We start from the raw sequence: 56,951 nt of genomic DNA, 5'->3' as shown, positions 1-56,951 counted from the left end.
GGCGACGTTCGCCGCACGGAATCTCTCGGGCGCCCATGCCCTGGACGAGGGGACGCCGCTCGCCACTCTCGTGCTGTCCGGCATCCGTTGCCTCACCGGCTTCCCCGACGGCTCCGGTGCGCAGTGGCGGCGGGAGGCGTGGGCCTCGGCGGGTCTGCTCAAGGACGACCTGTCATCGACCGTCCTCACCCTCAACCTGCGCGGTACTCCGGCCCTCGCCTGGATGGCAGACGCAGGGGAACCCGCTGTGCTGACGCTCCGCTCCCTCACCCGTCTCGCACCGGTGGCCTCCGCACCTGTAGAGGGAACCGTTCACATCTGCGAGAACCCGGCAGTGCTGTCCGCCGCCGCCGACACTCTCGGCCCGGCGTGTCCGCCGATGGTGTGCCTCCAGGGGCAGCCGTCGGCCGCCGCGCTCACCTTGCTGCGCGAGCTGTCCATGCGGGGAGCCCTCCTCCTCTACCACGGAGATTTCGACTGGGGCGGCGTGCGTATCGCCGGGGCTCTGGCGCGAAGCGTCCCTTGGCGGCCGTGGCGCTACACCGCGGCCGACTACCGGGCAGCAGTAACCACAGTGACCGAGGCCCCGGACCTGACGGGCCCGTCCGCCGCGACTCCCTGGGACCCCGCCCTGGCGGTCGCCCTCGCCGAGCGCGGCGTCCGGGTCGAGGAGGAAGCGGTGCTGGACGACTTGCTCACGGATCTTGGATCGGGGCTCCGTTGAGCCGCATCCCGGGAGCGCGGTGGGTCCGGAGCCGTTCGGCGCGTCTCCATGGCGTGTGCTGAAGGGCATACCCACTTCCGGGCGGACAGCAGCGAGTACGCGGTCCCCAGCCGGGGCGTGGGAGCCAGCGACTTGACGTGGAACGTGGCGTCCTGGCGGTGGTAGAACCTGGGTGCGCGGCGAGCGGGCCGATGTCAGCAGCGGCGGCGACCCGCAGTGGCAACGGGCCGTGGGGAACGGGGCCAGTGTGGTCCAGGCGGCGGCGAAGCCGGTCACCTTTTTCCCGGCGAAGGCCGGCGGGGCCTGCCCCGAGGTGTCGCGGCCTCGCCCGTTCGGTGAGGAGGGGGCGCATCGTCTGCCCGGCAGTAGGGTGAAACGGTGACCCTTTTACCGGAGGACTCGCCGCAGCCGATCGGTGAGGGTGACCGTGAAACGGCCGTGCGGCGCCTGCAGACGGCGTACGCCGAAGCGCTCATCTCCCACGAGGAGTTGGACGAACGCCTGCATCGCGTGCTCACCGCCGAGGTGCGCGGTGAACTCGTGACAGCCCTGGCCTCGCTCCCGGAGGAGGAGCCGGGTGCCGCGTCGACGATCGGCGCCGCGGGCGGACGGATCAAGCGGCGCGGTGCGTGGCGGGTGCCTCGGGTCCTCAAGGTCGGGTCCGCCTACGGAAGGGTGCGGCTGGATCTGTCGCGGGCGATCATCGAGCATCCGGTCGTCGACATCGAGCTTCAACTCGGAACCGGCGGAGCCAGGATCACGGTGCCTCGTGACGCGGTCGTCGACGTCGAGGGTGTGACTACGGGGTGGAAGGACCTGCGCTACCGGGCCCCGAGGCGTTCCCGCTCCGGCGGGCCGGTGATCCGGATCTCCGGGGCCATGGGGTTCGGGCGGCTGAAGGTCCGTCACGCCTGGCGTCGAGTTCAGTGGTAGGCGTGCACGACGGCGTGGCCCTTGCCCCGGCCGATCATCCACTTGTTGACCGGCGTGGTGATGAGGAAGGCGACCCCGAAGCCGCCGAGGAGGGCTGACCAGAACAGGGCGTCGTCCAGGTGGGCGTCCAGCGCGCCCGGGGTGAGGGCGATGATGGCGTTGTCGACCAGCTCCATCACGGCGATCGAGACGGTGTCGGCGGCCAGGGCCACCTTGATCGCGCTCTTGAGGTCCAGGCCGGCCCGCCGCACCGCGAACAGGGTGAAGGAGTAGCCGAAGAGGAACGCGAGCGTGATGGCCAGGACCATGGTCTGTACGTTGCCCCACCTCAGGGCCGTGCCGATGGCCATGCCCAGGATCTCGCCGATGGCGCACCCGGTGAGGCAGTGCAGGGTGGCCTTCGCCGCCGTCGCCCAGGAGGCCCCTCCGTGCCCTCCATGGCCTGCATGAACTTCGTGGCCTCCATGACCTTCGTGGCTTCCTTGCGGGTCGGTGTGCCCGGTGTGGTCGTGGGTGGTGCCGTCGTGGCCGGTCCTGTGGTCCGTGTGGTCCATGACCTCTTCCTCCTTCTCCGCCCTTGGTGGCCCGTGGTCGGGCTCGCTGCCAGGTTATACCCCTGGGGGGTATATGGCCAGGGGTGCGCCTGGGCGCCTCGGGTACCCCTGGAGGCGGTTCGGTTCACCCGTCTGAGACGGATGGGCGGTCGCTGCGTACTAAGCGGGTACGTAGAAGTCGACGATCGGTGAGCCGGATCTCCGGCCCCGTGAAGGGGTGGCGACGTGGCTGGACACCTTCTTGGCTGGGCGCTGGTGGCGCTGGGCGCCGGGGCGGCCGTCGGGAACCTCGTACGGCTGGCACTGGTCAGAGGCTGGGTCCGGTACGAGGCAGGGGCCGAGGTGGTCATGGGTGTGGGGATGGCCGTCATGGCGGCGCCCCCGACCGCGAGTCTCTACGGCACGTACGGCGTGTGGTGGGCGGCCCTGTTCGGGCTGCTCTGTCTCGGCGGCGTGGCCCTGTCCGTCCGGCATGCCGTACTCGGCGGTGTGCGGCAGCTGCGGCACGGCGCCCATCTCGTGATCGGCAGTGCCGCCATGGTGGTGATGACCCTGGCCATGCCCGGCGCCGCCTCGGGACCGACGCTCGCCCTGGCCGGCTCCTCCGGGCACGGCCATGGGGGCGCTGCCGGGATGGAAGGCATGAGCGGGATGGAGGGCATGGGAGCCCATGGCGTCACCGAGGCCGCCGCCGCGTCGGGCTCCGCGATGGTGTGGCGCGTCGCCTTCTGGGTCCTGGCCGCCTACTTCCTGGCGTCCGTGGCGCTGGCCGTCCGCGCGCGGCTGCGGGAGCCGGGCGGATCGTCCGCCGGGTCGGCCGCCCGGGCCCGCCACCGCAGGGCGTCGCGCACCCCTGACGTGCTGTCCGTCCCGAACGCCCGCCTGGCCGGTCACATCGGTATGGGCGGCTCGATGGCGACGATGCTCCTGGTGATGACCGTCTGACCCGAACGAGCTTCACACCTTGCGGAGTTGGGTCCCAAGAGGCCGTGCGACGACGGGGGCGGCCACATCCGCGTCACGCGGCGCCCAGCGGGCAGGTGACGAGCAGTGGCAACAGCGGGACGGTCGCGGTCGCTGCGGCGACGGAACCCCAGAACGCGCGATGCGTGGGACGGCGCGGCCCGAGCACCCGCCGGATCCGGATCAGGACCGCCGGGCCGCCCGCCGCGAAGGCGGCCTTCGGGGTCCGGGCGGCTGCCATCTCGTACATCGCGCTCGCCAGGGCCCCGTCGGAGTGGGCGCGCAGGGCGTGGTCGTCGGCGACCATCTCCAGCAGGAGTGCCGTCTGCGCGCGGGCGTGACGGGCCAGGGAGAGCCGGGGGAAGAGCGAGTGGAACGCCTCCGCGGCGGCGATCACCAGATGGTGGCGGCCCGCGATGTGGGCCCGTTCGTGCGCCAGGACCGCCGCCAGTTGTTCGGGGCTCAGCTCCCTTACGGCCGCGTCGCTGATCACGATCCGGGGCCGGTGGCCCGGCAGGCAGTAGGCGGCGGGCACGTCGTACGGCAGGACGGTGGCCCCCAGCCGCTCGGAGCGGCGGCCGACCAGATCCACCGCCTCCCGGTGCCGGTTCCGCGCGCGCCGGGCTCGTACGACATGGAAGGCGAAGGCGCTTGCGAGTGCCGTCCCGAGCGCCGTGGGAACGGCGACCGCGAGGCGGCCCGCGGCGTCGTATGCGGGTCCGCTCGCGCCCAGGTCGAGTCCGCAGGAGTGCAGCAGGCCCAGGAGTCCCTGGTGTGTGTGCTCGGTGGGCATCAGCAGGTGGTACGCGGTCAGCGCGATCCCGAGGACGAAGGACAGCGTCAGCGTGTGCCAGACCAGCAGGGCCAGGGCGGGCGCCCGGTGCGGCCATGCGGCGCGCAGGACCAGGGGAGGGGCGACGAAGCCCACCGCCGCCGTGTAGGCGAGCAGGAGTGGAGCCGCGTTCACGGTTTCGCCTGCCGTCCGACCGCGCGCAGCGCTTTGCGCAGGGCGGCCTGCTCCTCCTCCGTCATGTTCTCCACGAAGTGGACCAGCGCGGCCGGCCGGTCCTTGCTCGCGTCGAGACCGTCCTCCATCAGCGCGGCGGCGTACGCCTCGCGGCTGCGCACGGGGGTGTACAGCCAGGCGCGGCCCTGCTTGCCCCGCAGCAACCAGCCCTTGTTGTAGAGGATGTTGGTGACCGTCATGACCGTGGTGTAGGCGAGCGGACGAGTCTTGTTGAGATCGTCGACGACCTCGCGCACCGTCGCCGGACGGTTCCACGTCCAGAGGCGGTCCATGATCTCCGCTTCCAGTTCCCCCAGCCGTCTCATGGCCCCTGCTCCTTCTGGCTGTTGACGTGTACGCACGTAGGCGCGTACGCAGGGGCATAGTAGATGGCCTGTAGACGGCCTGCCCGCGTGAGGACCGGCGCGGGCCCGTCGTCGGCCCGCGCCGGGGGCGCTCAGAGTCGGTCGAGGATGTCGTTGAGCTGCTCGACCTCGGCGGTCTGGCCCTTCACGATGTCACCCGCCATCTTCACGGCGGCACCGTTCTTGCCGTCCTTCTGCTCGTCCTCGGCCATGGTGATGGCACCGTTGTGGTGCTGGATCATCATCTCGGCGAACATCTTGTCGAACTTGGTGCCCTTCATGCCCTTGAGCTGCTGCATGTCCGCGTCGGACATCATCCCGTCGCCGCCGCCGCCGTGGTCCATGCCGGGCATGGACTCGACGGTCGTCGGCTTGCCCCAGGACCGCAGCCACCCCTTCATCGCCTTGATCTCGGGGGCCTGGGCCTTCTCGATCTGCTCGGCGAGCTCCTTGAGTTCCGCGTCGGAGGCCCGGCCGTCGGCGAGTTCGGCCATGTCCAGGGCCTGCTCGTGGTGCGGGATCATCATCTGCGCAAAGGTGACGTCCGCGTCGTTGAAGTCGCCGGATCCGGTGTCGGACGACCCGGCGTCGGACGATCCGGCGTCGCCGGACGCGGACGGCGAACTCTTGCCGCTGCCGTGGTCCATGCCGTCCATGTCGTCGCCGCATGCGGTGAGGAGCAGGGCGCCGACGGCGACGATGCCGACGGTGGCGCAGGCGCGGCGAAGGCGCGTCCGGCGAGCGGTACGCGTGAAGGCAGTCATGGTCGATTCACCTCGTGGTGTGCGTTCTTGGCTGTTCGTGGGCAGGCGGAGCCGCGGGGCCGCGCAATGCGCGGCCCCGCGTGGGCGGTTCGGCCTACAGCCGCAGAACTGACAGACGGGTGAGATCGGGCCCGCGCGGCGGCGGGCAGGGTCGCGCGATCGCGGCGACCTGGGCGAGAAGTGCCGCCCACTCCTCATGACGGCGGGTGAACGCCGACTTGAGGAGGACGGTGAGAGCCCATGCGCCGAGCAGGATCGTCACGCAGAGGGACTGCATGTCCATGGTCGTGGCCGGTTCGTGCGAGGACGACAGCCCCGGACCCGGCGCCGTCGACGACGGCCCCGGACCCCGCGCTGTCGTATGTGTCGCAGTGGCGTGCGAGGCGGCGTCCACGGAGTGTGCGGGCTCGCCGGGATGCCCCGTGCTGTGCATCGCGAAGACGCTGAAGGCGAGGACGGCGACGAGCAGCAGATGGCCGAGGGGGCCACCCGCGCGTACGCGCCGACTCAGCTTCATGCGGGGCTCCGTCACCGGCCGTTCTGGATCTGCTGTCACGACCGTACCCAAGGAACGGTCGTCGCGCCGGGTGATGGGGCGTTTTCTACTGTTCTACTAAGAGGTTTCGTGGCGTAGATCACGCGGCGGCGACACCTGACCACGGCGCCGCCGCGTGGGCGGGGATCAGGGCGTGCCGGAGGTGCTGTCCAGAGCCGAGGGACGGGTGGCCTCGGCCGGGGGCGCCGACGGGGCGGTGGTGTCGGTAGCGGTCTTGCTGGGTGGGGCCGAGGGGGCCGGGGTCGCGGGGCTGTCGCTGCCCGATCGGGGGTCGGGGTTGCGCGACGGTGTCGGTGCCGATGTGGGTGTGGGTGTCGGCGTCGGTGACGGGGAGGTGCTGGTCGCGGGGGGTGGGGCCAGGGGGACCGAAGGGCTCGCGGGGGCCTCGTCGCCGCCGAGCCGCAGCGGGAGGGCGATCAGGGTGACGACCGCGCAGGCCGCGGCGGCACCGGCCGCGGCCCGGGCCAGCCGGCGGCGGGCGGCGGTGCGGCGGATCGCCTCGTAACGGCCCGGCGGTGGGCCGAGGCGGTCGGCCGGGGGACGCAGGAGGACGGTGAGCGGGTCGTCGGGCTCGAAGTCCGGGCCCTCGTCAGGGCGTGTGATCAAGGCTTCTCCTCAGGTGGGCGCGGAGCAGTTCGCGGGCCGCGTGGAGGTCGGCCTTGACGGTTCCTTCCTTGCGTCCGGTCAGCTCGGACACCTCCCGGATCGGCATGTCAGCGTAGTAGTGCAGCAGGATCGGTACGCGCAGCCGTTCCGGCAGCGACCGCACGAGCAGCCGCACCGAGGGGTCGGACTGTTCGGCGTCGTCGTACCGCGGGCGCACCGCGGCCTCGGCGGTGGCCCGGTGTATCGCCTTGCGTTCGCGTTCGAGCTTGCGCCAGTGGTCCCGTACGAGGTTGGCCGCGGTGACGTAGAGGAAGCCGTGAGGCTCCGCCACGGACGTCCAGCGGGCCCAGAGCCGGGTGAACGCCTCCGAGGCGATCTCGTGGGCCGTCTCGTCGTCGTCGACCAGCCGACGGCACCAGCCGGCGAGGCGTGGGTAGAGGGCGGCGAACAACTCGGACGCGGCCTTCTCGCGGGACCGTTTCAACGCTCTCCATGGTCGTGATGGTGCGACAAGAGGAAGGGAGGAAGGGAGGGGAGGGGGCGGGCGGGACGCTGGTCACCGGGCCGTGGGGCTCAGCGTCGCGAAGACGATCACGTTGTCCCGGTACTCCTCGCCCGTGCGCGGGCCGCCGCAGGTGATGAGGCGCAGCGCGGGGCGGTTCACGTTGCCGTAGACGTCGTTCACGGGGAAGTCGGCCTTGGCGACCGTGCGTACGGAGTCGACGGCGAACTCCGCTGTCGTGCCGTTCTCCAGGCGCGCCTCGATCCGCTCGCCCCGCCGCAGCCGGGCGAGCCGGCGGAAGACGCCGTCGCCGTAGGGGCCGACCGTGACATGGCCCAGGATCACCGACGGGCCGGTCTGGCCCGGCGTCGGCGAGTGCCGGTACCAGCCCGCCCTGTCGTGCTCCGTGACCGGCGGCACCTCCACCGTGCCGTCCGGGGCCAGCCCCAGGCGGATGACCGGGGTGTCGACCTCGATGGCCGGGATCAGCAGCCGCACCGGGACCGAACGGGCCAGGGGGCGTGCCGCGCCGCGTGTCGGCGACGGGGGCGGGGACGGCGAGGACCGATGTGGGGTCGCGCCGCCCTCGGAAGGCTTGGTCGTGGCGTGGTCGGCGCGGCCACCCCCGCAGCTCACCGACAGCGCGGCGGCCGCCGCCATGGCGAAGGCGCGCCTGGAGAGCGGTGTCACGCCTCGTTCGCCCGCTTGCGGCGTACGAGGACTACGGCCGCGCCGCCGCCGAGGAGCAGCGCGGTGGCACCGGTGCCCGCCAGCACGGCCGTGCCGCTGGCCCCCTGCGACTCCGGCGCCGTACCGGTGTCGGGGGCTCCGCTCGGGACGACGGAGACCTGGCTCGGTGCCGGGCTCGCGACACTGTCGTCCGTGGCCTTGGTGGGCGCGGTGTCCGACGGATGGTCCGTGGCGGGGGCGGTCGGGACGGGGGTCGGTGCCTTGGATGCCTCCTGCGGTACGGCGGACGGGCTCGTGTCGTCGGCGAAGGCGGGGAGCGCGGTCGCCAGCACGGCGGTGACGGCAAGTGCCGTGGCACTGAGGACGGTTCGGCGCATGGGTCGCTCTCTCTCGTCTGGATCGGGTCTGTCGAACGGCTTCGCGGGCTACCGCGCGGCCCGTTGCCCGGGGTGCGGCGGCGTCACGTACCGAGCGGAGAGACGAGACAGCGGCGGGGTGCGTTGTAAAGAGATGGCAAAGTCGTCTCTGGGGGTGGTGGGAGGGCTGGGGGTGCTGGGAGCGGTGGGAGAGCTGGGGGGCGCCGGGGCGTTGGCGGTTGGGTGGCGCTGCGTGCTTTGCGGACTCCGGGTGGCTGCGGGCCTCTGGGCTCACGGGGGCGTACGCGTCACGCGAGGAACACCAGCTCCACGGCGACCACCACATCCACGACCGCGCACCAGTCGGCGAAGGTGGGGGCCACGACGCCCCGGAGCCGACGCATCCTCAGATGGGCGAGGTCCCATACGCCGTGGCAGAACCAGTCGGCCGCGATCAGATACCGGCCCAGGTCCGCGTCCAGCACCAGCCCGGTCGCGGCCAGCGCCCCGAACGCGACCGCTCCGGCGGCCTGGCGTCCGCATCCGCACGACCGTACGAAGGGAGCGGCCCGATGATCCGGCTGCTCATCGCCGTCGACGAGGACCTCCTCCGTGGCGCCCTGGTCGCCCTGTTGGCGCTGGAGGACGATCTGGCGGTCGTCGCCGAGGCGTCCACGTCCACCGGAGCGGTGCGGATGGCCCGCGAACTCCGCCAGGACATCGCGGTGCCCGACCTGGAGATGCCGCCGACGGACGGGCTGCGCGCAGCCGAGGAGATCGGGGCCGAACTGCCCACCCGTGTCGTGCTGATGACCCGGCACGCCCGTCCGGCGGTGCTGCACCGGGCGCTCCTGGCCGGGGTGCGCGGCTTCGTGCCCAAGACCACCCCGGCCGCCCGGCTGGCGGAGATCATCCGTGACGTCGCCGCCGGGCGCCGCTACGTCGACCCGACATCGCCGCGTCCGCCCTCACCGAGGACGACTGCCCCCTCAGCGAGCGCGAACTGCAGGTGCTGCGCGCGGCCCGCACCGGCGCCTCGGTCGCCGAGATCGCCGACGAGGTCCACCTGGCCCAGGGCACGGTCCGCAACTACCTCTCGGCCGCGATGTCCAAGCTGGGTGCCCCCACCCGGCATGCGGCGGCGCACCGCGCGTGGCAGCAGGGCTGGATCTGAGCGGAGCGCAGGCGCGTGTCACCCGGGCGGCGCGACCGGTCGGGCCCCGCTCGGCGAACAGGCCCGGCCGGCACCCGCTCAGTACACGTCCCGCACGTACCGCTTCTCCGTGGCCAGCTGCTTCACGTACGCGGCCGCCTCGTCCTCGGTCATCCCGCCGTGGGTGATCGCGATGTTCCGCAGGGCCCGGTCGACGTCCTTCGCCATCCGGGAGGCGTCGCCGCACACGTAGAAGCGCGCGCCGTCCTGGAGCCAGTGCCACAGCTCGGGGCCGTGCTCGCGCATCCGGTCCTGGACGTAGACCTTGGCGCGCTGGTCGCGCGAGAAGGCGGTGTCCAACCTGCTGAGCACGCCCGACTCCTGAAGCTCCGTCAGTTCCCCCTGGTAGTAGAAGTCCGTCGCCCGGTGCTGCTCCCCGAAGAACAGCCAGTTGGGCGCCCGGTGGCCGAGGGCCCGCCGTTCCTGGAGGAAGCCGATGAAGGGCGCGACACCGGTGCCGGGGCCGACCATGATCATCGGGGTCACCGGATCGGCGGGTGGCCGGAAGTGCGGCGAGCGCTGGACGTGGACCGGCACCTCCAGGCCCGTCTCGCCGTCCGCGAGGAAGGGGGAGCAGACCCCGCCGCGCGGGCGCCCGTGCAGGTTCTCGTACCGCACGACCGACACCGTCAGCGAGATGTGGTGCGGGTCGACGAGCGGGCTCGACGAGATCGAGTACAGACGGGGCTGCAGCTTCTTGAAGACACCGGCCCACTCCTGGGCGGAGGCGCGTACCGCGAACTCGGCGACCACGTCGACGGCCTGTCGTCCCCAGGACCACTGGGCCAGCCCGTCCTTGTTGTCCGGACGCATGAGCTTCTTCAGCTCCCGGTTGTCCCGGGTCCGTTCGGAGACGAAGCGGAGCAGGTCCGAGGTGATCCGGGTGATGTCGAGATGCCGGTGCAGCGCCTCGGCGAACGGCACCTCGCCGACCCCGTCGACGGTCACGGGAGCCGAGCCGTCCAGACCGGTCACTGCCAGCCATTCGGCGACCAGGCCGAGGGAGTTGACCGGCCGCACCCCGAGCGCGTCGCCCGCCTCGTACGACAGTCCCGTCCCGCTGGTGTCGAAGGTGAACCGGCGCACCTCCTTGCCCGCTCCGGGCAGGCTCAGCAGCCGGTTGCCGACCAGCCGGGCGGTGGCCGGCGCGGGCCTCGCGGAGCGGTGGGCGGGCGTGGACGTGGGTGTGGTGACCCGGGGAGGGGCAATGGTGACGGAGCCCTGGGGCGCCGTTCCCGCGGCCGTGGGTCCGCCCTCCGCGGGGCCCTCGCCCCCGTCCGTCCCCTTGCCGAGCGCGGTGATGACCTGGCCCAGCCAGGCGTCCGCCGACGGCTCGTAGTCCGGCTCGCAGTCCGTGCGCGGGGCCAGCCGCACCCCGCCCAACTCGTCGAGCCGGGCGTCCAGTCGACGACCGTGCCCGCAGAAGTCGTCGTACGAGGAGTCCCCGAAGGCCAGCACGGCGTAGCGCACGCCGTCCAGGCGGGGGGCCTCCTGCCGGGACAGCGCGTCCCAGAACCCGGAACCGTTGTCGGGTGCGTCGCCGTCCCCGAAGGTGCTGGTGATCAGCAACAGGTCGGCGCCGAGCGGCAGTCGGTCCGGCGCGGCCTCGTCCATCCCGACGAGCGTCGCCCGGTGCCCCGCCGCCCCCAGATGCTCGGCGGCCGCCGTCGCGAACTCCTCGGCCGTCCCGGTCTGCGAGGCCCACAGCACGACGACCTCGCGTCCGGCCGGTTCGACGGCGGCGGGCTCCGCGCTCGGCGCCGTCGACCGCGAGTACATCCCGGCGAGCACCCCGTTAACCCACACCGCGTGCTCGGGCGCGAACGGCGCGTCCGCCGGGAGCACGGGCACCCCCTGCACCCCGGACCCGAGCCCGGCGAGGAACCCGGTGAGGTACTGCCGCTCCTGGGCGGAGAGGACGGGAGGCGGCGAGGGTTCGAGACCGAACGGGTTGGCACCGAGGGCGACCTGAGTCGGCACGGCGACCGACGCCGATACGGGGAGCGGGGACGCCGGTACGGGGGCTGTCGTCGGGGCTGTCGTCTGGGCCGTCGTCGGCGTGCCGGTGGGTTCGCTCCCGGCCGGCGCCGCGAACCTCGTCGGCGCGGCCACCTTCGCCAGGGACACCGCGCACACCTTCAACTCCGGCTGGAACGACAGCGGGTCCACCGCGTCGCTCGTCACCGCGTTGATGCTCAGGTACTCCCCGAAGAGGTCGTTCCAGTGGAACGGCGCGAACACGCACCCGGGCATCACACGGTCGGAGACCACGGCCGGCAGGACGGCCCGTCCCCGCCGCGAGGCGACCTCCACCGAGTCCCCGTCCGCGACGCCCAGTTCACGCGCGTCCCGCGGATGCACCTCCACGAACGGCCCCGGGTTCAGCCTGTTGAGCTTGGCGACCCTGCCGGTCTTCGTCAGCGTGTGCCACTGGTGCTGCAGCCGCCCGGTGTTGAGCACGAACGGATAGTCGTCGTCCGGCATCTCGGCGGGCGGCAGGTGCGGACGTGCGTGGAACACGGCCCGGCCACTGGCCGTGGGGAAGAGCAACCCCCGACCGGTCCCGCCCTCGCCGCCCGCCGCGCCGTCACCGTTTGCGGCCCCGTCACCGTTCGCGTCGCCGGTTCCCACCACGTAGCGGATCGGGTTGCGCGTCGGCCCGTCCTCCGAAGCCGCGGGCCACTGCACGGACCCCGACCGCAGCCGGTCGTACGTCACGCCGCGCAGGTCCCAGCCGGTCTTCGGGTTCCACGCCCGCTTGATCTCCTCGAAGACCTGCTCGGCGCTGTCGTACGAGAACCCCTTCTCGAAGCCCATCTCCCGGGCGACGGCCGCGATGATCCGCCAGTCGGCCATCGCCTCGCCCGGCGGGTCGGCGGCGGGGGCGGCGAGGGTGAGGTTGCGCTCGCTGTTGATGAGGACGCCCTCGGACTCGGTCCACAGAGCGCCCGGCAGGACGACATCGGCGTAGGCGTTGGTCTCGGTGTCAGCGAAGACGTCCTGGGTGATGACGAACTCCGCGGCCTCCAGCCCCTCGATCACGGTCTTGCGGTTGGCCACGGAGGCGACCGGGTTGGTGCAGATGATCCAGCAGGCCTTGATCTCCCCGTCGGCCATCTTCTGGAACATCTCGACGGTGCCCTTGCCGACCCCGTCCTTGCGCAGGCTGTCCGGCGCCAGCTCCCACAGCTCCTCGACGAACGCCCGCTCCTCGTCCACGAGGACGGACCGCTGACCCGGCAGCCCCGGCCCCATGTAGCCCATCTCGCGCCCGCCCATCGCGTTGGGCTGGCCGGTGAGCGAGAACGGGCCGCTGCCCGGCCGGCAGATCGCACCGGTCGCCAGGTGCAGATTGACCAGCGCGTTGGTGTTCCAGGTGCCGTGCGTGGACTGGTTGAGCCCCATGGTCCAGCAGCTCGTCCACTCGGCGGCCTCGCCGATCAGCCGGGCGGCCTCGCGGATGTCGTCCGCCGGGATGCCGGTGATGTCGGCGACGGCGTCCGGCGCGTAGTCGGCGAGGAAGTCGGGCATCGCCTCCCAGCCCTCGGTGTGGGCGGCGATGAAGTCGGCGTCGGTGTGCCCGTTCGCGTGCAGCTGGTGCAGCAGGCCGTTGAGGAGGGCGAGGTCCGTGCCCGGACGTATCTGCAGGAACAGATCGGCCTTCTCGACGGTCGCCGTGCGGCGCGGATCGACGACGATCAGTTTCGCGCCCGCCTTGACCCGGTCCATCATCCGCAGGAACAGGATCGGGTGGCAGTCCGCCATGTTCGAGCCGATGACGAGGAAGACGTCCGCCCGGTCCAGGTCCTCGTAGGAGCCGGGCGGGCCGTCGGCGCCCAGCGACAGCTTGTAGCCGGTGCCGGCGCTCGCCATGCACAGCCGGGAGTTGGACTCGATCTGGTTGGTCCGGATGAAGCCCTTGGCCAGCTTGTTCGCCAGGTACTGGGCCTCCAGGCTCATCTGGCCGGAGACGTAGAAGGCGAACGCGTCGGGGCCGTGCTCGTCGATGATCGCGCGCAGCCGCCGGGCCGTCTCGGCGATCGCGTCGGAGACGGGCGCGGGGGCCGGTTCGTCGCCCCGGTCGTCCCGCACGAGGGCGGTGGTGAGGCGGCCCGGTGCGGCGAGCATGTCGGCGGTGGTCGCGCCCTTGGTGCAGAGGCGGCCGAAGTTCGCCGGGTGGGACTTGTCGCCGGACGCCTTCAGCACCGTGCGCCGGCCGTCGGGGCCCATCCCGACGTCCAGGAGCATGCCGCAGCCGACACCGCAGTACGAGCACACGGTCCGCACCTGTGTCGTGGTGCTCTGCGGGCCCTGCGCGGCCACGGGCGGCCCCTCTCTGTCGGCGTCCGGGGTGTCCGGTCGTTCGTCCGTTCGTCCGTTTGGTCGTCCGGTCGGTCCACCGGGCGCTGTCGGTGCGGCGGCCTGCGTTGTCCGGCGTGACAGCCGTTCGTCGTCCGGCGTGAAAGCTCTCGCCGTCCGGGGCGATGGCCGTTCGCTGTCCGGCACGATGGCCGGTTGCCTTCTGGTACGGCTGCCGGTCGGCTGCCGCTCAGTCGCCGGATCGCCGCCCGGCAGGCTCGATCGTACGAATTGCCCGTTACGCCTGTGTCACATGATCCGATCATGAGGCGTTACGCCCGCCACACATGGCCGCGTGAGGGGCTGTGAGGGTGGGTTCCGGCTGCCGGCCGGGACGGAGGAGTCGCGGTCCGTGTCGCTGTTGGGCCGAACGGGTGACCATGCGTAAGAATTGGCCGATGCAGTCATTCAGTGCGAGCCAGGGGGAAGGCCGGTGAACAGGGTGAACAGCCACGATGTCACCGACGAACAGTGGGAGGGGCTCGCCCAGGTCGTGCCGCTGCGGGGCCGGGACGCCTGGCCGTCCGCGGTCGGCCATCGGACCATACCGGAAGCCGAGACGGAGGCCCGGCGCCGCTTCGTGGTGCTGCGCGTCAACGTCTTCGCGGACGCCCGTGAGGTGGCGGAGACGCTGATGGCGGGCGTTCCGGTGCTGTTGGACCTGTCGGGCGCCGAAAGTGACACCGCCAAGCGTGTGCTGGATTTCAGCACGGGCGTCGTCTTCGGCCTGGCATCCGGGATGCACCGGGTCGACCGGAACGTGTTCCTTCTCACGCCACCGGGGACCGAGGTGCGGGGGCTGATGGAGGGGGCCGGGATCCCGGGGGTCTGACGCGCGCGGCGTTCGCGCGGCGGGGCGAGCCTGAACGTGGCGCGTCGGGGCTCGGGGTGGGCGGCGTGTGGTTCGCGGCGCCTGGTTCATCGCGTGTGGTTCACGGCGCGTGGTTCCTGGCGCCTGGTTCGTGGTGCGTGGCAAACAGGGCGCTTGCGGGGGTTCGGGGCGCTGTCCGTGCGGGCGGGGCGCCCTCGTTCCCGGCGGGCGCTCCCTCGATCGTAGGAAGATCCACTCGGCGGAACGGTTTGTCTGCGGCGCGGGCTCCTAGTGTCCGCATATGACCGTGTCATCCCTTTCGCCGGTGGTGCCCGGCGTGGACGCCGGGGCGCGTCCGGAACGGCCGTGCGTCACCGAACTGCGGCTCTCCGCCTTCGCCGGACACCGCAACGCCTTCCTTCCGCTGGGGCCGCTGACCCTCCTCGCGGGGCGCAGCGGCAGCGGCAAGACCACCGCGCTCAGGGCGTACGAGGCGCTGGCCGGGCTCGGTGGTGGCGCCGGCCTCGACGAGGTCTTCCCCGACCCGCTGGGCTGCGTCCCCGAACGGGCCCGTCCCGACGCCCAGCGGCGCCGCGGCTTCCGGATCGGCTGCACGGCCGACGGTCCCGAGGGGCCCGTGCACCTCGACATCGCCGTCCAGGCAGAGCCCGAACTCCGCGTCGTGGGCGAGCGGTTGACGTGCGGTGGGCTCACCCTGCTGGAGACGGCGCTCGTCGACCCGAGCCGCCCCGTGGTCCAGGCCGCCTGGCACACGGCCGGCTCCTCACCGGTCACCCGCGGCCCCCTGCCCGACGACCGCCTCGGTACGGCACTACTTCCGCTCCGCGTCGCCGGCAAGACGGACGGCCAGCGCCGGGTCCTCGCCGCCGCCGAGCAGATGGTGGTCGCCCTCCGCTCGGTCTACGCCTGTGATCCCCGCCCCGGCCGGATGCGCGCCGCCGTGCCGCTCGGCTCCGGTCGGCTGCTGCGGGGCTGCGACAACCTCGCCGATGTGCTGTGGCGTACCCGGACGGAGTGCGGCCGACGGCACGCGCTGCTCGTAGGCGCGGTGCGCGAGGGCTGTGCGGGGCCGGTCCTCGATCTGCTCGCCGAGCCGCTGCGGGACGGCGCGGTACGGGCGGTGCTGGACCGGGGGGACGGTGTGCGGACGGCCCTGGGCCTGCTCGGCGACGGCGAGTTGAGGTATCTCGCGCTGTCGCTGGTGCTGTTCACCGGGCCCGGTGTGCTGGAGGTGGACCAGGCCGCGGAGGTGCCGGCGGCTCTGCAGACGCTCACGGTCCTCGCCGACGGCTTCGACCGGGCCCTGGACCCCCGGCAGGCGGGGGAGTTGGTGCGGCTGGCGGCCCGGATGTGCGAACGCGGGCACATCCGGCTCGTCGGCGCGGTGAGCGACGCCTCCTGGGCCGCGGGAGTGGCGGGGGTGACGGTGGTAGACCTGAACCGTGAAAGATCCTGAATCCCGGACGGGGCAAGGCCCCGAGTCCGAAACGGGGCAAGGTCCTGGGGCCGGGCGGAAGCGGCCCGAGCGGAAGCCGGACCTGGCGGCGCTGCAGCGGCGGCTCGCCGAGTTCGCCGCCGCCCGCGACTGGCAGCAGTACCACACGCCCAAGAACCTGGTCTCCGCGCTGAGCGTCGAGGCGTCCGAACTCGTCGAGATCTTCCAGTGGTTGACGCCGGAGGAGTCGGCTCGTGTGATGTCGGACCCGGAGACCGCCCACCGCGTCAGGGACGAGGTGGCCGACGTGCTCGCCTATCTGCTCCAGCTCTGCGAGGTGCTGGGGATCGACCTGTTGTCAGCGCTGGATGCGAAGATCGACCGCAACGAACGGAGATTTCCGGCACCGGGGCGACCCTGAGGACGCTCGACGCTGAGCGCCCTCATCCGGTTGTCACTCTCCGGAGTTGAAAAGTTGTCCACAGTCGACTTGTTATCCACAGATTTCAGGCTTCCTCTGGCTTTCTGTCTCAGCGACCCTCACTGTGGGTAATGAACAGGCAGGAGTTCGGGCGGACGTGTGAGAGCGCGTCGGGGAAAGTCGGGGGCAGCGCATGGATGCGGTGCGGCTCATCTTCGCGAGTGGGCGTGCTCTGGCGGGCAGCGTCGAGGGACCTCAGATCATGGCGGAGGCGTGGCAGTCCTATGCCCTCGCCCAGGCGATCGGGAGCCGTCTCGCGGTCTCGGGACCTCCCGAACTGCGGGGTGAGGCCCTGGGGTTGACCGAGCTGGCCGGCAGTGGCTGCGGCATACTCGGCGCCCCGCCGCTCGGTGTGGGCGATTTACGCGCCGCCCAGCTCACCGAGTTGGGCGACGCCCACGAGTCGCTGCTGCGGCTCGGGGGCCTGCTGGGCGAGGTCGGCATCGCGCTCGTGGGTCTGGCGAGCGGGGCGGACGACGAGGCGACGTACTGGCAGTGCATGGAGGCGATCGACGCGGCGGACGAGGCACGGGACCGGGTGCTGGAAATGCTCCGGCGCCTGGCCGTCAGAGACCAGGTCCTGTCGGAGAGAGACGCGGCGGCGGGGTGAGCCGCTGGGGACGGGCAGTCGCCTGCTTCTAGGGGCGCGGGGAACTGCGCGATGAACCCTCACTCACCCGCAGTCGAAGAACGCGCCTCGGCGGGCGGGCGAGGGGCGAGGCCCCCGAACACGGCGAGCGCCCGGCCGGAAACGCACGGCCGGGCGTCGGGATCGTGGCTCGGAGAGCCTCAGGCGGATCCGCTCTCCTCCGTGGAGGCGGCCCGCGGTGCGGAGAACTCCGCGTCGAGCTGGGACAGGTCCGCGTTCAGGGCAGCCATCAGCTCCTCCATCTGCTGGAGCAGACCCTTCGGCTGCGCAGGCACGGCAGCCTGCTCCGGCACGGCTTCCTGGGACATGTGACGGCCTCCTCGGCCCTCGCCCCCCGAGGGGGCACGTGGTGCGGGCGTCCCGGCAGCGGCCGCCGGCGACGGGTGCCGGGCGGTCCGGCTCCTCCCGAGCAACGATCACCGTTCCGGCCGGTCACTGACGCCGTCGGTCCCGGGCGCCGGATTGACGGATTTTCACCCGACCGTGGCCCCAAGGCACCAGTGCTACCGGTGCCGTTGACCGGGGGGTGAGCGTGCAGGATGGAGGCATGGATCTTCGCATCTTCACCGAGCCCCAGCAGGGGGCGACCTACGACACCCTCCTCACCGTCGCCAAGGCGACCGAGGACCTCGGATTCGACGCGTTCTTCCGTTCCGACCACTATCTCCGCATGGGCTCGTCGGACGGCCTGCCCGGCCCCACCGACGCCTGGATCACCCTGGCCGGCCTCGCCCGCGAGACCAAACGCATCCGCCTCGGCACCCTGATGACCGCAGGAACCTTCCGCCTGCCGGGTGTGCTCGCCATCCAGGTCGCGCAGATCGACCAGATGTCCGGCGGCCGGGTCGAGCTCGGCCTGGGCGCGGGCTGGTTCGAGGAGGAGCACAAGGCGTACGGCATCCCGTTCCCCAAGGAGAAGTTCGGGCGTCTGGAGGAGCAGCTGGCCATCGTCACCGGTCTGTGGGCCACCGAGGTCGGCAAGACGTTCTCGTACGAGGGCACCCACTACCAGCTGACCGACTCGCCCGCGCTGCCCAAGCCCGCGCAGGCCAAGCTGCCGGTCCTCATCGGCGGCCACGGCGCGGTCCGTACCCCGCGGCTCGCCGCGCGGTACGCCGACGAGTTCAACATGCCGTTCGCCTCGATCGAGGACAGCGAGCGCCAGTTCGGCCGGGTCCGCAAGGCCGCGGAGGAGGCGGGCCGCAAGGGTGACGACCTCGTGTACTCGAACGCCCTGGTCGTGTGCGTGGGCAAGGACGACGCCGAGGTCGCCCGGCGCGCCGCCGCGATCGGCCGCGAGGTCGACGAGCTCAAGGCCAACGGGCTGGCCGGCTCCCCGGCCGAGGTCGTCGACAAGCTGGGCCGCTACCAGGCCATCGGCTGCCAGCGCGTCTACCTCCAGATCCTCGACCTCGACGACCTGGACCACCTGGAGCTGATCTCCGGCCAGGTGCAGTCCCAGCTGTCGTAGCGAAACACGTCCCGCGCCCGGCCCGGGGCGCGGGACGGCGCCGCCCGCCGCCACCACGGCCCTGAGCCGACACGCCACGACCCTCCGGGCCGCGGGCCTCAGGTCCTCAAGTCCTCCGGGACCTGCGCCGCCGGCCCTCCGTGCCCCGGCCTCCGGCCTCCCCCCCGAGCCATCGCGCCTCCTGGGATGCGGCGGTCTCAGCCCGGTTCTCCGGGCCTCCGGCCACAAGCCCTCGGTCCGCCGGCCCGGGCTCTCGGCTCCGGTCTCCGGCCACAAGCCTCCGTCCTGCCGTCCCGAGACCCTTCCGATGTCCGAAGCGTCTCCTTGTTGTGCAAAACGTTTTGGATATCTAGCTTGTGTCGCATGAGCGACAGAACGTCCCCTTCCGTCACCCGCCCCCGCCTCCTCGTGCGCGGCTGTGACGTGCTGCGTGTCCCCGTGGAGGGCGAGTGCGACGTCCTGCCCGCGCGGGACATCGTGGTGGCGGACGGCGTCATCGTGGAGGTCCGGCCGACGGAGGCGGAGCGCCCGGACGAGCCGGGCACGGAGGTGGTCGACGGGCGAGGGCTGCTGGCCCTGCCCGGTCTGGTGAACGCGCACACGCACAGCCCGATGGTGCTGATGCGGGGCGCGGCCGAGGACGTGACGGTCGAGGGGTGGTTCAACGACCGGGTGTGGCCGATGGAGTCCAACCTGACCGCCGAGGACGTGCGGGCCGGCGCGCTGCTGGCCTGTGCGGAGATGATCCGGTCGGGCGTCACCACCTTCGCGGACCACTACTTCTTCCCCGAGGGCATCGCCGAGGCGGTGGCCGAGGCGGGGCTGCGCGCCGACATCGCGCCCACCTACTTCAGCAGTGGCGGCGCCCAGGCGCTGGAGGCCACCGTCGCCTTCGCCGAGACCTGGCACGGCGGGGCCGACGGCCGCGTGACCGTCTCGCTCGGGCCGCACGCCCCCTACACCGTCGACGACCGGGACCTGCGGACCCTCGCCGACCACGCCCGGCGGCTCGGGGTGCGCGTGCACATCCATGCCGCCGAGCACCTGGAGCAGACGGAGTCCAGCCTGGAGCGGCGAGGGATCACCCCGATCCGGGTGCTGCACGACACCGGTGTCCTGGACGCGGGTGCCCTCATCGCGCACGGCTGCGGGATCGTCGAGCGGGACCTGCCGCTGCTGGCCGAGTACGCGGACCGGACGGCTGTTGCCTGCTGCCCCAAGGTCTACCTCAAGCACGCGCTGTCCCCGCTGACCCCGGTCCGCGACCTGCTGGGCGCCGGGATCACGGTGGCCGTAGGCACCGACGGGGCCGCCGGGCACAACACCCTGGACGTGTGGGAGGCGCTGCGGCTGGTCGCGCTCACGCAGAAGCAGGCGGTGCGGGACGCCACCTGGATGACGGTGTCCGACACCCTGCGGACGGCCGTGCGGGGCGGGGCCCGGGCCCTGGGGCTCCAGGACCGGATCGGCGCGCTGGAGCCGGGCATGCGCGCCGACATCGTCCTCACCGATCTGTCCGGCCCGCACTGCCGTCCGCTGCACGACCCGCGTGCCGCGCTCGTCTACAGTGCCCGTGCCGCCGACGTCCGCACGGTGATCGTCGACGGGCGGGTGCTGATGCGCGACGGACGGCTCCTCACCGTCGACGAACCCGCAATGCTCGCCGACGCGGACGCGCGCGTCGCACGGATCCTCGACACCTCGCACGGCAGGGCGGTGCAGCACTATGACCCGTGATCTGACCCGCGACACCGCCCACGACCGTCCCGCCGTGCGCCGGGCCGCCTCCATCAAGGACGTCGCCGCGGCGGCCGGGGTGAGCCCCACCACCGTCTCGCACGTGCTGAGCGGGAACCGGCCCGTCAACGAACAGACCGCCGCCCGGGTGCGCAGCGTCGTCAACCGGCTCGGGTACGTGCCCGCGTCGCTGGCCCGCAGCCTCCAGGCCGGTGCCACCTCCGTGATCGGCCTGCTGATCCCGGACATCAGCAACACCTTCTTCGCCGAGCTGGCCAAAGGCGCCGAGGACGCCGCCCACGACCTCGGGTACGGGCTGATCCTGTGCAACACCGAGTTCGACGCCGACCGCGAGGACCGCTACCTCGGCATGATCCGCAGCCGGTTCATCGACGGCATGGTGTACGCCTCTGGGTCGCCCCCGTCCCGGAGGCGGCTGGAGGCGCTGATGGGCAAGTTCCCGATCGCGCTCGCCGACGAGGAGGTGGAGGGCCTGAGCGGGGCGCTCATCGCCAGCGCCGACCACGAGGTGGGCGGCCGGCTGGTCGGCGAGCATCTGCGGGCGCTCGGCCACCGCCGGGCCCTGATGCTGACCGGCCCCCGCGACCTGAGGAGCGGGGCGGCCCGCGCGCACGGCTTCCGCCAGGCCTTCCACGGCGATGTCGTCGAGCGGACGGGCGACTTCAAGGAGGAGTCCGGGTACCGGTTGGTCGCCGAACTGCTCGACGACGGCGGACTCGCGGACCGCACCGCCGTGTTCGCGGCCAACGACCTGATGGCGTTCGGCGCGCTCGCCGCGCTGCGCGAGGCAGGGCTGTCCGTGCCGGAAGACCTGTCCGTCGTCGGCTTCGACGACATCCGGGCCGCCTCGCTGATCAACCCGTCGCTGACCACCGTCCACCAGCCCGCCTACGACGTCGGGCGCACCGCCACCGCGCAACTCCTCCAGTACGTCTCCCGGGGCGAGGTCCCGCCCGCGTCCCGGCACACCCTCCCCGTCGAACTGAAGGTACGGGGGAGCACGGCACCCCCCGCCGCCCGCTGAACCACCGTCACCTTCACCGCTTCCGTCACCGTCAGCGTCACCGTCCCGTCGTCACCGTCGCCGCGCCACGCGGCCATGTCCCTGTGCCCCGAGGCGCCCGGACACGGCGAGGAACACACCCCCGAGCACCTCCGAACGCCCTCTCCGAGCACCTCTGAATCCCCCCTGAGAGAAAGTCGGTTCGTCCATGCCCAGAGTCCTCGTCGTCGGCGAGTCCTGGTTCACGTACACGGTCCATCAGAAGGGCTTCGACGCCTTTCACACCGCCGAGTACACCGAGGGCGGCGGCGTCTTCCTCGACGCGCTGCGTTCACGCGGCCACGACGTCACGTACGTGCCCGCGCACGAGATACCCACGCGGGTCCCGGACACCGCCGACGGCTTCGACGCGTTCGACGTCGTGGTCATCAGCGATGTCGGCGCGAACAGCTTCCAGCTGCCGCCGGAGACTTTCAACCGGTCCGAGCCCGCCCCCGACCGCTCGGAGCTGGTGCGGGACTTCGTCGAGCGCGGCGGAGGCGTGCTGATGATCGGCGGCTATCTGACCTTCAGCGGCATCGACGCCCGCGCGCGCTGGGGGCGTACGCCGCTGGCCGCCGCCCTGCCGGTGACGATGCTCGACCGCGACGACCGGGTGGAGCTGCCGGCTGGGGCCGTCCCCGAGGTGGTGGGAGGGCACCCCGTCGTCGCCGGACTCGACCGTGCCTGGCCCGCGCTCCTCGGCCTCAACGAGGTCGCCGTACGACCGGAGGCGGCGCTGCTCGCCGAGTGCGCCGGGCATCCGCTGCTGGCCGTCGGCGACCACGGCACGGGCCGCTCGGCCGCCTTCACCTCCGACGTCGCCCCGCACTGGGCCCCGCCCCCGTTCCTGGAATGGGACGGCTACGCGGAACTGTGGGACCGCCTCGTCCGCTGGCTCGCGGGGGAGGAGCTGTGACGGCCGCCGAGGCCGTACCCGTACCCGTACCCGGGCCCGTGCCCGTGCCCGTGCCTGTCGGCACTCCGGCGTCCGTCGGCACCCCCCACATCTCCGCCGCCTCCGGCGACTTCGCCCCCCTTGTGCTGATGCCCGGCGACCCCCGGCGGGCCCGGCGGATCGCCGAGACGGTGCTCGACGGCGCGCGGCTCGTCACCGAGGTGCGCGGCATCCTCGGGTACACCGGCACGTACGGGGGCGTACCGATGTCGGTGCTCGCCTCCGGCATGGGCATCCCGTCGATGTCGATCTACGCGACGGAGCTGTTCCGGCACTACGGGGTCCGCCGGATCGTCCGGGTCGGCACGGCGGGCGCGCTGACCACCTCGGTCGCCCTCCGGGACGTCGTCATCGCCTCCGCCGCGCACACCGACTCCAGCGTCAGCCGCCTCCTGGTGGACGGTGTGACCCTCTCCCTGGCCGCCTCCTACCGGCCGCTGCGCGCGGCCGTCGACGCGGCGAACGCCGTCGAGGCGGAGGAACCGGGCGGACCGGGCCGCTCGGACCGTCCAGCCGTGCACATCGGCCCCGTGTTCTCCAGCGACCACTTCTACCTCGACCGGCCCGCGGTCCTCGACGCCCTCGAACGCCGGGGCACCCTCGCCGTCGAGATGGAGGCGGCCGGGCTGTACGCCGTGGCCGCGGCGGAGGGCGGCGAGGCGCTCGCTGTCCTGACCGTGTCGGACCACGTGCGCACCGGCGCGGCCCTGTCCGCCGCGGACCGGGAGACCGGGTTCGACCGTGCCGTCCGCATCGCCGCGGCCGCGCTGCGGGCCGACGGCTGAAATTCCCCGGGAAGAAATCAAACAGAAACCGTTCGGCGTAGCCAAAACGTTTTGTACTTCCTACTGTCGCTGTCAGCGAGAACAGCGGACGGAAGTCAGAAGTCAGAAGCCAGATGTCAGAAGACAGAAGACGCAAGACTGCGGACAGAGAAAGAAGGAAAAAATGATCAGGAGGTCGGCAGTGATGAGAATTCGCCGTAGTTACGGACCGGGCGCCGCCGCCGCAGTGGCGGGAATGCTGGTGCTGAGCGCGTGCGGGGGATCGGGGTCCGACGATTCCGGGGCGGCCTCCTCCGGAAAGCCCCGGATCAAATTGGTGGTCAACGGCGGGCTCGGCGACAAGTCGTTCTTCGACTCCGCGTACGAGGGGCTCAAGCGGGCCGAGAGCGAGCTGGGGTACGAATTGAAGGTGGTGGAGCTGGGCTCGGACCGCACCAAGTGGGAGCCGGGATTCGAGGACGCGGCGGCGGCCGACGACTACGACATCCTCGCGGCCGGCACCTTCGACGTCACCGACTACATCGGTGAACTCGCCCCGCAGTACCCGGACAAGAAGTTCTGGGTGTTCGACTCGGCCGTCGACTACTCCGGCAAGAACGGCTGTTCCAACAAGTGTGAGAACGTCTACTCGGTGACCTTCAAACAGAACGAGGGCGGTTATCTGGCCGGATTCCTCGCCGAGAAGCTGGTCGCCGAGAAAGCCCTCAAGGGAGCCGAATCCCTGAACAAGGTCGGCGTCGTGGGAGGCGTGAAGATCCCCGTCATCGAGGACTTCATCGTCGGATTCAAGGCCGGGTTCAAGGCGGCCGGCGGCAAGAACTCCGACGTCCTCACCCAGTACGTCGGCGGCGACAAGCCCTTCGGCGACCCCGCCAAGGGCAAGGAGATCTCCACCGCGATGTACGGGCAGGGCGCCGCCCTCGTCTGGCCGGTCGCGGGGCTCTCCGGGCTCGGCACCTTCGAGTCGGCCGCGAGCGCCGGCCGCTACACCTTCGGCGTCGACTCCGACCAGTACCAGACCCTCACCGACAACGCGCAGAAGAACACCGTCGTCACCTCGATCCTCAAGAACGTCGGCAACGCCCTCTACCAGGCCGCCGAGGACGACAAGAAGGACGCCGTGAAGTACGGCGCCGTGCAGAGCGTCGGTCTCGCCGAGGACGCGGTCGGTTACGTCGACGACGCCCACTTCCAGGAGATCGTGCCGGAGAAGATCCGTACCGAGCTCCAGAAGGCGGCCGACCGCGTGAAGTCCGGTTCCCTCACGGTCCCCAGCGCCTTCTGACCCCCGCACCCACCCCGAACGGCCTTGAGATGAACGAGTCATGGGACCCGGCCGGGCCCGCCGTCGCCACCCGCGCGGTCACCAAGACGTACGCGAACGGCGTCCGCGCGGTCCGGGGCGTCGACCTCGACGTACCGGTCGGTGAGATCCGCGCGGTCGTCGGCGAGAACGGAGCGGGCAAGTCCACGCTGATGAAGCTGCTCTACGGCCTGGAGCAGCCCACCTCCGGCGAGATCTTGATCGGCGGCCGGCCCCGCGTACTGCGCGGCCCGGCGTCCGCGATCGCGCTCGGTGTCGGCATGGTCCACCAGAACCTGATGCTGGTGCCGTCCTTCACCGTCGCCCAGAACGTCGTCCTCGGCGTCGAGCCCGGCCGACGGGGTCTGGTCGACGCCCAGGCGGCCGTCGAGGCCACCGCCCGGCTCGCCGAGGAGGCCGGACTCGCCGTCGACCCGCTGGCCCGTATCGACGAGGTGTCGGTCGGCATGCGCCAGCGCGCCGAGATCCTCAAGGCCCTCCACCGCCGGGCCCGGACACTGATCCTGGACGAGCCGACCGCGGTCCTCACCCCACAGGAGACGGAGGACCTCTTCGCCGCCGTACGACGCCTGCGCGACGGCGGGATGACCGTGCTGTTCATCTCCCACAAGCTGCGCGAGGTGCGGGAGATCAGCGACCGGGTGAGCGTGATGCGGGCCGGCGCCCTCGTCGGAACCGTCGCCACCGCCGACACCTCCGAGCGTGAACTCGCCGCGATGATGGTCGGCCGCGAGATGACCCTCGACGTCGACCGCGCCCCGGCCCGGCGCGCCGCCACCGCGCTGCGGGTGCGGGACCTGGGCTACGCCGCCCCGACCGGGCAGTCCCTGCACGGCATCGACTTCGACGTCGCCGCCGGCGAGATCGTCGGCGTGGCCGGTATCGAGGGCAACGGGCAGACCGAACTCGCCGAGATCCTCGCCGGGTTGCGGCGACCGGGCTCGGGCACGGTACGCGTCGGTGACACCGACACCGCCGGGCTCGACGTCGCCGGACACCGCCGGGCCGGCATCGGATACGTCCCCGAGGACCGCCTCCACGACGGGGCCGCGCTGGACGAGTCCATCGCCGACAACCTCGTCGTCGACCGGCACGACCGCCCGCCCCTCGCCCGCCGAGGCGTCCTGCGCCCCGCCGCCGTACGCGCCCACGCCGAACGGCTCGTCGCGGACTACGCCATCCGCACACCCGACCCGTCCGTGCCGGTGCGCGCGCTGTCCGGCGGCAACCTGCAGAAGGTCGTCGTCGCCCGCGAACTCTCCGCCGGACCACGGCTGTTGATCGCCTCCCAGATCACCCGCGGCGTGGACATCGGCGCCATGCGCTTCATGTACGAGCGTCTCGTCGCCGCCCGCGACGCGGGCGCGGCGGTCCTCCTCATCTCCGCCGACCTCACCGAACTCCTCGCCCTCTCCGACCGGTTGCTCGTCCTCAAGGACGGCCGGCTCGTCGGCCGCTTCGACGACACGACCGACCTCACCGAGAAGCGGGTCGGCCTGTACATGCTCGGCGTCGAACACCACGCACCGCAGCGGCTGAGAGCCGGGCTGGACGACCACGGTTCCGGCGACTCCGGGAAGGCGACCCCCTGATGACCAGCACCCTCATCGAGAGCGAGGACCGCCGGGAGTACCGGGCCACCCGGCGCCGGGGCCTCGCCGTCGACCTCAGCATGACCCTGGCGACCGTCCTGGTGGCCCTCGTCATCGGCTTCCTCGTGATCCTCGCCACCGGCAAGGACCCGGTCGCCGCCTACGAGGCCCTGCTCACCGGCCCGTTGGAGCGCTCCTTCCGCGTCGGCCGCTGGCTGGAGGACGCCACCACACTCACCCTGCTCGGCCTGTCGGTGGCCATCCCCTTCCGGGCCCGCCAGATCAGCCTGGGCGCCGAGAGCCAGCTGTACGCGGGCGCGCTCGCGGCGGCCACCGTCGCGATCTTCCTGCCGCTGCCGCCCGTCGCCGTCGTGCTCGTCCCGCTGGTCGCCGCGGCGGCCGCCGGGGCCGGCATGGGCTTCGTGCCCGGCTCGATGAAGGCACGGCTCGGCGCCAACGAGATCGTGGCGACGCTGATGCTCAACGCCATCGTCGTACGCGTCTACGACTACCTGGTGAACGGCCCGTTGAAGGAGCCCGGCAGCAGCGCGGTCCACTCGGAGCGCATCCAGCCGGACTCCGCGCTGACCCCCCTCACCGAATGGCTCGGCATCCCCTTCGGCCGTGCCAACGTCGGTTTCCTGCTGATGCTGCTCACCGCTGTCGCCCTGTGGCTGCTCGTCACCCGTACCCCGCTCGGCTACCGCATCCGGATGACCGGGTCCAATCCGCACTTCGCCGAGTACGGCGGCATCCGGGTGCCCCGCGCGATCGAGTGGAGCTTCGTGATCGGCGGGGCCGTCGCGGGCCTGGCCGGAGCGCATCTCGTGCAGGGCGTGTACGGGCGCCTCGAACCCGGGCTCGCCGGGAGCCTCGCCTTCGAGGGGATCGTGGTGGCGCTGCTCGCCCGGAACAACCCGCTGGTCGTCGTGGTCGCCGGCCTCTTCTACTCCTACCTGCGCGCCGGGGGAGACATCATGGAACAGCAGACGGACGTGGGCACGGAGATCGTGGTCGTGATCCAGGCGGTCATCGTCCTCCTGGTCACCGCCCAAGCCCTCCCGGACCTCCTCAAACGCCGCCTCGCCCGCGGCCCGGCGCCCGCCGCGCAGGGCCGACCGGTCACCGGCGCTGCCTCGAACGGCCGGACGAGTGCCGGCGGGCACACCGACGGCCGGTCGGGTGTCGGCGGAGCCTCACACGGCCTTCCCGCGACCGGCGGACGCGTCGGCGACCGACGCCGTGGCGGCACGGACCCGCAGGGCCGACCGGGCGCCGCCCACGACGCGGACGGCGACGGACACCCCGGTGGTGCGCGCGGTGAGGGGGAGGCCCGATGAGTTCCGTTCTCGATGTCGTCCTCAGCAGCGCCTTCCTCGCGGCCGTGCTGCGCGTGGCCACCCCCTATCTGCTCGCCGCCATGGGCGGACTCGTCGCCGAACGCGCCGGCATCAGCAACATCGCCCTGGAGGGCCAGATGCTGAGCGCCGCCTGCACGGGCGCGCTGGTCGCCGGCTACAGCGGGTCGGTCGCGGCCGGCGCCCTCGCCGGCGTGACGGTGGCCGTCCTGCTCGGCGTCCTCCTCGCCGCGCTCCGCCTCGAACTGGGCGCCGACGCGATCATCGCGGGCATCGGCCTCAACCTGCTCGCGTCCGGCGGCACCGCCTACGCCGTCTTCACCCTCCTCGGCGACAAGGGCGGCACGTCCGGCCTGAAGAGCGGAACCCTGCCCACGGTCCCCCTGCCCGGCATTGAGGACATCCCCGTGCTGGGGGACGTACTCAGCGGCCAGAACATGCTGACCTGGCTGGCCTTCCTCGCGGCCCCCTTCGTCGCCTGGCTCTTCTACCGCACCCGCTTCGGCTTCCACCTCCGCGCGGTCGGCGAGATGCCGGACGCCGCCGCCTCGGTCGGCATCGCGGTACGGCGCGTCCAGTACGCGGGCCTCGCGCTCAGCGGCGCGCTCGCCGGTCTCGCGGGGGTCTTCCTCAGCATGGGGTACGTGTCCTTCTTCGTCCGGGACATGACCGCCGGCCGCGGCTTCATCGCCCTCGCCGCGGTCTTCCTCGGTGGCCTGCGCCCCTGGGGCGTCTTCCTCGCCGCCCTCGGCTTCGGCGCGGCCGAGGCCCTGGCGGTCCAGCTCGGCACCCTCGACGTTCCACCGCAACTGGTGTCGACCATCCCGTACGCGATGACCCTGGTCGCCCTGGCGCTCTACGCGTGGCGGAGGAAGCGGCGGGGAGCGGGGGAGGTGGCCCCGGCGTCCCTCTGACGCCGGCTGCCGCCCCGTGCTTTTCGGCCCGCAGGGCCGGTCTTTCAAGGGCGCGGGGAACTGCGCGACCAGCCCCCACTCACCCGCACCCCGCGACGCACCAGCTCCACCCCTCACCGTCCGCACCCCTCCCCTCACCGTCCGCACCTCTCCCCTCACCGTCCGCACCTCTCCCCTCCTCTCCCCTCCCCTCCCCGGAAGGAACACCCATGCCCGGACACAGACGGCTCACCGGCAGGCACAGGCGCAGACGCGTCGGCCTCGCCGCCCTCACCGCCTCCGCCCTTCTCGGCGGCCTGACCCTCACCAACAACCTCGCCGCCGACGCCGCCCCCGAGGCGGACAGGACCCCCAAGAAGACCCAGAACGGCATCACCCTCCTCGACACCCTCACCGTCCCCGCCGGGACCACCGAGTTCGGCATGCCCTTCGGCGGACTCTCCGGCATCGACTACGACCCGAGAACCCACACGTACGCCGCCCTCAGCGACGACCGCTCCGAGAACGGCAAGGCCCGCTTCTACACACTGCAACTCCCCCTCGACGGACGGAAGTTCGCCGAGGACAAGCCCACCCTCGACGCCCTGACCGTCCTCGACGACACCACCGGCGAACCCTTCGCCGCCAAGGCCGTCGACCCGGAGGCGATCCGCTGGAACCCCGGCGGCAAGGGCCTGCTGTGGACCAGCGAGGGCGCCTCCGCCTCCGGACAGCCGGCCTTCGTCCGCGAGACCTCCCCGTCCGGCGCGTACCTGCGCGAACTGCCCCTGCCGAAGGCGTACGCCCCGGTCCGTTCGGAGGCGGGCACCCTCGTCGCCGGTGTCCGCAACAACCAGGCCCTGGAAGGGCTGACCCTCTCCCCGGACGGCCGAGAGGCCGTCACGATCACCGAGAACGCGCTCGTCCAGGACGGCCCGGCGGCCGGGCTGACCGCGAAGAGCCCCTCGCGACTGCTGGTCATGGACCGCCGCACCGGCAGGCCCGAGGCCGAACACATCTACGAGGTCGACCCGATCTCCGCCGCGCCCACCGCCCCGCTGCCCGCCCCCGTCGGCACCTACGCGGCCGACCGGGGCGTCTCCGAGATCCTCGCGATCAACAAGACCGACTACCTCACCGTCGAACGCTCCTTCGCCTCCGGCGTGGGCTTCGCGATCCGCCTGTACTGGACGACCACCCGCGGCGCCACGGACGTACGCGGCGAGGAGAAGCTGTCCGGCACGGATCGGCCGATGCCGAAGAAGCTGCTCTACGACTTCACCCTCTCCGGCACGGACGCCGACAACGTCGAGGGCATCACCTGGGGCCCCACCCTCCCCGACGGCTCCCGCACCCTCGTCCTCGTCGCCGACGACAACTTCGGCTTCAACGGCAGCGTCACCAAGTTCCATCTGCTGTCCGTCCGCCCCGGCGCCCTGACCGGCGGCATCCCCGCCGTCCCGAAGCAGCCGGACACCGTCGACGTCCAGCTCCTCTCCTTCAACGACTTCCACGGCAACCTGGAGCCGCCCACGGGCCGTGACGCCACCCTCGGCTCCAAGCTGGACCCGAAGTCCACCCCGGTCGGCGGCGCCGAACACCTCGCGGCCCGCCTCAAGCAGCTCCGCGAGGGCACCGACGCCTCCCTGACCGTCGCCGCCGGAGACATCATCGGCGCCAGCCCCTTCCTCTCCGGCCTCTTCCACGACGAGCCGACCGTCGAATCCATGGAGAAGCTGCGCCTGGACGTCACGAGCGTCGGCAACCACGAGTTCGACGAGGGCACCGAGGAACTGCTGCGCATCCAGCACGGAGGCTGCCACCCCGACGACGGCTGCTACATCGAGGGCGAACCGTACGACGGCTCCGCCTTCCCGTGGCTCGCCGCCAACGTCCTCGACCGCACCACCGGCAAGCCGCTCCTCGCCCCCACCTGGGTCAAGAAGGTCGACGGCGTCAAGGTCGGCTTCATCGGCATGACCCTGGAGGGCACGCCCGCGGTCACCGGCCAGTCCGGCATCACGTCCGTACGCTTCGCCGACGAGGTCGAGACCGCCGACGCCGCCGCCCGCGCACTGCGCCGCCAGGGCGTCGAGGCGATCGTGGTCCTGCTCCACGAGGGCGGCGTCCAGGCCGGTTCGTACGGGCAGTGCGACGGCATCTCCGGCCCCGTCGTCGACATCGCGAAGCACCTCGCCCCGGCCATCGACGCCGTCGTCACCGGCCACACCCACCAGCCGTACGTCTGCACCCTGCCCGACCCCGCCGGCCACCCCCGTACGGTCACCTCGGCCTCCTCCTTCGGCCGGGTCGTCACCGAGACGCGCCTGCCCGTGGACCGCCGCACAGGCGACGTCGTACGGGACCGGGTGGCCGCCATGAACCACCTCGTCACCCGCACCGGCGCCAAGGACGCCGACCAGACCGCCGTCATCGACAAGTGGAAGGCCCTCTCGGCGCCCCTGGCCAACAAGGTCGTCGGCAGCGTCACCACCGACATCACCCGCTCCGAGACCCGCGACGCCGAGTCGGACCTCGCGAACATGGTGGCCGACGCGCAGCTCGCGGCGACCTCGGCACCCGAACGGGGCGGCGCGCGGATCGCGTTGATGAACCCCGGCGGCGTCCGGGCCGACCTCGTGCACGCCTCCTCCACGGGCGGCGAGGCACCCGGCGAGATCACCTACGCCGAGGCCTTCGCCGTACAGCCCTTCGCCGGGTCCCTGGTGTCGGTGGACCTCACCGGAGCACAGATCGAGAAGATCCTGGAGGAGCAGTTCAACGACTCCGGGACCCGTGCGCCCACCCTGATACTGGGCGTCTCCAAGGGCCTGACCTACTCCTTCTCCCGCAGTGCCCCCGTCGGCGACCGCATCGACCCGTCCTCGATCAAGCTCGACGGCGAGACCCTGGACCCGGACGCCACCTACCGGGTGACCGCCAACACCTTCCTCGCGGCGGGCGGCGACGGCTTCACCACCTTCGCCAAGGGCGGGAACAGCGTCGGCGGCGGAGACGACATCACCGCCTTCACCGACTACCTCACCGCCGAGAGCCCCGTCGCCCCACCGGGCACCGACCGGGTCACCGAACTGCCCTGATGCCGGGCCCCCGTCGTGGCCGCGGGGTCGGCCGCGGCCACGACGCGGGGGCGGTCCTCCGGCGAAAATGCCTGAGTGCGCCCTGATCCTTCGCTGTACGTTGGGCGTCCATCACAGACACCCACCACGAGGCAACCTCACCGTGTTCCTGACGATCAGTACCACCGGCACCCCAGAGCGCCCCGCGACCGATCTCGGTTTCCTGCTGCACAAGCATCCCGACAACGCGCAGGCGTTCTCCACCTCCTACGGCACGGCGCACGTCCTCTACCCCGAGGCGCACGTCGAGCGGTGCACGGCCGCGCTGCTGCTGGAGGTGGACGCGGTGGCACTGGTCAGAAGGGGCAAGGGCAAGGGCCGCGGCGGCGCCCCCGACGCGGCGCTCGCCCAGTACGTCAACGACCGCCCGTACGCGGCCTCCTCCCTGCTCGCCGTCGCGCTGAACGACGTCTTCTCCAGCGCCGTGCGCGGCCAGTGCAAGGCCCGCCCCGAACTCCCGGAGCAGGTCCGCCCGCTGCGCGTCGAGATACCGGCGCTGCCCGCCCGCGGCGGTCCGGATCTCGTCGTCAAGCTCTTCGCGCCACTCGGCTGGACCGTCACCGCCGAGGCGGTGCCGCTGGACACCCAGTTCCCCGAATGGGGTGCCTCCCGCTACGTACGGCTCGTCCTGGAGTCGGAGTCGCTCACCCTCGCCGAGGCGCTGCGGCACCTGTACGTGCTGCTGCCGGTGCTCGACGACGCCAAGCACTACTGGGTGTCGTCCGACGAGGTCGACAAGCTGCTGCGCGTGGGCGAGGGCTGGCTCCCGGACCACCCCGAGCACAAGCTGATCACCAGCCGGTACCTCTCCCGCCGCTGGTCGCTGACCCGGCAGGCCATGGAGCGCATGGAACTCGTCCGGCTGGCCGAGGCCGACGACAGCGAGGTCGAGGAGATCGACAACGCGGTCGAGGAGTCCGCGGACGGGGAGGCCGACGGCGAGATCGCGGCCGAGGCCGAGGCCGAGCCGGGGGCCGTCGTCGAGCCGGGGCCCGAGACCGGGGACGGGCCCGAGACCGGGGACGGGGCCGAGACCGGGGACGGGGCCGAGACCGGGGCCGAGTCCGTCGAGAAGTCGACTCCGCTGGCCGTGCAGCGGCGTGACGCGATCATCGCCGCGCTCAAGGACTCCGGGGCCGCCCGCGTCCTCGACCTGGGCTGCGGTCAGGGCCAGTTGGTGCAGGCGCTGCTCAAGGACGTCCGCTTCACCGAGATCGTCGGTACGGACGTCTCGATGCGCGCGCTCACCATCGCCTCCCGCCGCCTCAAGCTCGACCGCATGGGCGAGCGCCAGGCCGCCCGCGTCCAGCTCTTCCAGAGCTCCCTCGCCTACACCGACAAGCGGCTCAAGGGCTACGACGCCGCCGTGCTCTGCGAGGTCGTCGAGCACCTCGACGCGGCCCGGCTGCCGGCCCTGGAGTACGCCGTGTTCGGCTCGGCCCGCCCCCGCACCGTCCTCGTGACCACCCCGAACGTCGAGTACAACGTCCGCTGGGAATCCCTTCCCGCCGGGCACGCCCGGCACAGCGACCACCGCTTCGAGTGGACCCGGGAGGAGTTCCGCGCCTGGGCGACGACCGTGGCCGAACGGCATGGCTACCAGGTCCGGTTCGTGCCCGTCGGGCCCGACGACCCTGAGGTGGGGCCGCCCACCCAGATGGCCGTGTTCGACATGACCACGGCCACGACCGACACCACGAACAAGACCGACACCACGAACAAGAAGGAGGCGAACGCGGCATGAGCGAGACCACCGGAACCACCACCGGCAACACGACCGGGGAGACCCCCGAGGGGCGCACCCTGCCCGTCACCGACCTCTCCCTCGTGGTGCTGATCGGCGCCTCCGGCTCGGGCAAGTCCACGTTCGCCCGACGCCACTTCAAGCCCACCGAGATCATCTCCTCCGACTTCTGCCGGGGACTGGTCTCGGACGACGAGAACGACCAGAGCGCGACGAAGGACGCCTTCGACGTGCTCCACTACATCGCGGGCAAGCGCCTCGCGGCCGGCCGCCGTACCGTCGTCGACGCGACCAGCGTGCAGCAGGAGTCCCGCCGGCAGCTGATCGAACTGGCCCGGAAGCACGACGTGCTGCCGATAGCCGTCGTGCTCGACGTACCGGAGGAGGTGTGCGCCGCGCGCAACGCGGCCCGCACCGACCGCGCCGACATGCCGCGCCGCGTCATCCAGCGCCACACCCGCGAACTGCGCCGCTCCCTCAGGCACCTGGAGCGCGAGGGCTTCCGCAAGGTGCACGTCCTGCGCGGTGTCGAGGAGATCGACCACGCCACGATCGTCACCGAGAAGCGCTTCAACGACCTCACCCACCTCACCGGCCCGTTCGACATCGTCGGCGACATCCACGGCTGCGCGAGCGAACTGGAGGCGCTGCTCGGCAAGCTGGGCTACGTCGGCGGCGTCCACCCGGAAGGCCGTACGGCCGTCTTCGTCGGCGACCTGGTCGACCGGGGACCGGACAGCCCGGCCGTGCTGCGCCGCGTGATGTCGATGGTCGGCTCCGGCAACGCGCTCTGCGTGCCCGGCAACCACGAGAACAAGTACGGCCGTTACCTGAAGGGCCGCAACGTCCAGCACACCCACGGGCTCGCCGAGACCATCGCGCAGATGGAGGACGAGAGCGAGGAGTTCAAGCAGGAGGTGCGGCGGTTCATCGACGGGCTCGTCAGCCACTACGTCCTCGACGGCGGGAAGCTGGTCGTCTGTCACGCCGGTCTGCCGGAGAGGTACCACGGCCGCACCTCCGGCCGGGTCCGCAGCCACGCGCTGTACGGCGACACCACGGGCGAGACCGACGAGTTCGGGCTGCCGGTGCGCTACCCGTGGGCGGAGGACTACCGGGGCCGCGCCGCCGTGGTCTACGGCCACACCCCGGTGCCCACCGCCACCTGGCTGAACAACACCATCTGCCTCGACACGGGTGCCGTCTTCGGTGGCAGGCTCACCGCGCTGCGCTGGCCGGAGCGCGAACTCGTCGACGTACCGGCGGAGAAGGTCTGGTACGAGCCGGCCAGGCCGCTGGCCACCGAGGCGCCCGGCGGGCACGAGGGCAGGCCGCTGGACCTGGCGGACGTGCACGGCCGTCGGGTCGTCGAGACCCGGCACGCCGGCCGGGTGTCGGTCCGCGAGGAGAACGCGGCCGCGGCGCTCGAGGTCATGAGCCGTTTCGCGGTCGACCCGCGGCTGCTGCCGTACCTGCCGCCGACCATGGCGCCGACCGCGACCTCGCATGTCGAGGGCTACCTGGAGCACCCGGCGGAGGCGTTCGCGCAGTACAAGGAGGACGGTGTCGCGCGGGTCGTGTGCGAGGAGAAGCACATGGGTTCCCGGGCGGTCGTCCTGGTCTGCCGCGACGCGGACGCGGCACGCGCCCGCTTCGGTGTGGACGGCCCCACCGGTTCCCTCTACACCCGCACCGGCCGCCCGTTCTTCGACGACCAGTCGCGCACCGAGCTGGTCCTCGCCCGGATCCGCGAGGCCGTCACGGCGGCCGGGCTCTGGGACGAACTCGACACCGACTGGCTGCTGCTGGACGCCGAGTTGATGCCCTGGTCGCTGAAGGCGTCCGGGCTGCTGCGCACCCAGTACGCGGCCGTCGGGGCCGCCTCCGGCGCGGTGTTCCCGGGCGCGCTGGCCGCCCTGGAGGGCGCGGCGGCACGCGGCGTCGACGTGGGCGACCTGCTGGGCAGGCAGCGCGAGCGGGCCGCCGACGCCGCCGCGTTCACGGAGGCCTACCGGCGCTACTGCTGGCCCACCGAGGGCCTGGACGGCGTCCGGCTCGCCCCCTTCCAGATCCTCGCGGTCCAGGGCCGCAGCCTCGCCGCGCTCCCGCACGACGAGCAGCTCGCGCTGCTGGACCGGCTCGTCGAGTACGACGTCAGCGGTCTGCTGCAGACCACCCGGCGCCTCTTCGTCGACACCGGCGACGAGGCCTCGGTGCGCGCCGGCATCGACTGGTGGCTGGAGATGACCGGCCGCGGCGGCGAGGGCATGGTCGTCAAGCCGGTCGGGGCGGTCGTGCGCAGCGGACAGGGACGGTTGGTCCAGCCGGGCATCAAGTGCCGGGGCCGGGAGTACCTGCGGATCATCTACGGCCCGGAGTACACCCGCCCGGAGAACCTCGCACGGCTGCGCGGCCGGTTCCTCAACCACAAGCGGTCCCTCGCCCTGCGCGAGTACGCCCTGGGCCTGGAGGCCCTGGACCGGCTCGCCGAGGGAGAGCCGCTGTGGCGGGGGCACGAGGCGGTGTTCGGGGTACTGGCCCTGGAGTCGGAGCCCGTCGACCCCCGGTTGTGAGACCGACGCCCGTCACGGACGACCCTCGTCCGTGGCGGGCGGACCCGCGCCCGTGACATGACATTGCGGCTGATAATGTCGCGAGCAGGCGTGGCCGTGTTCCGCGTTCGAGAGGTTCCGGCGGTGCTCGGGGAGACAGCGATCGAAGCCGATCGCAGGCGACCGCTGTCACCCGAGTCGGTCCCATCGGTCCCAGTCGAAGGTATGTGGGGTTTCCCATGCGTCGCAGCACCACGTGGTCCGGAACGCGGTCAGCTGCCGGATCCGCCGGGCGGTCCGGTCGAGAGCGGTCGGCCCTCGACGCCGCGTACGACGAGTGCCGCCACCTGGTCCGCACGACCCGGCCCACCGAGTACGCGCTCATGCAGCTGATGCCGCCGACGGTCCGCCCCGCGTGCTGGGCCCTGTACGCCGCTCTCGCCTCCGCCGACGACCTGCTCGACTCCACCGAGGGCACGCCGGAGGAGCGGAGCAGGCGGCTTCAGGAGTGGCGGACCGCGCTGGAGGCCGACCTGGCGAGCGGCACCAGCGACGACCCGGTACGACTCGCGCTGACCGACGCGGTCTGGCACTGGGGGCTCGACCCCGCGGATCTGCTGGGAGCCCTGGACGCCGTCCAGGGGGACGAGGCCCGCGAGGGTGTCGCGACCTGGCAGGAGTGGCGGGAGCGAGCCCACGCCCAGAACGTCAGCTGGCCCGAACAGTTGATGCGCATGCTGGTCCGCTCCGGACTGCCCGTCCCCGTGCGACTGCGCGACCTCCCGGGCTTCACCCGGTTCGTGGACGGTCTCTTCCTCGCCGACATGCTCCGCGACCTCCCCGAGGACCTTGACGCCGGGCAGGTGTGGTTCCCCACCGAGGTCCTCGACCGCCACGGTGTGACCCGGGACGAGCTGATCTCCCGCGCGTGGACCCCGGCCGTACGGCGGCTGGTCGCGCACCTCGTCGACCAGGCCCGGCAGTGGTTGGAGAGCTCCCGCCGGGCGCTGCGGAACACGCTGCCGCTGGGCCCCGCCATCGTGCTCGACACCGCGGTCGAACTCTTCGGCGCGGAGCTGGACGCGATCGAACGCTCCGGCTCGGCCGTCCTGCACCGCCCGGTACGCGTGCCCCGGCACACCGAGTGGCGGATCGTGGGCCCGGCCCGAGCCCGAGCCGCCGTGGTGTGGCGGCTGACGCTGCCGCCGGGCAGGGACGACATGCCGGTGCGGACGGCCGGAGGCGCGTCGGCCGGCGGCGGCGCCGGGGACGCCTCGGCTCCGGGCCCCCTCACCGGCCCCGAACGGCTCGTCACGCGGATCGCCGAACCGCCGCTGCCCCCGCGCCCGCACCGCGACGGCGCCCGCCCGCCGGCCATAGCCGAGGCGCACCTGCCCCGGCACGTGGCCATCGTCATGGACGGCAACGGACGCTGGGCCACCGGGCTCGGGCTGCCCCGCGACGAGGGCCACCGGGCCGGAGCGGTGGCCCTGCGCGACGTCGTCCAGGGCGCGCTGGAGATCGGCCTCGCCCATCTGACGGTCTACGCCTTCTCCACCGAGAACTGGAAGCGGTCGCCCGACGAGGTCTCCAAACTCTTCGCGATCATGCGCGCCGAGCTGCTCGACGGTGAACTGCTCGACCACGACGTACGACTGCGCTGGGTCGGCTCTCCCGACGGCCTCCCGGAGGACGTGGTGGAGGTCCTCCGCGCCCAGGAGCACGCCACCCGCAACCGTACCGGCCTCACGCTCAACGTCTGCGTCAACTACGGCGGCCGGGCCGAACTCGCCCAGGCGGGGGCGGCGTTGGCGCGTGCCGCGCTCGCGGGCGAGGTCGATCCCGCCCGGGTCTCCGAACAGCTCTTCGCCGCGCACCTGCCTCATCACGCCCTGCCCGACGTGGACCTCCTGTGGCGCACCAGCGGTGAGATCCGCACGTCCAACTTCCTGCCCTGGCACGCCCACTACGCGGAGCTCCACTTCACGGACCAGCCGTGGCCCGAGGTGGACCGCCGCGATCTGTGGTCCGCCGTCACGGCGTACACCCACCGCAAACGCCGCAAGGGGGCGGCGTCCGCCGACGGGGCCGAGTAACTGCCGGTCAAGGTCTCGGGGCCGCGGGTTCGTGACCGGGTGCGGGCCCGGTGGGGCTTCTCGCGCAGTTCCCCGCGCCCCTGAAAAGCGGGGGCTGCGCCCCGTGCTTTTCACCCCGCGGCTCCGCCGCTTTTCAGGCGCGCAGGGCCGTGGTCTTTCAGGCGCGCAGGGCCTGGTCTTTGAGGCGCGCAGGGCCTGGTCTTTCAGGGGCGCGGGAACTGCGCGAGAAGCCCCACCCACCCGCACCCGAAGAACCCACCTCGGGGGTCGAAGGGGCGCAGCCCCTGGTGACGGGACGGGTAGGGGCGGCGGGGGCGACCCATCACGTCAGCCCACCAACCGCAACCGAACCCCCGCCACCCCCACCCGCACCGTCTGCCCCCACGTCAGCTCCAGCGCATCCCCCTCCATCCCGTCCCCGAACACGATCAACCGATCCGACTCGACCGTCACCCGCAGCCGCGCCGCCGCCGCCAACTCCCCCGCCACCAGGGACGTCCCGGTCACCGGAGACGGCCACGCCTCACGCACGAACCACAGCAGACGCGCCTCGTCGCGCCCCGGAAGGGCCAGCGCACTGGCCCGTTCCTGCCAGACGGACCGGATCCACCCGCTCGCCCCGGTCCCCGTCCCGACCAGCACCCCGGACGAGGCCTGGGGCTCGACGGCACCCCTGTCGCCGTCGAGCCCCAGGCGGTACCGGGCGGTCTGGTGCCCCGCCGCGCCGAGGTAGATCTCGTTGAGCGCCACCAGCCGCTGCGTGTCGTCCGCGACGGCCTCGACCATCGTCAACTCGTCGACCTGGCCCGCTCGTTGGACAGAAGCGGCCAGCAACTTCGCGGCCTGCTCCGGCCGATGCCGCACCAGCACCCCCGGATTGCGCCGGGGATCGGGGTTGATCCCCACCACCGGCTGCCCCGCGAGGTACTTCGCCGCGTTGGCGACCAGCCCGTCCTGCCCGACCACGACCACCACGTCCTCGGGAGCGAACAGAAAGCGGTCCAGATCGCCCCGCTCGACCCGCGACTGACGCCACGTCAGCGGCACCGAGGAGGCGACCTCGGCGAGCGCCGCGCGTTCCCGCCGGTGCCGCTCGGCCACGTCCTCGATGTCCCGCCCCCGGGACCGCAGGAAGAAGGCGGCCTGCCCGTGCGTACCGTGCCGGGCCACCAACTCCTCGTACTCGGTGGTGCGATGGACCAGCACCACGCGCGGCGCCAGACTCACGCCCGGTCCCCGCCGCCGAGCCTGGACAGCAGCCCGGTCAGCACATCCGGCGACACCGTCACACTCTCGATCCGCGGCAGGTTCTCCGCGAGCCGCGACCCGGTCAGCGCGTGCAGCGTCGCCGCGTCCACCTCGGCGTGCACCCGCAGCCACGCCGCCTGCGCCTCGGCCCGCGCCGCGCCCACCTCCCGCGCGGCCCTCGCCTCGGCCTCGGCGAGCTTGACCTGCCGCGCCGCCTCCGCCTGCGCCAGCTTCACACTCCGTGCGGCCTCGGCCTCGGCGAGCTTCACGGTGCGTTCGGCCTCCGCCTCGGTCAGCCGTACCGTCCGGGCCGCCTCCGCGCCCGCCTTCACCGCGTCGGCGGCGGCCCTCTCCTCCGCCTCGCGCCGCGCGTTGGTGCCCCGCTGCTCGACCAACTGCTCCTCGCGCCGGGCGAGTTCGATCTGGCTGGCCAGCTCGTTCTCGGCGATGGCCCGCTCCCGCTCGACGGCCACGGCCCGGCGCTCGTACGTCGCCCGGTCGGCCTCCTGCTGGATCTGCTCCCGGGCCGGTGTACGCAGCGCGCGCTCCACCTCGGGCTCGGGCCGCAGCGCCACCACGCGGACGGCCACGATCTCGATCCCGGTGGCCGGCAGCCGTGGCTCGGCCGCCAGCCCGCTCGCCACCCGTTCCCGGACCGCCGCGACCCCGTCGACCAGGGCGGAGGCCAGTGTCGTACGGGCCAGGACGTCCAGCGCGTGCTGCTGGGCCGTCTCCGTCAGCAGGGTCGACAGCTGCTCCAGCGGAGCGCCGCGCCAGACCCCCGTGTCGGGGTCGATGGAGAAGTCGAGCCGGGCGGCGGCGATCGCGGGGTCGCTCACCCGGTACGTGACCGTCGCCTGCACCGCCACGTCCTGGAAGTCGGACGTACGGGCGTGGAAGGTCATCGCCAGTTCCCGGTCGTCCACCGGGATCTCGGAGAGCGCGGCGCTGAGCGACCGGTACCAGAAGCTCAGCCCCGGGCCGTCGTGCGCGAGCCGCCCGGAGCGGTGGTGACGGATGTGGGCGGTGGGTGCTCCGCGCAGATGCCGCCAGCCGAGCCGTCTGGTGATGTCGGCCATGGATGGTCCCCCTCTGGTGCCGCCGGACGTGTCCGCGAGCCCGCCCCCGATGTTCGGTGCGAGCGATTCGCGTCACTTAGACGATAACGAGGGGACCCCTTTATCGTCAAGAGGACGAGATGAAGGTGGCGGAAGGATTCCGATTCGGCCGACCGGAGGGTGAACACGCGCCCGAATGGTCAGGATGAGGGCATGGGATTCCATGTCGACTCCGAGGCCGGGCGCCTGCGCCGCGTCATCCTGCACCGGCCGGACCTTGAGCTCAAAAGGCTCACCCCCAGCAATAAGACCGCGCTGCTCTTCGACGACGTCCTGTGGGTGCGCCGGGCGCGCGCCGAGCACGACGGATTCGCCGACGTGCTGCGTGACCGGGGCGTCGCCGTCCACCTCTTCGGTGACCTCCTCACCGACGTCATGCGGATTCCGCAGGCCCGGCAACTCGTCCTGGACCGCGTCTTCGACGAGAAGGAGTACGGCCCGCTCGCCACGGACCACCTCAGGGCCGCCTTCGAATCGCTGCCCGTGGACGGGCTGGTCGAGGCGCTGATCGGCGGTATGACCAAGCGCGAGTTCCTCGACGCGCACATGGAGCCGGCCTCCGTCCGCTTCCATGTCATGGAGTTGGACGACTTCCTCCTCGACCCGCTCCCCAACCACCTCTTCACCCGCGACACCTCCGCCTGGATCTACGACGGGGTGTCCATCAACGCCATGCGCTGGCCGGCCCGTCAGCGCGAGACCGTCCACTTCGAGGCGATCTACCGGCATCACCCGCTGTTCCGCGCCGAGACGTTCCATGTCTGGTCGGAGGGTCAGGCCGACTACCCGTCGACCATCGAGGGCGGCGACGTCCTCGTCATCGGCAACGGGGCCGTCCTCATCGGCATGAGCGAACGGACGACTCCGCAGGCCGTCGAGATGCTCGCGCACAAGCTCTTCGCCGCCGGCTCCGCGCAGACCATCGTGGCCCTCGACATGCCCAAGCGCCGGGCCTTCATGCACCTCGACACCGTCATGACCATGGTCGACGGAGACACCTTCACCCAGTACGGCGGACTCGGCATGCTCCGCTCGTACACCATCGAGCCCGGTGTCGAGGAGAAGGAGCTCAAGGTCACCGACCATCCGCCGGAGCACATGCACCGCGCGATCGCCGCCGCGCTCGGCCTCGACGCGATCCGGGTGCTCACCGCCACGCAGGACGTCCACGCCGCCGAACGCGAGCAGTGGGACGACGGCTGCAACGTTCTCGCCGTCGAGCCCGGCGTCGTGGTCGCCTACGAGCGCAACGCCACCACCAACACGCATCTGCGCAAGCAGGGCATCGAGGTCATCGAGATCCCGGGCAGCGAGCTGGGGCGGGGGAGGGGCGGGCCGCGCTGCATGAGCTGCCCGGTGGAGAGATCCGCGGTGTAGGGATCCACGGCGCTGGGATGCCGGGTGCCGGGGCGGGGACGCGTGGAGGCACGGAGGGCGCCGTATAGAAATGTGGAACATCGTATAGACTTCCAGTCTTCCTGTCGCTGTCCCTGTCCCGTCGACCCAGGAGCGCCCCATGGTGACCGTTCCCCACGCCCTCGCCGGGCGTCACTTCCTCAAGGAGCTGGACTTCACCGCGGAGGAGTTCCGAGGGCTGATCGAGCTGGCCGTGGAGCTGAAGGCGGCCAAGAAGGCCGGGACGGAGGCCCAGCACCTGCAGGGCAGGAACATCGCGCTCATCTTCGAGAAGACCTCGACGCGCACACGCTGCGCGTTCGAGGTCGCCGCGGCCGACCAGGGCGCCCGGACGGTGTACCTGGACCCGTCCGGCTCCCAGATGGGCCACAAGGAGTCGGTCAAGGACACCGCGCGGGTGCTCGGACGGATGTTCGACGCAATCGAGTACCGGGGCGACAGTCAGGCGAACGTCGAGGAGCTGGCGGCGTACGCCGGGGTGCCGGTCTACAACGGGCTCACCGACGACTGGCATCCCACCCAGATGCTGGCCGACGTGATGACCATGACCGAGCACAGCGACAAGCCGCTGGACGAGATGGTCCTCGCCTACCTCGGCGACGCCCGTTTCAACATGGGCAACTCCTACCTGGTCACCGGTGCCCTGCTCGGCATGGACGTGCGGATCGTCGCCCCGCAGGCCTACTGGCCGGCCGAGGAGATCGTCACCCACGCCCGCAAGCTCGCCGAGATCAGCGGTGCGCGGATCACCCTCACCGAGCACATCCACGAGGGGGCCGAGGGCGCCGACTTCGTCGCCACCGACGTCTGGGTCTCCATGGGGGAGCCCAAGGAGGTCTGGGGCGAGCGCATCGGGGCGCTCTCCCCGTACGCCGTGACCATGGACGTGCTGCGGGCCACCGGCAACGCGGACGTCAAGTTCCTGCACTGTCTGCCGGCCTTCCACGACCTCGGCACCAAGGTGGGCCGCGAGATCCACGAGCTGCACGGGCTGGACTCGCTGGAGGTCACGGACGAGGTGTTCGAGTCGGCGCACTCCGTGGTCTTCGACGAGGCGGAGAACCGGCTGCACACGATCAAGGCGGTCCTGGTGGCGACCCTGGCGTGAGGCCGACGCCCCGCGACGCCGGGCCGGCGGTCGGCCGGGGGCCGGGGACTACGCGTGGCGGCGCTGCGGCGGCACCGTCGGCAGCCGGAACCACACCGCCTTGCCGGAGTCCGTGGGGCGGTGACCGCAGGCGGAGCTGAGGGCGCGGATCAGCAGCAGACCGCGGCCGTGCTCCTGCCAGGGGTCGGGGTCGAGGTGTCCCGGGGCGGTGAGGTCGCCCGGGGGAGCGGGGTCGGGGTCGTGGACCTCCACCTTGCAGCCGCTCGGCACCAGCTCGACGATCAGCTCTATGGGGCCCTCCCCGGCGGCGTGCTCGATCGCGTTCGCGACCAGCTCCGCCGTGAGCAGCTCAGCCGTGTCGCAGTCCGCCCCGTGCTCCAGCTCGGTCAGCGCGGTCCGCACCAGGGCGCGGGCCACGGGCACGGCCGCGGCAGTGTGCGGCAGCGCGATGCGCCAGGAGGCGGGGGCGGAGGGTTCGTGCAAGGCGGCTGATCCGTTCATGGAGCAGGTCATGGCTCGTCCTGCTTTCAACGTGATGAATGGTACGGCGCGGACCGGTGAAGTCGCTCGGCGGGCCGCGAGGGGCCGTCGGCCCCGTTGACGGCGGTCTACCCGTGCCAACGCCCCGCCGCGCCCGGCCGAGCCTGTCGTTACCGGCTTGTCGAACGTCCGTGACCGAGTCACGGGGCCCGCAGACCGCCTCCGTGGCGTCCGGATCGGCCTATCGCTTCGCCCTATCGCGCACTCGTGACGACAGTCAGATAACAGTGATAACTTCAAGGGGCAGGGAAGCAGCCGCGCGTCGCGGTAGCCCCCGAGGAGGCCGCCCGTATGAGTCCCTTCACCGGCTCCGCCGCCCGCACCTCCGACTGGCGGCACCTGCGGTGCGAGATCACCGACGGCGTCGCCACCGTCACCCTCGCCCGCCCGGAGAAGCTGAACGCCCTCACCTTCGGCGCCTACGCCGACCTGCGCGACCTGCTCGCCGAACTCTCCCGGGAGAGATCCGTACGGGCCCTGGTGCTGGCCGGCGCCGGCCGCGGCTTCTGCTCCGGTGGGGACGTCGACGAGATCATCGGCGCCACCCTCGCCATGGACACCGCCCAGCTGCTCGACTTCAACCGGATGACCGGCCAGGTCGTACGAGCGATCCGCGAATGCCCCTTCCCCGTGATCGCCGCCGTGCACGGCGTGGCGGCGGGCGCCGGAGCGGTCCTCGCCCTGGCCGCCGACTTCCGGGTGGCCGACCCCACCGCCCGCTTCTCCTTCCTCTTCACCCGCGTGGGCCTCTCCGGCGGCGACATGGGCGCTGCCTACCTGCTGCCCCGTGTCGTCGGCCTCGGCCACGCCACCCGCCTGCTCATGCTCGGCGAACCCGTCCATGCCGCCGAGGCCGAGCGCACCGGCCTGCTCAGCCAACTCACCGACGAGGGCAGTGCCGACGCGGCCGCCCAGGCGCTGGCCAGCCGCCTGGCCGAGGGCCCGGCCCTGGCCCACGCCCAGACGAAGGCCCTGCTGACGGCCGAGCTGGACATGCCCCTGTCGGCCGCCGTGGAACTCGACGCGGCGACCCAGGCCCTCCTGATGACCGGCGAGGACTACAGGGAGTTCCACGCGTCGTTCACGGAAAAGCGCGCGCCGAAGTGGCAGGGCCACTGATGCCGACGCCGGCCGCTGAACCGACCTCCCCTGTCATACCGCCCTCAGGTGCAGCCTCCCCAGGGGCGCGGGGCGGGGTCGATATGCGGCTCCGCCGCGGGGCGCGACCAGCCCCCACGACCCCCCACCCGCCAACGCACCCCACCCACCCCATCCGAATAGCGATCATCGGCGGCGGCCCGGCCGGCCTCTACGCCGCAGCCCTGCTGAAGCGCCTGAACCCATCCCGCGACGTCACCGTCTGGGAACGCAACCTCCCCCACGACACCTTCGGCTTCGGCGTGGTCCTGTCCGACGAGACCCTCGGCGGCATAGAACACGCCGACCCCCAGGTCCACGAGGCACTGCAAGCGCACTTCGTCCGCTGGGACGACATCGACATCGTCCACCGAGGCATCCGCCACACCTCCGGAGGACACGGCTTCGCAGCCCTCGGCCGCCGTACCCTCCTGCAGGTCCTCCACGCCCGCTGCCGCGCCCTCGGCGTGGACCTCCGCTTCGGCACGGAGGCCCCGTACCCCTCCTGGCTCTGTGAGACGTACGACCTGGTCATCGCGGCGGACGGTGTGCACAGCGCGACGCGCGAGGCGTACGCCCAGGTGTTCCGGCCCGCCGTCCGGACACATCGCTGCCGGTACATCTGGCTCGCCGCCGACTTCGCCTTCGAGGCGTTCCGCTTCGAGATCGCCGAGACCGAGCACGGCGTGGCACAACTGCACGGCTACCCCTATGCGCCCGGCGCCTCCACCGTCATCGTGGAGATGCGCGAGGAGGTGTGGCGGGCCGCCGGGCTGGACGGGGCGGACGAGCGGGAGTCGGTCGAACGGTGCGCGAAACTCTTCGCGGACGCGCTCGGCGGACGCCCCCTGCGCTCCAACAACTCCACCTGGACGACCTTCCGCACGGTCGTCAACGAACGCTGGTCCCACGGCAACCTCGTCCTGCTCGGCGACGCCGCGCACACCGCGCACTTCTCCATCGGCTCCGGTACGAAGCTGGCCGTCGAGGACGCGCTGGCCCTGGTCGCCTCCCTGGAGGAACAGCCCGACCTGGAACGGGCGTTGCGGGCGTACGAGGAGGAACGCCGTCCGGTGGTCGCCTCCACCCAGCGCGCGGCGCGGGCCAGCCTGGAGTGGTTCGAGGACATCGGGCTCCATCTCGACCAGCCGTCCCGGCAGTTCGCCTTCAACCTCCTCACCCGCAGCCGCCGCGTCACCCACGACAACCTCCGGCTGCGCGACGCGCACTTCACCGGCGCGGTGGAGCGGGAGTTCGGCTGCCCGCCAGGCACGCCCCCGATGTTCACCCCCTTCCGACTGCGCGGGCTGACCCTGCGCAACCGGGTCGTCGTCTCCCCGATGGACATGTACTCGGCGACCGACGGCGTCCCCGGCGACTTCCACCTCGTCCATCTCGGCGCCCGGGCCCTAGGCGGCGCCGGGCTCGTGATGACCGAGATGGTGTGCGTCAGCCCCGAAGGGCGGATCACGCCGGGCTGCGCCGGGCTCTGGAACACGCGGCAGGCCGACGCCTGGCGCCGCACGGTGACCTTCGTGCACGATCGGGCGCCCGGCACAGCCATCGGCGTGCAGTTGGGGCACTCCGGCCGCAAGGGCTCGACCAAACGGATGTGGGAGGGCATCGACGAGCCCCTGGACACCGGCAACTGGCCCCTCGCGGCGGCCTCCCCGCTCCCGTACAAGCCGGGCGGCCAGACGCCGCGCGAACTCTCCCGCGCACACCTCACCGACATCCGCGAGCAGTTCGCCTCGGCCGCGGTCAGAGCCGCCCGCAGCGGGTTCGACCTGCTCGAACTCCACTGCGCCCACGGCTACTTGCTCTCCGGCTTCCTCTCACCGCTGACCAACCGCCGCACCGACCGCTACGGCGGCTCCCTCGCCCACCGGCTCCGCTTCCCGCTGGAGGTCTTCGACGCCGTACGGGCGGTGTGGCCGGAGGAGCGGCCCATGACCGTCCGTATCTCCGCGACCGACTGGGCGGACGGGGGGACCACCGCCGACGACGCCGTCGCGATCGCCCGTGCCTTCGCCGCGCACGGCGCCGACGCGATCGACGTCTCGACGGGGCAGGTCGTCGTCGACGAGCAGCCCGAGTACGGCCGCTCGTACCAGACCCCGTACGCGGACCGCATCCGGCACGAGGTGGGGGTGCCGGTGATCGCCGTCGGCGCCATCTCCTCCTGGGACGACGTCAACTCACTGATCCTCGCGGGCCGCACCGACCTCTGCGCCCTGGCCCGCCCCCACCTCTACGACCCCCACTGGACCCTCCACGCGGCGGCCGAACAGGGTTACGAGGGACCGGGCGCGCCCTGGCCCGCCCCGTACCGGGCCGGCAGCCGCCGCCCCAACACCGGTCGCACCGACGCCCCCAGACCCCGCCTCACCCTGTCCTGACCACCACGCGACACGGCAGGCCGCAGGGCTACCGGGATCCATTCGCAGTGCTCTGCCCTTCAGGCCGGGGGTGAAGCGAATCTGACGACGGCGACGCGGTGTGTCGCGGCATTGTTCCGGCGGAGTTGGAAGCTGCGGTGGAAGTCCCGTCGGTCACCGTCGTGAGGGACGCGGCCAGGCGGAGACCCGTTCCACGGCTTCCAGTTGGTCGGTGAGGACCGACTTGGAGTCGTGCAGCAGGCGGCCCACCAGGGTGGACTTGCCGTCGTCTACCGACCCGGCCGTCGCGAAGCGCAGCGTGTCGCTGGTGATCGTGCTCGTGCCTAGAAGTACCCCTCGCGCTTACGGTCTTCCATCGCGGCCTCGGACATCTTGTCGTCGGCGCGGGTCGCGCCCCGCTCGGTGAGCCGGGAGGCGGCGATCTCGGTGATCACGGCGTCCAGCGTGGTCGCGTCCGAATCCACGGCACCCGTGCAGGACATGTCGCCCACCGTCCGGTACCGCACCCGGCGCTTCTCGACCCTCTCGTTCTCGCGCGGCCCGCCCCACTCGCCGGCGGTCAGCCACATCCCGGCCCGCTGGAACACCTCACGCTCGTGCGCGAAGTAGATCTCCGGCAGCTCGATGCCCTCGCGGGCGATGTACTGCCAGACGTCCAGCTCGGTCCAGTTGGAGAGGGGGAAGACGCGGACGTGTTCGCCGGGTGCGTGGCGGCCGTTGTAGAGGTTCCACAGCTCGGGGCGCTGGCGTCGCGGGTCCCACTGGGAGAACTCGTCGCGCAGTGAGAACACCCGCTCCTTGGCCCGTGCCTTCTCCTCGTCGCGGCGGCCGCCGCCGAAGACGGCGTCGAACTTCTCCGCCTGGATCCTCTCGGTGAGCGGCACGGTCTGCAGGGGGTTGCGGGTGCCGTCGGGGCGTTCGCGCAGCACTCCGCGGTCGATGTAGTCCTGGACGGAGGCCACGTGCAGCCGCAGTCCGTGGCGGGCCACCGTGCGGTCGCGGTACTCCAGCACCTCGGGGAAGTTGTGTCCGGTGTCGACGTGCAGCAGGGAGAAGGGGACCGCGGCGGGGGCGAAGGCCTTCAGCGCCAGGTGCAGCATGACGATGGAGTCCTTGCCGCCGGAGAAGAGGATCACCGGCCGCTCGAACTCGCCCGCGACCTCGCGGAAGATGTGGACCGCCTCGGACTCCAGCGCGTCCAGGTGCGACAGCGGGTAGGGGGTGCCGGTGGTACCGGTCATACGAGGCCCCGTTCCGCCAGCAGCGCGTACACGGCCGCGGCCGACTCGTCGGGCGTCTGGTGCTGCGTGGGGAGGTGGAGCGCCGGGGCGGCCGGCGGCTCGTACGGATCGTCGACGCCGGTCAGGCCCTTGAGCCGGCCCGCGGCCTGCCGGGCGTACAGCCCCTTCACATCACGCCGGCTGCACACCTCGACGGGGGTGGCGACATGCACCTCGAAGTACGGGGTTCCGCTGGCGTCGTGGCGCCCGCGGACTGCCTCGCGGCTGTCGGCGTAGGGCGCGATGACCGGCACGAGCGCCTTGACGCCGTTCCGGGCGAGGACCTCGGCGACCAGGCCGATGCGTTGCACATTGGTGTTGCGGTCCTCGCGGGAGAACCCGAGCCCCGCGGAGAGGAAGCGGCGGATCTCGTCACCGTCGAGTACCTCCACCCGATGTCCCTCGGACCGCAGCCGCCCGGCGAGGACGCGAGCGATCGTGGTCTTGCCCGCGCTCGGCAGTCCGGTGAGCCAGACCGTGGCTCCCTGGGCCTGGGAGGCCCTGGACGAGGTGGTCATGCGTGGGTTCCTTTCGGGGCGCCGGCGGCGATGCCGTGCCGTTGCTCGTGGAGGGAGGCGAAGAGGGACTCCCAGCGGTGGTGGACGGAGTCCGGGCCGTAGGAGGCCGCCGTGAGGACCGCGGCCACGCCCATGTCGGCGCGCAGCACCTCGTCGGCCATCAGCCGGGCCATGGCGTCGGCGAGCGCGTCGGGGTCCTCGGGCGGGACGAGCAGCCCGTCCACGCCGTGCGTCAGTACGTCGGCGGGGCCGGTCGGGCAGTCGAAGCTCACCACGGGCAGGGCGTGGCTCATCGCCTCGATCATCACCATGGGCAGTCCCTCGAAGCGTGAACTGAGCACGTAGAAGGAGGCCTTGGCGAGTTCGTCGTCCAAGCGGTCGGTGTGCCCCATGAGGAAGACATGATTGTAGAGATGGTGTTCGTCGATGAGGTGGCGCAGTTCCGACTTCTTCTCGCCGCTGCCGTAAATTCTCAACTGCCAGTCGGGGTAGGCCTCGACGAGCTTCGCCCAGGCCGGGATCAGCAGGTCGAAGCCCTTCTGAGGGAAGAGCCGGCCGGCCGCCACCGCGATCCTCGACCGGGGGTCGGCGGGGACCTGGTCCAGGGAGTGCACCGCGTTGGGGATCCGGACGACCCTGGTCCCGGGCAGGAGTTCGGTGTACTCCTCGCGGTCGCGTTCGGTGAGCACGGCGACCGCAGCGAAGCGCGGGTACGTCTCCTGGATGCGCTGCTGCACGTCCCGCTTGTGGGTGCCGAGGTTCATGTGCTCCTGGGCGACCCGGACCACACCTCCGGTGGCGTGTTCGGCGGCCAGGAAGTTCAGCGCGGGACGGGTGGTGACGAGGACGCCGTCGGTCAACGACCGCAGGTACGCGATGAGCCGGTCCTCGACGTACCGGTTGAAGTGGCGGTAGCCGAACTCGCCCTTGGGGATGTGCCGGGCGGGTGCCTCCAGCTGTACGCCGCGCCGGCGGTCGAGCCAGCGGGCCAGGAGCCCGGACGGCGGGGTGTGGGCGCCCTCGCGCAGGTCGACGACGGTGGTGACCCGCACCCGGGGGTCGAGCGGGAACTGGAGGTCGTCGCGGCGGCGCAGGGCGCTGACGATCTCCACGGTCCAGCCGGCCGCCACCAGGGAGTTGGCCTGGTTCATCACCGTGCGGATGGTGCCGCCCCGGCCGTACGCGTGCAGCAGCAGGTAGCGGATGCGGGGGCGCCGGGGGAGTGGTCGGCGGTCGGTCATGCGGGGCCTCCCGTACGGCACTCCAGAGACAGGTTGTCCTTGATCGTGAAGTAGGGCCGCACCCGGAGGTCTCCCGCGCGCTGCTCCGGATACACGAAGATCTTCTTCTTGCCCCGCACGTCGTCGAGGTGCCTCCCGGCACGCAGTTCGACCTCACCGTCCGTCAGGTGGACGTCCCATTCCTCGACGGGCGCGTAGTCGTCGGCGGTGAGGTCGCCGACGGGCAGTTCGGTCTCGAAGCGGTCGCCCTCGACGGCGGCGGCGTAGCGCAGCGTCCGGCCGGTGTGCGCGCGGCGCGTGAGGAGCAGGTGCCAGGTCCCGTCCGCCGGGGTCCCGTGGATGCGTCCGACGAGTCTGATGTGCCCGTCGCGCGGCCACACCTCGGCTATCTCGGCGTGCGGCCTCACTGGCTGTAGCCCCACGCCTCGCACATCGGCCGGAGCAGGTCGGGGATCTCGTCGTCGGTGGGCAGCGCCCGCCCGGCCTGCACCCGCCCCGTCCTGATCTTGTCCCGCCAATCGCCGAGGCCCTTGACGACCTGGGCGTCGTCCTGCCTGCCGTAGTCGAGCATGGAGGGCTCGAAGTCGATGTCCAGGAACGCGCACAGCCCCCGCAGCTCCTTCTCGGCGTCGGCGGTGAGGTCCTCGTAGCGCACGGTGTACCCGCCGGTGGTGCCCTCGCGCGCCCGCTCGACGGCCCTCATATAGCGCAGCGCGTCGGCGGCGGCCTCGTCGTAGGTGCGCTTGTCGGGGTCCCCCTCGTACCAGGACCGGGCGATGGAGACCGGGTGGCGCAGCAGGAAGACGAAGCGGGCGTCCGGCCAGCAGTCCCGGATGCGCTCGTACACGAAGGCGTTGCTCGGGGTTTTCTCGACGATGAAGTCCTTGCCCGACCTGACCAGTTCGCGGTGCATGACCCGGTCCCACAGCAGGTGCTCCAGGTCACCGCGCTCCAGGTCGAGCGCGCTCATCGCCTTCTGGGAGAGCTTGCTGCCGTAACCGACCTCCAGGCGGCGTATGTGCAGCTCGTGCGGGGAGTGCAGCCGCGGGTGCGCGTTCAGGAGCATGCGAAGCAGGGTGGAGCCCGAGCGCACGGGCGACATGATGAAGACCGGCCGCCTGAGCAACCGGTCCGTCGCGAGGTCCTCGGGAGCCGGACATCGGTACACCGCCGTGGGCTTCTTAGCCGCCCGCTTCGGCGCCGTGGCCCCGGGCGCGGCGGACGCGACCGGGGAGGCCCTGCGTACTTGCAGACCGGTGGTGGCGGTGAGGGCACGGTTCAGGTTGCGCATGAGGCTCATGCGTCAGGATGGTAAGTAAAGATTCTGAGAAGACCGAAGCAAGAACCTGAGGGTTCCCTGAGTGAACGAAACTGTTCCAGATTTTTACGATGCGGCGGTCACGAACACGGCTCCGGCGTCCCTCAGCCGCCCGTGCAGTGCACGGAACACCGCCGCCGAGCGCACCCCCGGCCAGTTGGCGGGCAGCAGTTCGGCGGGCAGCCCGGGGTCGACGTACGGCAGATGGCGCCAGGAGTCCAGGGCCAGCAGATAGTCGCGGTAGGCCTCCTCCGCCCGGGTCTCCTCGTGCCGCTCCCAGTCGTGCAGCACGGGCGCGTGCCGGTCGAGGAACGCCTCGTGCTGCTTGGCGATCCCGGCCAGGTCCCACCACCGTGCCACCGCCTCGGCGGTCGCCGCGAACCCCAGGTGCTCGCCCCGGAACAGGTCCACGTACGGGTCGAGCCGCAGCCGGGTCAGGGTGTGCCGGGTCTCCTCGTACAGCCGGGCCGGCGCGATCCACACGCCCGGTGCCGCCGTCCCGAAACCCAGCCCGGCCAGCCGGGAGCGCAGCACGTGCCGCTTCTGCCGCTCCGACTCCGGCACCGAGAACACGGCCAGCACCCAGCCCTCGTCCCGCTCGGGCGCCGTCGCGTAGATCCGGCGGTCGCCGTCCTCCAGGAGCTGGCGCGCGTCCTGCGACAGCGCGTACCCGGCCGCCCCCGTCGCGGTGCGGGCCGGCAGCAGCAGGCCGCGCCGCTTGAGCCGGGACACCGAGGAGCGGACGGAGGGCGCGTCGACACCGACCGCGGCGAGCAGCCGGATCAGCTCGGAGACGGGCACCGGGCCCGGCACCGAACGGCCGTAGGCGCCGTAGAAGGTGACGATGAGCGAACGTGGTGCGTGCTGTTCGGACACGTTGATCATTTTAGGTCGTCGGCATCACTGCTGGTCACTTAGGGTGCGCAGCCGGAACCGCTGAAGTTTGCCGGTCGCCGTGCGTGGCAGCGCGTCCAGGAACACGAACTCGCGCGGGCATTTGTAGGGCGCCAGCTGCGACTTGAGGAACGCACGTAGCGCCTCGCCGTCCCGGCGCGCACCCGCCGCGACCACCACATGGGCGACGACGACCTGGCCGCGCGCCTCGTCCGGCCGGCCCACCACCGCCGTCTCCACCACGTCCGGATGGCGCATCAGTGCCTCCTCCACCTCGGGACCCGCGATGTTGTACCCGGCCGAGATGATCATGTCGTCGGCGCGCGCGACATAGCGGTAGTACCCGTCGGGCTCGCGGACGTAGGTGTCACCCGTGACGTTCCAGCCGTCGCGCACGTACTCCCGCTGCCGCTCGTCCGCCAGGTAACGGCAGCCGACCGGGCCGCGAACCGCGAGCAGTCCCCGCCGTCCGTCGGGCACCGGCCTCCCCTCCGCGTCCTGCACCCGTGCCCGCCATCCGGGCACCGGCACGCCCGTCCGCCCCGGCCGTACGGCGTCGTCGGCCGCCGAGATGAAGATGTGCAGCAGCTCGGTCGCCCCGATGCCGTTGATGATCCGCAGCCCGGTCCGCTCGTGCCAGGCCCGCCACGTGGCCTCCGGCAGGTTCTCGCCCGCCGACACGCACCGCCTGAGCGACGAGATGTCGTACCGCTCGGCCCCGGCCGAACCGTCCGCCCCGGCCGAGCCGTCCGCCCCGGCCGAGCCTGCTTCCCCTGCCGAACCGGCTTTCCCTGCCGCCCCGTTCAGCTCGCCCAGCATCGCCCGGTAGGCGGTCGGCGCGGTGAACAGCACCGACACCCGGTGCTCGGCGATCGCCGGCAGCAGCTGCCTCGGGCCCGCCTGTTCGAGCAGCAGGGCACTGGCGCCGGCCCGCATCGGGAAGACGACGAGGCCGCCGAGACCGAACGTGAAACCGAGCGGCGGGGACCCCGTGAACACGTCGTCGGCCCTGGGGCGCAGCACATGCCGGGAGAAGGTGTCCGCGATCGCCAGCAGGTCCCGGTGGAAGTGCACGCATCCCTTGGGGCGCCCGGTCGTCCCGGAGGTGAACGCGATCAGTGCCACGTCCTCGGCCGCCGTGCCCACCGCCTCGTACGGGCCGCGCGCCCCGTCCGCCGACGGCAGCCCGAGCAGGTCCTCGGGCCCGCCCCCGCCGAAGGTGGTGACCCTCAGCCCCGGGACGTCCGCCTTCACGAGGTCGTCCACGTGCCGCAGGTCGCACAGCGCGAAGGAGACCCGCGCCAGCTCGCAGATCGTCGCCAGCTCCTGCGGCCGCTGCTGCGCCAGTACGGTCACCGCGACCGCCCCCACCTTGAGCACCGCGAGCCAGCACGCGGCCAGCAGGGGCGTGGTGGGGCCGCGCAGCAGGACCCGGTTGCCGGGGACCACCCCGAGGTCGGACGTGAGGACATGCGCGATCCGGTCGACACGGTCTCGGAGTGCGCCGTACGTCCAGCTCTCCCCGGCGGGCGTGCGGAACACGGGCTGCCCGGCCTCGCCGCCGTCGAGCAGCTCGGCGGCGGCGTTGAGCCGGTCCGGATAGCGCAGTTCGGGGAGGTCGAAGGACAGCTCGGGCCACTGGTCCGGCGGCGGGAGGGAGTCCCGGGCGAAGGTGTCGACATGGGCGGTGACCCTGGAGTTCATGACGTTCGCCCCCTGCTGTGTCCCTGCTGCTGTGGTCCCTGCCGAAGTGGGCTCGCACGGAGTGCCGGACTGGCTGGCGTGGGTGGGCTCGCATCAGCGAGCGTATCGCCTTGGTGACGGCAGTCAACGGTTCGCGATAACCTCGGCAGTGGCCCCCAGGTGAGAAGGGACGGGCAGTGACCGCATTCTCGCTCGAACCATCACAACTCGCCTGGCGCGCCGAGCTGCGCGCACTGGCCGTCGAACGCCTGTGCCCCCTGGCCGACAAGGGCGAGCCCGGCCATGTCAACCGACCCCTCGTCGCCGAACTCGGCCGACTGGGCCTGCTCTCCCGGCTGTTCACCTCGGGGGCGCTCGACCTCTGCCTGATGCGCGAGTCACTGGCGTACGTCTGCACCGAGGCCGAGACGGCGCTCGCCCTCCAGGGGCTGGGCGCCCACCCGGTGCACGCCCACGGCACCGACGCGCAGCGGGCCCGCTGGCTGCCCCGGGTGAGCGACGGCGACGCGATCGCGGCCTTCGCGCTCAGCGAGCCGGGCGCCGGGTCCGACGCGGCTGCCCTCTCCCTGCGCGCGGAACCCGACGGCCCCGGAGGCTGGCGGCTCATCGGCGAGAAGTGCTGGATCTCCAACGCCCCCGAGGCCGACCTCTACACCGTCTTCGCCCGCACCACCCCGGACGCCGGCTCCCGTGGCGTGACCGCCTTCCTGCTCCCGGCCGACCGCCGCGGTCTCACCGGCACCCCCCTCGACATGCTCTCGCCGCATCCCATCGGCGCCCTGAGCCTCGACGCCGTCCCCGTCACCGCCGACGACGTCCTCGGCACACCCGACCAGGGCTTCCGGGTCGCCATGGCCACCCTCGACCTCTTCCGCCCGAGCGTCGGCGCCTTCGCGGTCGGCATGGCCGAGGCCGCCCTGGACGCCACCCTCGTGCACACCGCCCGACGGGACGCCTTCGGCGGCAAGCTGCGGGACCTCCAGAGCGTCTCCCACCAGGTCGCCGAGATGGCGCTGCGCACGGAGGCGGCCCGGCTCATGGTCTACGCGGCGGCGACGGCGTACGACGCGGGGGACCCGGAGGTGCCGCGCCGGTCCGCGATGGCGAAGCTGCTGGCCACCGAGACGGCGCAGTACGTCGTCGACGCGGCCGTCCAACTGCACGGCGCGCGGGCGCTGCGACGCGGCCATCTGCTCGAACACCTCTACCGCGAGGTGCGGGCGCCACGCATCTACGAAGGGGCGAGCGAGGTGCAACGGACGGTCATCGCCAAGGAGTTGTACCGGCGGACCGGGTCCGAGGGGAGGCCGTCATGAGCGCCGAGCGGGTGAACCCGGCCGGATTGTCGCCCCCCACTGGCTTCTCCCACGCCGTCGTCACCACCGGGAGCCGGGTCGTGTTCCTGGCGGGCCAGACCGCGCTCGACGCGGACGGCAAGATCGTGGGGGAGACGCTGGAGGAGCAGTTCGAGCAGGCCCTGGGCAATCTGCTGGCCGCGCTGGAGGCCGCCGGCGGTGCGCCGGCCGATCTCGCCCGCGTCACGGTCTACGCGACGGACGTCGCCGACTATCGACGCCGCGCTCCTCGACTGGGCGGCATCTGGCGGCGGTTGGCGGGCCGGGACTATCCCGCGATGGCGGTCGTCGGCGTCGTACGGCTCTGGGACGAGCGGGCGTGGGTGGAGCTGGACGGCTTCGCGGTCCTGCCGTAGCCCCGAGGCCCAGGCCCCGGTGCGGTGGGTGTCAGGCCGCGACCGCGAGCCGGCTCGGCGCGACGATGCTGCCGTCGGGCAGGATCTCGCCGGTGTCGTCGAAGACGATCGCCCCGTTGCACAGCAGGTTCCAACCCTGCTCGGGGTGGAAGGCGACGACACGCGCGGCGTCGCGGTCGGAACGGTCTGCCGAGGGGCACAGGGGCTGGTGTGAACACATGGCGCGCCTCCACGTCGTCGTGAGTGCCGGCGGTGCGTCACCGCCTCGCACTACAGACCATGCCCGCGCCCGGAACTCATCGCCACATCCTCGCGCGAGACGTGACAGCACCCGGACGTGCCGTGACAGGACGCGGACATAACCACGGGCGCGCGGGGCGCACCCGGTGGTGGGACAGGCGGAACCGGTAGTGAGGACGGGGTGAGCGACGCGTCGACGAAGGGGTGACGATCGCACGATCGGAGGGGTGTGGCCGGTACCTCTGGACTTCCTCTGGATCCCCTCTAAACCCCCCTGGATCACCGCTGGATCCCGTCCAAGGAGGTTCTCCCATGCCCTCGTCCCCGGCCTTCGCGCGCGTCCCCCGGCTGCTCGGCGCGGCCGCCGGCGCCGCGCTGCTGGTGCTCGCCGCTGCCCCGTCCGTCGGCGCCACGACCTAACCGTTCGAGACGGTGACCATCGACCCCACCGGGGTCGTGGCCCCCGACGGCACCCTCGCCCTGTCCGGCACCTACCGCTGTCTCGGCGGCAACGGCCCCGTCTTCGTCTCGTCCTCGCTCCAGCAGGGCGAGAGCCGCCTCCGCAAGGGCGTCGGCGGCACCTCGGCGGTCTGCGACGGCGCCGACCACACCTGGACCAACACGGACGAGGCCGCCCCGGGCCGCTTCCGGCCCGGCCCCGCCCGGGTGGAGGCCACCGTCACGGAGCTCTCCGGCGGCGGCCTGCCGCTGCCCAGGTTCCACGCCGTGCGGCAGCAGGACATCACCCTCGTCGAGGGCTGAGCCGCCGGCCGGACACGGCCCGGCGCCATCACGACACACGAAGGCGGCCCCGGTGGTGGGTGATGCACCGGAGCCGCCTTCTCCCTGCCAGGGCCCGCTACTTGAGCAGGTGCACCCGCTGGGTCGTCAGGTCGTAGCGGGCGCCGACGACGGCAACCTCGCCCGCCTTCAGCTTGGCGGCGAGGTCCGGGTCGGCCTTGAGCTTGGAGCGGACGAGCCGGACGTTCGCGTCGATGGTCGCCGCGACCCGGGCGTCGCCGGTCACGCTGTGGTCGATCGCCGGAGCGATCTCGTCCGCGATGTACTGGATACCGCTCGGCAGTTCCTCACCGCTCTCGTCCACCGCGACGGCCGCCTTCACCGCGCCGCAGGACTGGTGACCGAGCACCACGACCAGCGGGATCTTCAGTTCGAGGACGCCGTACTTGACGCTGCCGAGCACGGACCGGTCCAGCACCTCGCCCGCGCTGCGCACGGTCATCAGGTCGCCGAGGCCCTGGTCGAAGACCAGCTCCGGGGGGACCCGGGAGTCGATGCAGCCGAGGACCAGGGCGAACGGCTGCTGACCGGTCGTCAGCGCCTTGCGCACGGCGTAGTCCTCGTCGGGGTGCTGCTC

At 72.1% G+C, this 56,951-nt stretch carries 50 protein-coding genes and 2 pseudogenes (2 of these 52 only partly in view); 28 read left to right on the top strand and 24 right to left on the bottom strand.

What is annotated here, in order from left to right; genetic code table 11:
* Together P8T65_RS11490 and P8T65_RS11485 are read left to right on the top strand one after the other, a co-directional pair.
* A protein-coding gene (locus P8T65_RS11490) for a TIGR02679 family protein (RefSeq protein ID WP_316725323.1) crosses the window boundary here: on the top strand, positions 1–724 show its 3' portion. 629 nt of this gene lie to the left of the window's left edge; 724 of the gene's 1,353 nt are visible here — the last part of the coding sequence; the start codon falls outside the window, past its left edge; its stop codon occupies positions 722–724.
* Between the two features lie 378 nt (positions 725–1,102).
* Positions 1,103–1,657, top strand: a complete 555-nt coding sequence (locus P8T65_RS11485; RefSeq protein ID WP_316725322.1) for a DUF1707 domain-containing protein — start codon at positions 1,103–1,105, stop codon at positions 1,655–1,657.
* On the opposite strand, the gene P8T65_RS11480 is transcribed toward P8T65_RS11485, so the two are convergent.
* Positions 1,648–2,211, bottom strand: a complete 564-nt coding sequence (locus P8T65_RS11480; protein WP_316725321.1) for a DUF4396 domain-containing protein — start codon at positions 2,209–2,211, stop codon at positions 1,648–1,650. The two genes, P8T65_RS11485 and P8T65_RS11480, sit on opposite strands and share 10 nt — an antisense overlap.
* 225 nt (positions 2,212–2,436) lie before the next feature.
* Between P8T65_RS11480 and P8T65_RS11475 the strand changes: the two genes are divergently transcribed.
* Positions 2,437–3,156 carry a DUF5134 domain-containing protein gene (locus tag P8T65_RS11475; protein ID WP_316725320.1) on the top strand — a complete coding sequence of 240 codons (720 nt, stop codon included), beginning with the start codon at positions 2,437–2,439 and terminating at the stop codon, positions 3,154–3,156.
* Between the two features lie 73 nt (positions 3,157–3,229).
* On the opposite strand, the gene P8T65_RS11470 is transcribed toward P8T65_RS11475, so the two are convergent.
* The 9 genes from P8T65_RS11470 to P8T65_RS11430 all read right to left on the bottom strand — a co-directional run bounded on the left by P8T65_RS11470 (position 3,230) and on the right by P8T65_RS11430 (position 8,504).
* The gene (locus P8T65_RS11470) at positions 3,230–4,141 is read right to left on the bottom strand and encodes a M56 family metallopeptidase (RefSeq protein ID WP_316725319.1); all 912 of its coding nucleotides are present in this window, start codon (positions 4,139–4,141) and stop codon (positions 3,230–3,232) included.
* Entirely contained in the window at positions 4,138–4,506 is a 369-nt protein-coding gene (locus tag P8T65_RS11465) for a BlaI/MecI/CopY family transcriptional regulator (protein ID WP_045562083.1), read from the bottom strand. The genes P8T65_RS11470 and P8T65_RS11465 overlap by 4 nt, the downstream gene beginning before the upstream one ends.
* 131 nt (positions 4,507–4,637) lie before the next feature.
* Positions 4,638–5,309: a DUF305 domain-containing protein gene (locus P8T65_RS11460; RefSeq protein ID WP_316725318.1), complete on the bottom strand. Its 672-nt coding sequence runs from the start codon at positions 5,307–5,309 to the stop codon at positions 4,638–4,640.
* A gap of 94 nt (positions 5,310–5,403) precedes the next feature.
* Positions 5,404–5,826 carry a hypothetical protein gene (locus P8T65_RS11455; protein WP_316725317.1) on the bottom strand — a complete coding sequence of 141 codons (423 nt, stop codon included), beginning with the start codon at positions 5,824–5,826 and terminating at the stop codon, positions 5,404–5,406.
* Between the two features lie 165 nt (positions 5,827–5,991).
* Entirely contained in the window at positions 5,992–6,471 is a 480-nt protein-coding gene (locus tag P8T65_RS11450) for a hypothetical protein (protein WP_316725316.1), read from the bottom strand.
* Positions 6,455–6,955: an RNA polymerase sigma factor gene (locus tag P8T65_RS11445; protein ID WP_316725315.1), complete on the bottom strand. Its 501-nt coding sequence runs from the start codon at positions 6,953–6,955 to the stop codon at positions 6,455–6,457. Before P8T65_RS11445 ends, P8T65_RS11450 begins: the two co-directional genes overlap by 17 nt.
* Before the next feature lie 72 nt (positions 6,956–7,027).
* Positions 7,028–7,663 carry a class F sortase gene (locus P8T65_RS11440; RefSeq protein ID WP_316725314.1) on the bottom strand — a complete coding sequence of 212 codons (636 nt, stop codon included), beginning with the start codon at positions 7,661–7,663 and terminating at the stop codon, positions 7,028–7,030.
* Positions 7,660–8,040 (bottom strand): sortase-dependent protein, encoded by a 381-nt coding sequence (locus P8T65_RS11435; protein WP_316725313.1) that lies wholly within the window; start codon positions 8,038–8,040, stop codon positions 7,660–7,662. The genes P8T65_RS11440 and P8T65_RS11435 overlap by 4 nt, the downstream gene beginning before the upstream one ends.
* Before the next feature lie 287 nt (positions 8,041–8,327).
* Complete coding sequence (locus tag P8T65_RS11430; RefSeq protein ID WP_316725312.1) at positions 8,328–8,504, bottom strand: hypothetical protein; 177 nt, start codon at positions 8,502–8,504, stop codon at positions 8,328–8,330.
* A gap of 87 nt (positions 8,505–8,591) precedes the next feature.
* On the opposite strand from P8T65_RS11430, the pseudogene P8T65_RS11425 reads away from it, so the two are divergent.
* Positions 8,592–9,193: pseudogene (locus P8T65_RS11425) on the top strand (DNA-binding response regulator).
* Between the two features lie 78 nt (positions 9,194–9,271).
* Here the strand turns inward: P8T65_RS11425 and P8T65_RS11420 are convergent.
* Positions 9,272–13,555 (bottom strand): bifunctional nitrate reductase/sulfite reductase flavoprotein subunit alpha, encoded by a 4,284-nt coding sequence (locus P8T65_RS11420; RefSeq protein ID WP_316725311.1) that lies wholly within the window; start codon positions 13,553–13,555, stop codon positions 9,272–9,274.
* A 478-nt stretch (positions 13,556–14,033) separates the two neighbouring features.
* Between P8T65_RS11420 and P8T65_RS11415 the strand changes: the two genes are divergently transcribed.
* From P8T65_RS11415 to P8T65_RS11400, 4 genes are all read left to right on the top strand, one after another.
* Positions 14,034–14,423, top strand: a complete 390-nt coding sequence (locus P8T65_RS11415) for a cell division protein SepF (RefSeq protein WP_184903789.1) — start codon at positions 14,034–14,036, stop codon at positions 14,421–14,423.
* A gap of 280 nt (positions 14,424–14,703) precedes the next feature.
* Positions 14,704–15,879, top strand: coding sequence for an ATP-binding protein (locus P8T65_RS11410; RefSeq protein WP_316725310.1), 1,176 nt, complete (start codon positions 14,704–14,706; stop codon positions 15,877–15,879).
* Positions 15,880–15,961: 82 nt separating this feature from the next.
* Positions 15,962–16,279, top strand: coding sequence for a nucleotide pyrophosphohydrolase (locus P8T65_RS11405; RefSeq protein WP_221523938.1), 318 nt, complete (start codon positions 15,962–15,964; stop codon positions 16,277–16,279).
* A gap of 193 nt (positions 16,280–16,472) precedes the next feature.
* On the top strand, positions 16,473–16,949 hold the full coding sequence (locus P8T65_RS11400) for a DUF6099 family protein (protein WP_316725309.1): 477 nt from the start codon (positions 16,473–16,475) through the stop codon (positions 16,947–16,949).
* Between the two features lie 179 nt (positions 16,950–17,128).
* Here the strand turns inward: P8T65_RS11400 and P8T65_RS11395 are convergent, their stop codons facing one another.
* The gene (locus tag P8T65_RS11395) at positions 17,129–17,296 is read right to left on the bottom strand and encodes a hypothetical protein (protein WP_316725308.1); all 168 of its coding nucleotides are present in this window, start codon (positions 17,294–17,296) and stop codon (positions 17,129–17,131) included.
* Positions 17,297–17,535: 239 nt separating this feature from the next.
* Here P8T65_RS11395 and P8T65_RS11390 point away from each other — a divergent pair, with 239 nt between their 5' ends.
* The 13 genes from P8T65_RS11390 to uppS all read left to right on the top strand — a co-directional run bounded on the left by P8T65_RS11390 (position 17,536) and on the right by uppS (position 37,701).
* Positions 17,536–18,459, top strand: a complete 924-nt coding sequence (locus P8T65_RS11390) for an LLM class F420-dependent oxidoreductase (protein WP_316725307.1) — start codon at positions 17,536–17,538, stop codon at positions 18,457–18,459.
* Between the two features lie 363 nt (positions 18,460–18,822).
* Positions 18,823–20,196: an amidohydrolase gene (locus P8T65_RS11385; protein ID WP_316725306.1), complete on the top strand. Its 1,374-nt coding sequence runs from the start codon at positions 18,823–18,825 to the stop codon at positions 20,194–20,196.
* On the top strand, positions 20,186–21,241 hold the full coding sequence (locus P8T65_RS11380) for a LacI family DNA-binding transcriptional regulator (RefSeq protein ID WP_316725305.1): 1,056 nt from the start codon (positions 20,186–20,188) through the stop codon (positions 21,239–21,241). The genes P8T65_RS11385 and P8T65_RS11380 overlap by 11 nt, the downstream gene beginning before the upstream one ends.
* A 187-nt stretch (positions 21,242–21,428) precedes the next feature.
* Positions 21,429–22,178: a glutamine amidotransferase gene (locus P8T65_RS11375; RefSeq protein WP_316725304.1), complete on the top strand. Its 750-nt coding sequence runs from the start codon at positions 21,429–21,431 to the stop codon at positions 22,176–22,178.
* The gene (gene deoD / locus P8T65_RS11370; protein ID WP_316725303.1) at positions 22,175–23,002 is read left to right on the top strand and encodes a purine-nucleoside phosphorylase; all 828 of its coding nucleotides are present in this window, start codon (positions 22,175–22,177) and stop codon (positions 23,000–23,002) included. The genes P8T65_RS11375 and deoD overlap by 4 nt, the downstream gene beginning before the upstream one ends.
* Before the next feature lie 184 nt (positions 23,003–23,186).
* The gene (locus P8T65_RS11365; RefSeq protein ID WP_316725302.1) at positions 23,187–24,287 is read left to right on the top strand and encodes a BMP family ABC transporter substrate-binding protein; all 1,101 of its coding nucleotides are present in this window, start codon (positions 23,187–23,189) and stop codon (positions 24,285–24,287) included.
* A gap of 29 nt (positions 24,288–24,316) precedes the next feature.
* Positions 24,317–25,918: an ABC transporter ATP-binding protein gene (locus P8T65_RS11360; RefSeq protein WP_316725301.1), complete on the top strand. Its 1,602-nt coding sequence runs from the start codon at positions 24,317–24,319 to the stop codon at positions 25,916–25,918.
* Positions 25,918–27,258, top strand: coding sequence for an ABC transporter permease (locus tag P8T65_RS11355; protein ID WP_316725300.1), 1,341 nt, complete (start codon positions 25,918–25,920; stop codon positions 27,256–27,258). Before P8T65_RS11360 ends, P8T65_RS11355 begins: the two co-directional genes overlap by 1 nt.
* A complete protein-coding gene (locus tag P8T65_RS11350; RefSeq protein ID WP_316725299.1) occupies positions 27,255–28,190 on the top strand; it encodes an ABC transporter permease in 936 nt (311 codons plus the stop codon). The genes P8T65_RS11355 and P8T65_RS11350 overlap by 4 nt, the downstream gene beginning before the upstream one ends.
* Before the next feature lie 209 nt (positions 28,191–28,399).
* On the top strand, positions 28,400–31,270 hold the full coding sequence (locus tag P8T65_RS11345) for an esterase-like activity of phytase family protein (protein ID WP_316725298.1): 2,871 nt from the start codon (positions 28,400–28,402) through the stop codon (positions 31,268–31,270).
* A 142-nt stretch (positions 31,271–31,412) separates the two neighbouring features.
* Positions 31,413–33,053 carry a 3' terminal RNA ribose 2'-O-methyltransferase Hen1 gene (locus P8T65_RS11340; protein ID WP_316725297.1) on the top strand — a complete coding sequence of 547 codons (1,641 nt, stop codon included), beginning with the start codon at positions 31,413–31,415 and terminating at the stop codon, positions 33,051–33,053.
* A complete protein-coding gene (locus P8T65_RS11335) occupies positions 33,050–35,626 on the top strand; it encodes a polynucleotide kinase-phosphatase (protein WP_316725296.1) in 2,577 nt (858 codons plus the stop codon). The genes P8T65_RS11340 and P8T65_RS11335 overlap by 4 nt, the downstream gene beginning before the upstream one ends.
* 218 nt (positions 35,627–35,844) lie before the next feature.
* Positions 35,845–37,701 (top strand): polyprenyl diphosphate synthase, encoded by a 1,857-nt coding sequence (uppS, locus tag P8T65_RS11330; protein WP_316725295.1) that lies wholly within the window; start codon positions 35,845–35,847, stop codon positions 37,699–37,701.
* Between the two features lie 327 nt (positions 37,702–38,028).
* On the opposite strand, the gene P8T65_RS11325 is transcribed toward uppS, so the two are convergent.
* Both P8T65_RS11325 and P8T65_RS11320 read right to left on the bottom strand, forming a co-directional pair.
* The gene (locus tag P8T65_RS11325; RefSeq protein WP_316725294.1) at positions 38,029–38,928 is read right to left on the bottom strand and encodes a hypothetical protein; all 900 of its coding nucleotides are present in this window, start codon (positions 38,926–38,928) and stop codon (positions 38,029–38,031) included.
* Positions 38,925–40,028, bottom strand: a complete 1,104-nt coding sequence (locus P8T65_RS11320) for an SPFH domain-containing protein (protein ID WP_316725293.1) — start codon at positions 40,026–40,028, stop codon at positions 38,925–38,927. The genes P8T65_RS11325 and P8T65_RS11320 overlap by 4 nt, the downstream gene beginning before the upstream one ends.
* Positions 40,029–40,220: 192 nt before the next feature.
* Between P8T65_RS11320 and P8T65_RS11315 the strand changes: the two genes are divergently transcribed.
* Both P8T65_RS11315 and argF read left to right on the top strand, forming a co-directional pair.
* Entirely contained in the window at positions 40,221–41,444 is a 1,224-nt protein-coding gene (locus P8T65_RS11315) for an arginine deiminase (protein WP_316725292.1), read from the top strand.
* Positions 41,445–41,583: 139 nt separating this feature from the next.
* Positions 41,584–42,591 (top strand): ornithine carbamoyltransferase, encoded by a 1,008-nt coding sequence (gene argF, locus P8T65_RS11310; RefSeq protein WP_316725291.1) that lies wholly within the window; start codon positions 41,584–41,586, stop codon positions 42,589–42,591.
* A 48-nt stretch (positions 42,592–42,639) separates the two neighbouring features.
* On the opposite strand, the gene P8T65_RS11305 is transcribed toward argF, so the two are convergent.
* Positions 42,640–43,092, bottom strand: a complete 453-nt coding sequence (locus P8T65_RS11305; RefSeq protein ID WP_399098731.1) for an ATP-binding protein — start codon at positions 43,090–43,092, stop codon at positions 42,640–42,642.
* A 330-nt stretch (positions 43,093–43,422) separates the two neighbouring features.
* On the opposite strand from P8T65_RS11305, the gene P8T65_RS11300 reads away from it, so the two are divergent.
* Both P8T65_RS11300 and P8T65_RS11295 read left to right on the top strand, forming a co-directional pair.
* On the top strand, positions 43,423–44,250 hold the full coding sequence (locus P8T65_RS11300) for an enoyl-CoA hydratase family protein (RefSeq protein ID WP_316725289.1): 828 nt from the start codon (positions 43,423–43,425) through the stop codon (positions 44,248–44,250).
* An 83-nt stretch (positions 44,251–44,333) separates the two neighbouring features.
* On the top strand, positions 44,334–46,667 hold the full coding sequence (locus P8T65_RS11295) for a bifunctional salicylyl-CoA 5-hydroxylase/oxidoreductase (protein ID WP_316725288.1): 2,334 nt from the start codon (positions 44,334–44,336) through the stop codon (positions 46,665–46,667).
* 323 nt (positions 46,668–46,990) lie between these two features.
* Here the strand turns inward: P8T65_RS11295 and cysD are convergent, their stop codons facing one another.
* From cysD to P8T65_RS11260, 7 genes are all read right to left on the bottom strand, one after another.
* Positions 46,991–47,908 carry a sulfate adenylyltransferase subunit CysD gene (gene cysD, locus P8T65_RS11290; RefSeq protein ID WP_316725287.1) on the bottom strand — a complete coding sequence of 306 codons (918 nt, stop codon included), beginning with the start codon at positions 47,906–47,908 and terminating at the stop codon, positions 46,991–46,993.
* The gene (gene cysC / locus P8T65_RS11285) at positions 47,905–48,465 is read right to left on the bottom strand and encodes an adenylyl-sulfate kinase (RefSeq protein ID WP_316725286.1); all 561 of its coding nucleotides are present in this window, start codon (positions 48,463–48,465) and stop codon (positions 47,905–47,907) included. The genes cysD and cysC overlap by 4 nt, the downstream gene beginning before the upstream one ends.
* The gene (locus tag P8T65_RS11280) at positions 48,462–49,706 is read right to left on the bottom strand and encodes a glycosyltransferase family 4 protein (RefSeq protein ID WP_316725285.1); all 1,245 of its coding nucleotides are present in this window, start codon (positions 49,704–49,706) and stop codon (positions 48,462–48,464) included. Before P8T65_RS11280 ends, cysC begins: the two co-directional genes overlap by 4 nt.
* Positions 49,703–50,113 (bottom strand): hypothetical protein, encoded by a 411-nt coding sequence (locus P8T65_RS11275; protein WP_316725284.1) that lies wholly within the window; start codon positions 50,111–50,113, stop codon positions 49,703–49,705. The genes P8T65_RS11280 and P8T65_RS11275 overlap by 4 nt, the downstream gene beginning before the upstream one ends.
* Positions 50,110–51,006 (bottom strand): sulfotransferase, encoded by an 897-nt coding sequence (locus P8T65_RS11270; RefSeq protein ID WP_316725283.1) that lies wholly within the window; start codon positions 51,004–51,006, stop codon positions 50,110–50,112. The genes P8T65_RS11275 and P8T65_RS11270 overlap by 4 nt, the downstream gene beginning before the upstream one ends.
* Before the next feature lie 84 nt (positions 51,007–51,090).
* Complete coding sequence (locus P8T65_RS11265; RefSeq protein WP_316725282.1) at positions 51,091–51,909, bottom strand: PaaX family transcriptional regulator C-terminal domain-containing protein; 819 nt, start codon at positions 51,907–51,909, stop codon at positions 51,091–51,093.
* Between the two features lie 15 nt (positions 51,910–51,924).
* Complete coding sequence (locus P8T65_RS11260; protein WP_316725281.1) at positions 51,925–53,622, bottom strand: AMP-binding protein; 1,698 nt, start codon at positions 53,620–53,622, stop codon at positions 51,925–51,927.
* Positions 53,623–53,798: 176 nt separating this feature from the next.
* Between P8T65_RS11260 and P8T65_RS11255 the strand changes: the two genes are divergently transcribed.
* Positions 53,799–54,938, top strand: a complete 1,140-nt coding sequence (locus tag P8T65_RS11255; protein WP_316725280.1) for an acyl-CoA dehydrogenase family protein — start codon at positions 53,799–53,801, stop codon at positions 54,936–54,938.
* Positions 54,935–55,333 carry a RidA family protein gene (locus tag P8T65_RS11250; protein WP_316725279.1) on the top strand — a complete coding sequence of 133 codons (399 nt, stop codon included), beginning with the start codon at positions 54,935–54,937 and terminating at the stop codon, positions 55,331–55,333. The genes P8T65_RS11255 and P8T65_RS11250 overlap by 4 nt, the downstream gene beginning before the upstream one ends.
* Positions 55,334–55,364: 31 nt before the next feature.
* Here P8T65_RS11250 and P8T65_RS11245 read toward each other — a convergent pair whose 3' ends face one another.
* Entirely contained in the window at positions 55,365–55,553 is a 189-nt protein-coding gene (locus tag P8T65_RS11245; RefSeq protein ID WP_184900388.1) for a DUF5999 family protein, read from the bottom strand.
* 332 nt (positions 55,554–55,885) lie between these two features.
* On the opposite strand from P8T65_RS11245, the pseudogene P8T65_RS11240 reads away from it, so the two are divergent.
* A pseudogene (locus P8T65_RS11240) lies at positions 55,886–56,335 on the top strand (DUF6299 family protein).
* 97 nt (positions 56,336–56,432) lie between these two features.
* On the opposite strand, the gene P8T65_RS11235 reads toward P8T65_RS11240, so the two are convergent.
* Positions 56,433–56,951 carry the 3' portion of a carbonic anhydrase gene (locus tag P8T65_RS11235; protein ID WP_316725278.1) on the bottom strand. 303 nt of this gene lie beyond the right edge of the window, so the window shows 519 of its 822 coding nt (coding positions 304–822); its start codon lies beyond the right edge, outside the window — the gene reads right to left on this strand; its stop codon occupies positions 56,433–56,435.

Origin of the sequence: Streptomyces sp. 11x1, assembly GCF_032598905.1 — a bacterium.
Lineage (GTDB): Bacteria > Actinomycetota > Actinomycetes > Streptomycetales > Streptomycetaceae > Streptomyces.
Note: the sequence above shows the minus strand (reverse complement) of the source record. Positions and strands in the feature narration are given on the sequence as shown.

Coding starts and splice junctions, on each gene's coding strand:
- P8T65_RS11480 (WP_316725321.1), bottom strand. CDS start 2,211: ATGGACCACACGGACCACAGGACCGGCCACGACGGCACCACCCACGAC.
- P8T65_RS11465 (WP_045562083.1), bottom strand. CDS start 4,506: ATGAGACGGCTGGGGGAACTGGAAGCGGAGATCATGGACCGCCTCTGG.
- P8T65_RS11460 (WP_316725318.1), bottom strand. CDS start 5,309: ATGACTGCCTTCACGCGTACCGCTCGCCGGACGCGCCTTCGCCGCGCC.
- P8T65_RS11455 (WP_316725317.1), bottom strand. CDS start 5,826: ATGAAGCTGAGTCGGCGCGTACGCGCGGGTGGCCCCCTCGGCCATCTG.
- P8T65_RS11435 (WP_316725313.1), bottom strand. CDS start 8,040: ATGCGCCGAACCGTCCTCAGTGCCACGGCACTTGCCGTCACCGCCGTG.
- P8T65_RS11410 (WP_316725310.1), top strand. CDS start 14,704: ATGACCGTGTCATCCCTTTCGCCGGTGGTGCCCGGCGTGGACGCCGGG.
- P8T65_RS11400 (WP_316725309.1), top strand. CDS start 16,473: ATGGATGCGGTGCGGCTCATCTTCGCGAGTGGGCGTGCTCTGGCGGGC.
- P8T65_RS11395 (WP_316725308.1), bottom strand. CDS start 17,296: ATGTCCCAGGAAGCCGTGCCGGAGCAGGCTGCCGTGCCTGCGCAGCCG.
- P8T65_RS11390 (WP_316725307.1), top strand. CDS start 17,536: ATGGATCTTCGCATCTTCACCGAGCCCCAGCAGGGGGCGACCTACGAC.
- P8T65_RS11385 (WP_316725306.1), top strand. CDS start 18,823: ATGAGCGACAGAACGTCCCCTTCCGTCACCCGCCCCCGCCTCCTCGTG.
- P8T65_RS11380 (WP_316725305.1), top strand. CDS start 20,186: ATGACCCGTGATCTGACCCGCGACACCGCCCACGACCGTCCCGCCGTG.
- P8T65_RS11375 (WP_316725304.1), top strand. CDS start 21,429: ATGCCCAGAGTCCTCGTCGTCGGCGAGTCCTGGTTCACGTACACGGTC.
- P8T65_RS11365 (WP_316725302.1), top strand. CDS start 23,187: ATGAGAATTCGCCGTAGTTACGGACCGGGCGCCGCCGCCGCAGTGGCG.
- P8T65_RS11360 (WP_316725301.1), top strand. CDS start 24,317: ATGAACGAGTCATGGGACCCGGCCGGGCCCGCCGTCGCCACCCGCGCG.
- P8T65_RS11355 (WP_316725300.1), top strand. CDS start 25,918: ATGACCAGCACCCTCATCGAGAGCGAGGACCGCCGGGAGTACCGGGCC.
- P8T65_RS11350 (WP_316725299.1), top strand. CDS start 27,255: ATGAGTTCCGTTCTCGATGTCGTCCTCAGCAGCGCCTTCCTCGCGGCC.
- P8T65_RS11345 (WP_316725298.1), top strand. CDS start 28,400: ATGCCCGGACACAGACGGCTCACCGGCAGGCACAGGCGCAGACGCGTC.
- P8T65_RS11335 (WP_316725296.1), top strand. CDS start 33,050: ATGAGCGAGACCACCGGAACCACCACCGGCAACACGACCGGGGAGACC.
- uppS (WP_316725295.1), top strand. CDS start 35,845: ATGCGTCGCAGCACCACGTGGTCCGGAACGCGGTCAGCTGCCGGATCC.
- P8T65_RS11320 (WP_316725293.1), bottom strand. CDS start 40,028: ATGGCCGACATCACCAGACGGCTCGGCTGGCGGCATCTGCGCGGAGCA.
- P8T65_RS11315 (WP_316725292.1), top strand. CDS start 40,221: ATGGGATTCCATGTCGACTCCGAGGCCGGGCGCCTGCGCCGCGTCATC.
- argF (WP_316725291.1), top strand. CDS start 41,584: ATGGTGACCGTTCCCCACGCCCTCGCCGGGCGTCACTTCCTCAAGGAG.
- P8T65_RS11305 (WP_399098731.1), bottom strand. CDS start 43,092: ATGAACGGATCAGCCGCCTTGCACGAACCCTCCGCCCCCGCCTCCTGG.
- P8T65_RS11300 (WP_316725289.1), top strand. CDS start 43,423: ATGAGTCCCTTCACCGGCTCCGCCGCCCGCACCTCCGACTGGCGGCAC.
- P8T65_RS11295 (WP_316725288.1), top strand. CDS start 44,334: ATGCGGCTCCGCCGCGGGGCGCGACCAGCCCCCACGACCCCCCACCCG.
- cysD (WP_316725287.1), bottom strand. CDS start 47,908: ATGACCGGTACCACCGGCACCCCCTACCCGCTGTCGCACCTGGACGCG.
- cysC (WP_316725286.1), bottom strand. CDS start 48,465: ATGACCACCTCGTCCAGGGCCTCCCAGGCCCAGGGAGCCACGGTCTGG.
- P8T65_RS11280 (WP_316725285.1), bottom strand. CDS start 49,706: ATGACCGACCGCCGACCACTCCCCCGGCGCCCCCGCATCCGCTACCTG.
- P8T65_RS11270 (WP_316725283.1), bottom strand. CDS start 51,006: ATGAGCCTCATGCGCAACCTGAACCGTGCCCTCACCGCCACCACCGGT.
- P8T65_RS11265 (WP_316725282.1), bottom strand. CDS start 51,909: ATGATCAACGTGTCCGAACAGCACGCACCACGTTCGCTCATCGTCACC.
- P8T65_RS11260 (WP_316725281.1), bottom strand. CDS start 53,622: ATGAACTCCAGGGTCACCGCCCATGTCGACACCTTCGCCCGGGACTCC.
- P8T65_RS11250 (WP_316725279.1), top strand. CDS start 54,935: ATGAGCGCCGAGCGGGTGAACCCGGCCGGATTGTCGCCCCCCACTGGC.
- P8T65_RS11245 (WP_184900388.1), bottom strand. CDS start 55,553: ATGTGTTCACACCAGCCCCTGTGCCCCTCGGCAGACCGTTCCGACCGC.